The 57,671-nt window shown below is 31.0% G+C and carries 59 protein-coding genes (1 of these 59 cut by a window edge); 33 read left to right on the forward strand and 26 right to left on the reverse strand.

Features of this window, described 5'->3' with window-relative positions; genetic code table 11:
* Positions 1-305 precede the first annotated feature (305 nt).
* The 11 genes from DFQ07_RS10430 to DFQ07_RS10480 form a co-directional block, all read right to left on the reverse strand.
* On the reverse strand, positions 306-590 hold the full coding sequence (locus DFQ07_RS10430; protein WP_133536557.1) for a hypothetical protein: 285 nt from the start codon (positions 588-590) through the stop codon (positions 306-308).
* Positions 591-784: 194 nt separating this feature from the next.
* A complete protein-coding gene (locus DFQ07_RS10435; RefSeq protein ID WP_133536559.1) occupies positions 785-1,588 on the reverse strand; it encodes a DJ-1/PfpI family protein in 804 nt (267 codons plus the stop codon).
* Positions 1,589-1,599: 11 nt separating this feature from the next.
* A complete protein-coding gene (locus DFQ07_RS10440) occupies positions 1,600-2,124 on the reverse strand; it encodes an SDR family NAD(P)-dependent oxidoreductase (protein WP_133536561.1) in 525 nt (174 codons plus the stop codon).
* Positions 2,125-2,190: 66 nt separating this feature from the next.
* Positions 2,191-2,757 (reverse strand): Crp/Fnr family transcriptional regulator, encoded by a 567-nt coding sequence (locus DFQ07_RS10445; RefSeq protein WP_133536563.1) that lies wholly within the window; start codon positions 2,755-2,757, stop codon positions 2,191-2,193.
* 83 nt (positions 2,758-2,840) lie between these two features.
* Positions 2,841-4,037: an alpha/beta hydrolase-fold protein gene (locus DFQ07_RS10450; RefSeq protein ID WP_133536565.1), complete on the reverse strand. Its 1,197-nt coding sequence runs from the start codon at positions 4,035-4,037 to the stop codon at positions 2,841-2,843.
* Positions 4,038-4,048: 11 nt separating this feature from the next.
* Complete coding sequence (locus DFQ07_RS10455; protein ID WP_133536567.1) at positions 4,049-4,420, reverse strand: hypothetical protein; 372 nt, start codon at positions 4,418-4,420, stop codon at positions 4,049-4,051.
* A 128-nt stretch (positions 4,421-4,548) separates the two neighbouring features.
* The gene (locus DFQ07_RS10460) at positions 4,549-5,079 is read right to left on the reverse strand and encodes a hypothetical protein (RefSeq protein ID WP_133536569.1); all 531 of its coding nucleotides are present in this window, start codon (positions 5,077-5,079) and stop codon (positions 4,549-4,551) included.
* Positions 5,080-5,173: 94 nt separating this feature from the next.
* A complete protein-coding gene (locus DFQ07_RS10465; protein ID WP_133536571.1) occupies positions 5,174-5,629 on the reverse strand; it encodes a hypothetical protein in 456 nt (151 codons plus the stop codon).
* A 107-nt stretch (positions 5,630-5,736) separates the two neighbouring features.
* Positions 5,737-6,132, reverse strand: coding sequence for a hypothetical protein (locus tag DFQ07_RS10470; RefSeq protein ID WP_133536573.1), 396 nt, complete (start codon positions 6,130-6,132; stop codon positions 5,737-5,739).
* 89 nt (positions 6,133-6,221) lie between these two features.
* Complete coding sequence (locus DFQ07_RS10475; protein WP_133536575.1) at positions 6,222-6,752, reverse strand: hypothetical protein; 531 nt, start codon at positions 6,750-6,752, stop codon at positions 6,222-6,224.
* 129 nt (positions 6,753-6,881) lie between these two features.
* A complete protein-coding gene (locus DFQ07_RS10480; protein WP_133536577.1) occupies positions 6,882-7,679 on the reverse strand; it encodes a DUF5684 domain-containing protein in 798 nt (265 codons plus the stop codon).
* Between the two features lie 414 nt (positions 7,680-8,093).
* Between DFQ07_RS10480 and thrA the strand changes: the two genes are divergently transcribed.
* Genes thrA through thrC form a run of 4 tightly spaced genes read left to right on the forward strand, consistent with a single transcriptional unit; the run spans position 8,094 to position 13,427 of the window.
* Positions 8,094-10,535 (forward strand): bifunctional aspartate kinase/homoserine dehydrogenase I, encoded by a 2,442-nt coding sequence (gene thrA / locus DFQ07_RS10485; protein ID WP_133536579.1) that lies wholly within the window; start codon positions 8,094-8,096, stop codon positions 10,533-10,535.
* Positions 10,536-10,538: 3 nt separating this feature from the next.
* Positions 10,539-11,168, forward strand: a complete 630-nt coding sequence (locus tag DFQ07_RS10490) for a class I SAM-dependent methyltransferase (protein ID WP_133536581.1) — start codon at positions 10,539-10,541, stop codon at positions 11,166-11,168.
* Complete coding sequence (locus DFQ07_RS10495) at positions 11,165-12,094, forward strand: homoserine kinase (protein WP_133536583.1); 930 nt, start codon at positions 11,165-11,167, stop codon at positions 12,092-12,094. The genes DFQ07_RS10490 and DFQ07_RS10495 overlap by 4 nt, the downstream gene beginning before the upstream one ends.
* A gap of 52 nt (positions 12,095-12,146) precedes the next feature.
* Positions 12,147-13,427: a threonine synthase gene (thrC, locus tag DFQ07_RS10500; RefSeq protein WP_133536585.1), complete on the forward strand. Its 1,281-nt coding sequence runs from the start codon at positions 12,147-12,149 to the stop codon at positions 13,425-13,427.
* 51 nt (positions 13,428-13,478) lie between these two features.
* On the opposite strand, the gene DFQ07_RS10505 is transcribed toward thrC, so the two are convergent.
* Positions 13,479-14,603: an alpha/beta hydrolase-fold protein gene (locus DFQ07_RS10505; RefSeq protein ID WP_133536587.1), complete on the reverse strand. Its 1,125-nt coding sequence runs from the start codon at positions 14,601-14,603 to the stop codon at positions 13,479-13,481.
* A 409-nt stretch (positions 14,604-15,012) separates the two neighbouring features.
* Here DFQ07_RS10505 and DFQ07_RS10515 point away from each other — a divergent pair, with 409 nt between their 5' ends.
* The 3 genes from DFQ07_RS10515 to DFQ07_RS10525 all read left to right on the forward strand — a co-directional run bounded on the left by DFQ07_RS10515 (position 15,013) and on the right by DFQ07_RS10525 (position 20,333).
* Positions 15,013-16,785, forward strand: coding sequence for an AMP-dependent synthetase/ligase (locus tag DFQ07_RS10515; protein ID WP_133536589.1), 1,773 nt, complete (start codon positions 15,013-15,015; stop codon positions 16,783-16,785).
* 71 nt (positions 16,786-16,856) lie between these two features.
* Entirely contained in the window at positions 16,857-18,629 is a 1,773-nt protein-coding gene (locus DFQ07_RS10520; RefSeq protein ID WP_133536591.1) for an AMP-dependent synthetase/ligase, read from the forward strand.
* 81 nt (positions 18,630-18,710) lie between these two features.
* Complete coding sequence (locus DFQ07_RS10525) at positions 18,711-20,333, forward strand: RluA family pseudouridine synthase (RefSeq protein WP_133536593.1); 1,623 nt, start codon at positions 18,711-18,713, stop codon at positions 20,331-20,333.
* On the opposite strand, the gene DFQ07_RS10530 is transcribed toward DFQ07_RS10525, so the two are convergent.
* Together DFQ07_RS10530 and DFQ07_RS10535 are read right to left on the reverse strand one after the other, a co-directional pair.
* Positions 20,334-21,629: an MFS transporter gene (locus DFQ07_RS10530; RefSeq protein ID WP_133536595.1), complete on the reverse strand. Its 1,296-nt coding sequence runs from the start codon at positions 21,627-21,629 to the stop codon at positions 20,334-20,336.
* Positions 21,630-21,699: 70 nt separating this feature from the next.
* Positions 21,700-22,509: a M48 family metallopeptidase gene (locus DFQ07_RS10535; protein WP_133536597.1), complete on the reverse strand. Its 810-nt coding sequence runs from the start codon at positions 22,507-22,509 to the stop codon at positions 21,700-21,702.
* A 131-nt stretch (positions 22,510-22,640) separates the two neighbouring features.
* Here DFQ07_RS10535 and DFQ07_RS10540 point away from each other — a divergent pair, with 131 nt between their 5' ends.
* From DFQ07_RS10540 to DFQ07_RS10605, 14 genes are all read left to right on the forward strand, one after another.
* The gene (locus tag DFQ07_RS10540; protein ID WP_133536599.1) at positions 22,641-23,513 is read left to right on the forward strand and encodes an alpha/beta hydrolase; all 873 of its coding nucleotides are present in this window, start codon (positions 22,641-22,643) and stop codon (positions 23,511-23,513) included.
* Entirely contained in the window at positions 23,510-23,977 is a 468-nt protein-coding gene (gene msrB / locus DFQ07_RS10545; RefSeq protein ID WP_133536601.1) for a peptide-methionine (R)-S-oxide reductase MsrB, read from the forward strand. The genes DFQ07_RS10540 and msrB overlap by 4 nt, the downstream gene beginning before the upstream one ends.
* 46 nt (positions 23,978-24,023) lie before the next feature.
* Positions 24,024-24,578 carry a DUF1572 family protein gene (locus tag DFQ07_RS10550; RefSeq protein ID WP_133536603.1) on the forward strand — a complete coding sequence of 185 codons (555 nt, stop codon included), beginning with the start codon at positions 24,024-24,026 and terminating at the stop codon, positions 24,576-24,578.
* Positions 24,579-24,728: 150 nt separating this feature from the next.
* Positions 24,729-26,057 carry a signal recognition particle protein gene (ffh, locus tag DFQ07_RS10555; RefSeq protein WP_133536605.1) on the forward strand — a complete coding sequence of 443 codons (1,329 nt, stop codon included), beginning with the start codon at positions 24,729-24,731 and terminating at the stop codon, positions 26,055-26,057.
* Positions 26,058-26,146: 89 nt separating this feature from the next.
* A complete protein-coding gene (gene folD / locus DFQ07_RS10560; RefSeq protein ID WP_133536607.1) occupies positions 26,147-27,031 on the forward strand; it encodes a bifunctional methylenetetrahydrofolate dehydrogenase/methenyltetrahydrofolate cyclohydrolase FolD in 885 nt (294 codons plus the stop codon).
* A 204-nt stretch (positions 27,032-27,235) separates the two neighbouring features.
* Positions 27,236-30,523 (forward strand): DEAD/DEAH box helicase, encoded by a 3,288-nt coding sequence (locus DFQ07_RS10565; RefSeq protein ID WP_133536609.1) that lies wholly within the window; start codon positions 27,236-27,238, stop codon positions 30,521-30,523.
* A 168-nt stretch (positions 30,524-30,691) separates the two neighbouring features.
* Positions 30,692-31,669 (forward strand): hypothetical protein, encoded by a 978-nt coding sequence (locus tag DFQ07_RS10570; protein WP_133536611.1) that lies wholly within the window; start codon positions 30,692-30,694, stop codon positions 31,667-31,669.
* A 298-nt stretch (positions 31,670-31,967) separates the two neighbouring features.
* Positions 31,968-32,342, forward strand: a complete 375-nt coding sequence (locus DFQ07_RS10575; protein WP_133536613.1) for an ArsR/SmtB family transcription factor — start codon at positions 31,968-31,970, stop codon at positions 32,340-32,342.
* Complete coding sequence (gene merTP / locus DFQ07_RS10580; RefSeq protein WP_133536615.1) at positions 32,339-32,938, forward strand: mercuric transport protein MerTP; 600 nt, start codon at positions 32,339-32,341, stop codon at positions 32,936-32,938. Before DFQ07_RS10575 ends, merTP begins: the two co-directional genes overlap by 4 nt.
* A complete protein-coding gene (locus DFQ07_RS10585) occupies positions 32,938-33,144 on the forward strand; it encodes a GDCCVxC domain-containing (seleno)protein (protein ID WP_133536617.1) in 207 nt (68 codons plus the stop codon). Before merTP ends, DFQ07_RS10585 begins: the two co-directional genes overlap by 1 nt.
* Before the next feature lie 229 nt (positions 33,145-33,373).
* Positions 33,374-34,240 carry a hypothetical protein gene (locus DFQ07_RS15740; RefSeq protein WP_208107691.1) on the forward strand — a complete coding sequence of 289 codons (867 nt, stop codon included), beginning with the start codon at positions 33,374-33,376 and terminating at the stop codon, positions 34,238-34,240.
* Between the two features lie 133 nt (positions 34,241-34,373).
* Entirely contained in the window at positions 34,374-35,123 is a 750-nt protein-coding gene (locus tag DFQ07_RS10595) for an SDR family NAD(P)-dependent oxidoreductase (protein ID WP_133536619.1), read from the forward strand.
* A gap of 61 nt (positions 35,124-35,184) precedes the next feature.
* Positions 35,185-35,685 (forward strand): hypothetical protein, encoded by a 501-nt coding sequence (locus tag DFQ07_RS10600; protein ID WP_133536620.1) that lies wholly within the window; start codon positions 35,185-35,187, stop codon positions 35,683-35,685.
* A 1-nt stretch (position 35,686) separates the two neighbouring features.
* Positions 35,687-36,487: a helix-turn-helix domain-containing protein gene (locus DFQ07_RS10605; protein WP_166627768.1), complete on the forward strand. Its 801-nt coding sequence runs from the start codon at positions 35,687-35,689 to the stop codon at positions 36,485-36,487.
* A 186-nt stretch (positions 36,488-36,673) separates the two neighbouring features.
* Here DFQ07_RS10605 and pepE read toward each other — a convergent pair whose 3' ends face one another.
* Positions 36,674-37,381: a dipeptidase PepE gene (pepE, locus tag DFQ07_RS10610; RefSeq protein ID WP_133536624.1), complete on the reverse strand. Its 708-nt coding sequence runs from the start codon at positions 37,379-37,381 to the stop codon at positions 36,674-36,676.
* Positions 37,382-37,508: 127 nt separating this feature from the next.
* Here pepE and DFQ07_RS10615 point away from each other — a divergent pair, with 127 nt between their 5' ends.
* From DFQ07_RS10615 to DFQ07_RS10640, 6 genes are all read left to right on the forward strand, one after another.
* Positions 37,509-38,285: a carboxypeptidase-like regulatory domain-containing protein gene (locus DFQ07_RS10615; RefSeq protein WP_133536626.1), complete on the forward strand. Its 777-nt coding sequence runs from the start codon at positions 37,509-37,511 to the stop codon at positions 38,283-38,285.
* Between the two features lie 4 nt (positions 38,286-38,289).
* A complete protein-coding gene (locus DFQ07_RS10620) occupies positions 38,290-39,108 on the forward strand; it encodes a carboxypeptidase-like regulatory domain-containing protein (RefSeq protein ID WP_133536628.1) in 819 nt (272 codons plus the stop codon).
* On the forward strand, positions 39,105-39,890 hold the full coding sequence (locus tag DFQ07_RS10625; protein ID WP_133536630.1) for a carboxypeptidase-like regulatory domain-containing protein: 786 nt from the start codon (positions 39,105-39,107) through the stop codon (positions 39,888-39,890). The genes DFQ07_RS10620 and DFQ07_RS10625 overlap by 4 nt, the downstream gene beginning before the upstream one ends.
* Before the next feature lie 71 nt (positions 39,891-39,961).
* Positions 39,962-40,759: a carboxypeptidase-like regulatory domain-containing protein gene (locus DFQ07_RS10630; protein ID WP_133536632.1), complete on the forward strand. Its 798-nt coding sequence runs from the start codon at positions 39,962-39,964 to the stop codon at positions 40,757-40,759.
* A gap of 30 nt (positions 40,760-40,789) precedes the next feature.
* A complete protein-coding gene (locus DFQ07_RS10635) occupies positions 40,790-41,281 on the forward strand; it encodes a DUF6702 family protein (protein ID WP_133536634.1) in 492 nt (163 codons plus the stop codon).
* A 69-nt stretch (positions 41,282-41,350) separates the two neighbouring features.
* The gene (locus DFQ07_RS10640) at positions 41,351-43,579 is read left to right on the forward strand and encodes a M1 family metallopeptidase (protein ID WP_133536636.1); all 2,229 of its coding nucleotides are present in this window, start codon (positions 41,351-41,353) and stop codon (positions 43,577-43,579) included.
* A gap of 68 nt (positions 43,580-43,647) precedes the next feature.
* On the opposite strand, the gene DFQ07_RS10645 is transcribed toward DFQ07_RS10640, so the two are convergent.
* Together DFQ07_RS10645 and DFQ07_RS10650 are read right to left on the reverse strand one after the other, a co-directional pair.
* Positions 43,648-44,082, reverse strand: coding sequence for a hypothetical protein (locus DFQ07_RS10645; protein WP_133536638.1), 435 nt, complete (start codon positions 44,080-44,082; stop codon positions 43,648-43,650).
* A 161-nt stretch (positions 44,083-44,243) separates the two neighbouring features.
* Positions 44,244-45,128 (reverse strand): hypothetical protein, encoded by an 885-nt coding sequence (locus tag DFQ07_RS10650; protein WP_133536640.1) that lies wholly within the window; start codon positions 45,126-45,128, stop codon positions 44,244-44,246.
* A 143-nt stretch (positions 45,129-45,271) separates the two neighbouring features.
* Here DFQ07_RS10650 and DFQ07_RS10655 point away from each other — a divergent pair, with 143 nt between their 5' ends.
* Positions 45,272-46,966, forward strand: a complete 1,695-nt coding sequence (locus tag DFQ07_RS10655) for an AraC family transcriptional regulator (protein ID WP_133536642.1) — start codon at positions 45,272-45,274, stop codon at positions 46,964-46,966.
* A gap of 27 nt (positions 46,967-46,993) precedes the next feature.
* Here DFQ07_RS10655 and DFQ07_RS10660 read toward each other — a convergent pair whose 3' ends face one another.
* Positions 46,994-47,176, reverse strand: a complete 183-nt coding sequence (locus DFQ07_RS10660; RefSeq protein ID WP_133536644.1) for a hypothetical protein — start codon at positions 47,174-47,176, stop codon at positions 46,994-46,996.
* Between the two features lie 281 nt (positions 47,177-47,457).
* On the opposite strand from DFQ07_RS10660, the gene DFQ07_RS15605 reads away from it, so the two are divergent.
* The 3 genes from DFQ07_RS15605 to DFQ07_RS10670 are packed head-to-tail and all read left to right on the forward strand — an operon-like array spanning position 47,458 to position 48,069.
* A complete protein-coding gene (locus tag DFQ07_RS15605) occupies positions 47,458-47,628 on the forward strand; it encodes a hypothetical protein (protein ID WP_166627769.1) in 171 nt (56 codons plus the stop codon).
* Positions 47,629-47,656: 28 nt separating this feature from the next.
* The gene (locus tag DFQ07_RS10665) at positions 47,657-47,863 is read left to right on the forward strand and encodes a hypothetical protein (protein WP_133536646.1); all 207 of its coding nucleotides are present in this window, start codon (positions 47,657-47,659) and stop codon (positions 47,861-47,863) included.
* Positions 47,864-47,889: 26 nt separating this feature from the next.
* Positions 47,890-48,069, forward strand: coding sequence for a hypothetical protein (locus DFQ07_RS10670; protein WP_133536647.1), 180 nt, complete (start codon positions 47,890-47,892; stop codon positions 48,067-48,069).
* 60 nt (positions 48,070-48,129) lie between these two features.
* Here DFQ07_RS10670 and lon read toward each other — a convergent pair whose 3' ends face one another.
* Positions 48,130-50,586 carry an endopeptidase La gene (gene lon / locus DFQ07_RS10675; RefSeq protein ID WP_133536649.1) on the reverse strand — a complete coding sequence of 819 codons (2,457 nt, stop codon included), beginning with the start codon at positions 50,584-50,586 and terminating at the stop codon, positions 48,130-48,132.
* Between the two features lie 228 nt (positions 50,587-50,814).
* On the opposite strand from lon, the gene DFQ07_RS10680 reads away from it, so the two are divergent.
* Positions 50,815-51,501, forward strand: a complete 687-nt coding sequence (locus tag DFQ07_RS10680; protein WP_133536651.1) for a tetratricopeptide repeat protein — start codon at positions 50,815-50,817, stop codon at positions 51,499-51,501.
* Positions 51,501-52,034, forward strand: coding sequence for a YfiT family bacillithiol transferase (locus DFQ07_RS10685; RefSeq protein ID WP_133536653.1), 534 nt, complete (start codon positions 51,501-51,503; stop codon positions 52,032-52,034). Before DFQ07_RS10680 ends, DFQ07_RS10685 begins: the two co-directional genes overlap by 1 nt.
* 115 nt (positions 52,035-52,149) lie before the next feature.
* On the opposite strand, the gene DFQ07_RS10690 is transcribed toward DFQ07_RS10685, so the two are convergent.
* The 7 genes from DFQ07_RS10690 to pheT form a co-directional block, all read right to left on the reverse strand.
* A complete protein-coding gene (locus DFQ07_RS10690) occupies positions 52,150-52,479 on the reverse strand; it encodes a cupin domain-containing protein (RefSeq protein ID WP_133536655.1) in 330 nt (109 codons plus the stop codon).
* A gap of 161 nt (positions 52,480-52,640) precedes the next feature.
* The gene (locus DFQ07_RS10695) at positions 52,641-52,877 is read right to left on the reverse strand and encodes a hypothetical protein (protein ID WP_133536657.1); all 237 of its coding nucleotides are present in this window, start codon (positions 52,875-52,877) and stop codon (positions 52,641-52,643) included.
* Positions 52,878-52,975: 98 nt separating this feature from the next.
* Positions 52,976-53,536 (reverse strand): helix-turn-helix domain-containing protein, encoded by a 561-nt coding sequence (locus DFQ07_RS10700; RefSeq protein ID WP_133536659.1) that lies wholly within the window; start codon positions 53,534-53,536, stop codon positions 52,976-52,978.
* Positions 53,537-53,645: 109 nt separating this feature from the next.
* Positions 53,646-54,260 (reverse strand): LysE family translocator, encoded by a 615-nt coding sequence (locus tag DFQ07_RS10705; protein ID WP_133536661.1) that lies wholly within the window; start codon positions 54,258-54,260, stop codon positions 53,646-53,648.
* 46 nt (positions 54,261-54,306) lie between these two features.
* Positions 54,307-54,534: a DUF7660 family protein gene (locus DFQ07_RS10710; protein WP_133536663.1), complete on the reverse strand. Its 228-nt coding sequence runs from the start codon at positions 54,532-54,534 to the stop codon at positions 54,307-54,309.
* A gap of 18 nt (positions 54,535-54,552) precedes the next feature.
* Positions 54,553-55,587, reverse strand: a complete 1,035-nt coding sequence (locus DFQ07_RS10715; protein WP_133536665.1) for a quinone-dependent dihydroorotate dehydrogenase — start codon at positions 55,585-55,587, stop codon at positions 54,553-54,555.
* 110 nt (positions 55,588-55,697) lie between these two features.
* Positions 55,698-57,671 carry the 3' portion of a phenylalanine--tRNA ligase subunit beta gene (gene pheT / locus DFQ07_RS10720; protein ID WP_133536667.1) on the reverse strand. The gene runs 453 nt beyond the window's last position, so the window shows 1,974 of its 2,427 coding nt (coding positions 454-2,427); the start codon falls outside the window, past its right edge — the gene reads right to left on this strand; its stop codon occupies positions 55,698-55,700.

Genomic DNA, 57,671 nt, shown 5'->3' on the forward strand with positions numbered 1-57,671 from the left:
ACTGTCTTTAAACCATTCGGCATGTAAGTTCACAAACTCATCCACTGTATAGGTTATTTTTGTGTTTGGCAAAATCAGTTCCATTCTACCCGATGTGGACATGGTTGATTTTAATGAGTCAATGTTTTCATTTTTAAGTTCTGTGTCATAAAGAATTATTGATTTGTTCATTTTCCTGTTATTATATATTTCAAGTTTATTGTAGTATTCTTTAAGATTTTTTGGAATATCAGAATGGATTAATTTTAATTCAGTTGGTAACAAAAATTCGATTGTATTTATAGTCTGCTTTAACCATTCTTTTTCTAATTCATTTTCCACATTAAAAATAATAATCTTAAAGGAATTATTATTAAAATACTTAAAGAGATAATTTTAATAGTCAAAGATTTTTTCTTTGTTAAGAAATAAACTAAAAAACTTAATGCAACATAATAAACTAAAAAACCTAATGCAACGCCAATAATTGTCAAACCAAAGGTGAAAGCTATATTTTTATCTTTTAAGATTTCTGTAATGTTTCCAAATAATATGACAGGAGTGAAAATAAAAAGTAATTTCCAGATATTTGTTTTTTGTGCTTTTTTCAAAGTACTTTTTTTTAATTATAGTTAACAGTTAGTATAAGAATAGTAGCGAATTTTATACACAAGCCATGCAGTTTTAGACTAACTTTATATATAAAAAACGACTTCGATTAAGCACCAAAGTCGCTGTTATTTTATACATTGTTGCCAGTAGTATTTTCTATTGCTTTTATTCCGTTTCAAATTCTATTCGAGTACTAATTCATATTTTTATTCTCTTTCAAATATTCGGTTAATGCTTCTAAATAAAGTTTGTTAAAAGCTGTTCCTGAAAACGGGTTTTGACTGGTTACTAAATTCCTGTCTTTTACAGCATAGTTTGCCTTTGGCAGTTTCCTTCTATATTTTAATCCTAATTTTCTTAATCTTTTGGCTATTTTTCTGTTCTTGGGTTTCCCTTTCATAATAAAACGCTCAATTACAAACTCCTCAAAAGGCGAAACTGAATTAACTTTAAAACCAATATATGGATTTTCATCTTTTGGTATTGTTAATATGAGACTGGGTGCGTGACAAATAAGTCCTGTTGGTTTATTTTCCTTCGCAAAGTACTTTAATAGAATAGGGATATTAATGTCTTCTTTCAAATCTATCATTAAGCCTTGTCCACCTGGAATTATCAAACCTATATAATCAGATTTTTTTTCAATAGCTTTTTCAAGTGTTATTGGACTATTAAATAGACTATCTGTTTTAGTAAATATTAAAGCCTCATTTTTTACTTTCAAGTTGTTTTTCCAATACTTGTCGTTTATGCTTTCTTTATCTATTGTTGATACAATTCCATTTGGTGTTGCAAAATCTACTGTATATCCTGCTTCAGTTACCGATTTATATGCGAGATAAAATTCATTCAAAAACACACCAGTTTGTCGAAGTTTCTCTCCTTTATTTAATTGCAACGTATTTGCTGCACTCATTACGAATAGTATTTTGTTGTTTTGTGCAGAAACCGTTTTGGTTAAAAGCACTAATATTATTATTAAATTTCTAATTTTCATTTTGTGATGTTTTAAACTGTTACGCCTTTCATTATTCTGTAGGCTATTTTTGGACTAATTCTGTTTATGATTCTCAATAGTTTTACTTTATGAATATTTACTTCATATCTATTATTTTTATAGGCTTTTATAAACTCATCTACCAATCTTTGAGGTGAAATTTTTCCTTTGCCTTTTCCTTTCGTCATTTCAATAGCTACTAAAGTTGGTATTATTTCAAATACTTTTATTTTATCTAATTGGTATCGTAATGATTTTGAGAAAATGTGAATTGCTGCTTTTGTTCCGCAATAGACAGCTAATTTGGCTTTAGGAACAATGGTTAAACCTACAAGTCGGTCTAATTCTGATTGTGAAGAAATATCGCATTTAAATGAGGTAATACGCTTGTCTAATTTTACAAGTTCTTCTAATCTAATCTCATTTCTGCCTACAGCTATTATTTGATTGTCCAATTGGCAAAATCTCTCTGCCAATTCTCTACCAATTCCAGAAGTAGCATCTGTAATAAGAATTTTGTTATTTAATAGTTTCATACTCGTGATATTTAAAAGCAAAATTCACGAGAATAAAGAGTGAAATCATTTACATATGTAAAGATTTTACTTTTTGGCTCTAATACGACTTAATTGGGTTGGTGTAATACCTAAATACGAAGCGATATGGTATTGGTTAATTAGGTTTTCTAAACCTGGGTGTTCTTTTTTGAAGATTGAGTAGCGTTCTGTTGCTTCAAGCGTTACAAGTTCAATTTCTCTTTTTTCTTTTATTGCAAACTTGTATTCTGCCATAATTCGAGCAAGGCTTTCAAATTTCGGATAATTTTTATAAAGTGAAGTAAGTTGTCTAAAATCAGCAACGAATAGTGTACAGTCTGTTAAGCATTGAATATTAATTAAATTTTTCTGCTTTGTTGTTATTGATGAATACGCTGCTACAAAATTTGAAGATGTAAAGAACGTTTTATTGTATTCGTGTCCCGATTTATTGCGAAAAAATGCGCGCATTACTCCGTTTGAAATAAAAGCTAATTTTGATGAAAATTCTCCTTCTTTGGCGAAATAATCCTTCTTTTTGAGTTGAATTTCAGAAAAAAATGAAATGAAAACTTCTATTTCTCTTTTTGTAAAAGGGGCTAATGTTTCCAAATATATTTTTAGTTCATTCATTTTTGTTTATGGTGTGTTGTTTTTTGCATTACTGTCAACGGTCTCGGTTATGAGTAGTTGCATGGTTCAGCACTTGTTAATTATTAGTTGGAGTTTTTATCAGATAACTCTTTTACTTTCTTATAGAATAAAGAAGCTTTATTTTCATCACTCATTTCTTTATAAGTATCTCCTAGCCCTTTTAAAGGTCTTTCAGCATTTGGATGTTTCTCTGATAAAAATGTAAAAAGGTTTATTGCTTTATCGTATTGATTATTTTCTAGATAGAATTCAGCAATTGAGCAAGCTCTATTTATTCTTAGCTCACCAAAAAAATTAGTTTTTTCAAATTCATTCATAAAAGTATCAAACTGATTATAATCGTTTGCTCGCATAGCATTCCTTACTAGCGTAAACATTGTCCATTTGGTTAATTCACGGGGAAATCCAAATTGTTGTGCTCTTTGTTTATAATAGTCATACACATAATCCAAACCACCAGCTTTGTTGAATTCTTCAAGATTACTAAATTGTAGTTCAGGATAAAAATGATAATACTTCTTCAATCCGTGATAAAGTGTTGTAAAGGGTGTTGACCTATGCTCTTCTCCTTCTATTTCTCTAAAAGTCCAGTTCATTGTTTTCGGAGCTTTATTTAGCAGAAGTTTATTCAATTTATCAGTTCCATCCTTCACTACTCCTTCATTGGAGCCAGAGGTAAAATATAAAAATTTGTAAAAGTTCGGAGTTTTTGAGGATAGGCTATCTACTTTGTTTATTTTTTCATCCAAAGGAAATGGACTTGCAGCAATGTAACCTTTAAATAGGTCAGGATTAGTAGTCATAGCTTGAATGACAAATCCTCCTCCATATGCCCATCCAAATAATAATCGTTCTTTGGACGTACGAAATCTTTGCTCAATAAAACCTATGGCCTCTTTTTCAATGAAATCTAAATATTTTTTCGAATTGGAACTAAAGTTTCTATTTCTGTCCGATTGCTTTTTAGAAATGCCAACAATAATAAACTCGGGAGTCTGACGAAATTCAACAAACGATTTATGGAGACTAACACCATGTAGAAAATACCGTTGCCCATCTAAAATGTATAGGACAGGATACTCTTTCTTAGATTCGGTATAACTATCGGGCAAAAAAACTTGAACTTCTCTTTCATCATTGAGTATTTTCGATTGAATCAAGAAAGTTTTCCCCACAATGTTATTTGTCTCATTAATTTGTGAATGAGATTTTAAGTTTAAAAAAAACAGCAATACAACAATGAAAATTTTTAGGTTCATATGTTTTTAATTTAATAAGTGTTAATGTTTTTCAGCGTTTCCCAACTCATAACTTTTATTTTTTCAGATTCCTTTCTAATAGTTTCAATTCCGATTTTGTTCAGCCAGATTTCAACTTCTTCGTCAAGATCTAAAAAATCAGGTATTTTCTTTAAATCTTCAAGATTGTCCGAGTAAAGTCCGATTACAGGATATGGTTCTCCAAATGGGTTTCCTAAAGGTATGATTTCATATTTTATACTTTTTGGAAATTCCGTAAACAATTCAGGTAATTTCGTTCGGATAATCTCAAGACACGAAACAATAGAATCCATATTCCAATTCAATTCCTCATAAATTGCTGGTTCTATAATTTTGTAACCTCTTGTTGTTTTTTCTTCCATACTCAAATTTCGTAAATGTTTTACAACGGTCTCGTATAACCGTCAGTTATCGGTTTGCTTTTAGTTTTAGCACTGGCGTTAGCAATTCCTAGTAGATTTGGACGTAGTCAAGTCCACCGTAATTGCGGTTATACATTTTTGCCAACTGGTTTTTTTATTCCGCAAACAACTCCAATCGTTGTTAATGTCATCCATAAAATCATTACTCCAAATTCTCTAATGAATGGAATATTTTTCAGGTTAACAAAAGAAATATTCTCAATCCCTAATATCCAAATTGGGAAAGAAATACTCGACAATAAAAAAGTCAAAAGAATAGTTTTCAGATTAAGGTTTATGGATTTGACTAATAAGCCATTAATTCCGATAATCATAATTCCAGCTAAACCATAAATCAAACTCGGATACATATACTTATCTGACTCAAAACTAATTACTAGAATTATTGACAAAAAAAAGATTAAGGTTGATAATAAAATAATTATTAAAGTCTTACCTATTTTTTGTTCAATCGGTTTTTCTAAATTAATTATTGGAATTCCAATAGCGAAAATCATCGGAACAAACAAGAGGATATCAGTTTGAAATGCAAGAAACGAACCAAGTACCGCTAATATAAAATTAGTAAGTATTGTTAAATATGATTTCGAAATATTCATTCAATTACAGGTTTAAAGTTATTGTTTTTGGTTTGAAACCGACGTTAGCAATTCCAAGTGTGTTCAGATACAGTCGAATCCGCCGTAATTGCTGTTATACATTGTTGATAGTCATTTTTTTTATTACTTCAATCTGACATTTTTTATTTATGGAATCTAAAATATTTTCAATTTTCCTATATTCCTTTTCAGATTTAATTTTAATCTTTTTTTCGTTTTCAACTACTTGCTTTTGAGTTCTAATTATTGGGTCATTATGAACCCACCTATTGAGTTGGTTACCCATTTCATAGCCTTCTGGAATACTTGCTCTAGAAGTCAAAATGTTCCTTGATTGACTTTCTTTGATCTTTTTTAAAATCGGGATTAGATATATCTCAATGATTAATACTTTATCTTTATTCCGATTTGTCCATTTTAAAATCTTTTCTTCAATTGTTAGCTTGTCAAATTGCCAACCTTTTAATTTTAACTTATTACAAATTTGAATCTGTAAATTATCAGAAGAATCAATATCCGAAAGTCTAATTATTTTCTGCTTTATTTTCAATGTTTTAGATTTTAAAATTCACACAACGGTCTATTATAACAAACAGTTACAAATTTAGACTACTAGTTTTTAGGTTAAAGAACTAGTGTTACCAATACAATAGTAATTTATTTAAATATAGCTATTCCTATCAATATCGAAATGATTCCCATTAGGACAAAAGCAATTAAAGCTGTTTTATAATTTTTTACAGATAAACAAGTTGATTTTTCATGTTTATTTCTCCAGACCATTAATGATATAGGTTCTCCTTCCATTGTATGAGTTTTAAAAGTATGCCTGCTCTCATTACTAATTTCTATATTCTCATACTCCTGACCTTCAATTATGTATTTATAGGTAATTTCTGCTATCATTTCTCTTCCCTTTCCTACTCTCTGTTCTTTAGAAATTGCTTTTATTACTATTCCTTTTGTTTTTATTCCATTAGTAAATAAAAGGAACTTTCTTAGATTAATTCCAGCCCATATTAGAGCTATAATTCCAAACATTAAAGGTACCATACATTCTTTCTTTTATTGTTTTTGTTTGAGAACTAACCTTAGCAATCCCGAGTTAGATTCACACGCTGTCGAATCCGCTGTAATTGTGGTTATACATTGCTGGCAGCTTTTTTTCTTGTTTTTACTTCTAATTTACAATGAATTCCAATATCTTTCAAATCTTCAGCAATCTCCTCTAATTCAGTATAATTGTCGTTCCAAGCTTTAAATTCAGACAATATTATTTTTCCATCATTATTTACCATTTTTAGTAATTCAGGTGTAGAATGGTTAAGTATAGATTTTAGTTTCGAAATATTAACCTTTGAGTAGGAAATTTCTAAATTCCAATAATTTTCAAGACTTTGTAATTTATTCTCAAAATGATGAATCCAATCTACTGTTGGTGCTGAACCTTCAAATTCTGCCATGTTTCCATCTTTACTAATCAAAATTCGACCAATTCCATACCAAGATGTTCTTTCACTCCAACTTAAATCTAATTCAGATTTAATACACCAAAATAAAGAATAGCAATATTTGTGTTCTTCCATTCCTTCTTCTAAAACAATCATTTCTTTTTCAAATTCTCGTTTGCTATTAATCCAATAATTAGCTTTTTCGATTATTTCTGTATTCATCCGTTGATTTTGTTAAAATGGCCACTAACGGTTCTTATAACCGTCAGTTATAGATTTAAATATACTTTGTTTTTCGGTTTAGCATAGGCGTTAGTAATTTCGGTTATGCATTGTTGTAAATAGTACTTTCTAATCAGTTTTTCCTAACACTATTTTACCATAAAAAAACCAAGGAAGAAAAGTCATTCCTAAGGCAAATGGGCTATTCTTTTTATACTTTTTTGCGAGAACTTGATTAATGAAAAATTTAGGAAAAAATCGAATAAAAGGTATAAATAGAGGTACAATCCACCAAATAGGCTTATTCGTTATTCTTAACAATGTTATATTATTTAAAATTGGAATCAAAGCGTAAGACTTAATTCTATTTTCTTTTTCAAAAAGAAGGTATAAACTTTTGAAATAAATTATAACGATAGCAATTAAAAAGCTAGGAGGAGAAAAAATATTTAGGAGCCATGAGAAATTGCCGCTTTTTAAGAATTCTATAATCGAAATATAAGGTGTGCTAATAAAATACTGTACTAAATCAAAATTATTCAAGTGATAGGGACTAAAATCAGTTAAAATCAAAAGTCCAGTTTTATTTTCCTTTTGTGGGTTATTTACAAATTCATGAATATGATAAAAAGAAAAGTCAATTACCCAACTGAAAATGTAGGACATTAAAACATAAAACAAGGTTACAATCAAAAAATCATAGAAAGAAGTGTTCTTGTTTTTTTCGTAATCTTTATAGGCTAAAAGCAAAAATAACCCGAATATTATTATATAATATGTTTTATTAAATATAGCATCAATTATTATTGTGTCTTCCTGTTTCTCTACATTAAATATCAGATAAAAAATCTTAGTTATGAATGTGGTTAGCAAAACAAAGAACAAACTTTTAGTTAGACTTATTTTAATTATTTCTTTAATATTCATTTATTGGTATTATTTACAACTTGTTTACATACAGAATAAACTTACCAGTATACTCCTTTTTGGAAAGATTTGTAGAAACTCTTAGCAATTTTATTCTTCTCATTTTTTAGCAATATAGTTGTATTTTAGAAACTATCAAAAAAGGTTTTCGCAAAAAAAGAACAACTTTTCTTGTTTTTTAGAACATAATTTATACATTTGACTCAATGTTTAACAACAAAAGCCATATTATCTCTATTCTAGCTGTAAGTATTACGGCTTCTTTTGTTGGCACTACAACTACAATTACTACTACAACCCTTTAGGGGTTATTTTCTATACATATCATCTCCGTATATATTTATTTTTTCAAAAGACTTGAAAACAGATAAATAGCTTAAAAAATCTTATTTTTAATTTATTATCCTTTTTAAAATGAACGTTTTAAAATTTGGTGGTTCTTCAGTAGCCAACCCTCAAAACATAGAAAAAGTAGTACAAATCATTGCCAATGCGTCTGTAAACAGTCCACTTATTGTGGTGGTTTCTGCTTTTGGAAAAACAACGAATAAACTCATCGCATCGGCAGAACAAGCTGCTCAAAACGATGCTAATTACCTTGAAAACTACCAAGAAGTTGAGCAATTGCATTTTGAAGTAATTGAAAAATTAATTCCTGAAAATCAGCAAGAAGAAGTTAAAACCTATATAGCATCCCTTTTTAAGCAATTAAAAACCTTGTTAGAAGGTTGTTTGTTACTAAACGAAATTACTCCCAAAACGCTAGCTACGATTAGTGGTTTTGGTGAATTGTTATCTTCATACATCATTGCAAGCATAGCTAGTAAGCAACTAGATGTGGTATATAAAGACAGTAGAGAGTTAATCATCACTTCCAACGCTTTTGATAAAGCACAAGTTGATTTTCAACTAACCAACACCAATTGTAAGGAGTATTTTGCCAATAACAAACACCGAGTAACTTTGTTACCTGGTTTTATAGCTAAAACAAAAGAAGGAAAATCAACTACTTTAGGACGTGGAGGTTCCGATTATTCTGCGGCTATATATGCCGCTGCTATCAATGCTGATGAATTACAAATATGGACAGATGTTAGTGGTATGTACACTGCGAACCCGCATATGGTAAAGCAGGCATTCCCTATTCCACATATTTCGTATCAAGAAGCCATGGAATTATCACATTTTGGGGCAAAGGTTATCTACCCTCCTACTATTCAACCGGTGTTGGAAAAAGAAATTCCTATTCGAATAAAAAATACCTTTGAACCTGAAAATGTAGGAACACTCATTTCAAAAATTACCGAAAATGGAAAACCTGTAAAAGGAATTTCTCATATCGAAAATATTACGCTATTAACGTTAGAAGGAAGTGGCATGGTAGGCGTTTCTGGCATTTCTAAACGTTTGTTCGAAACTTTATCGACACACAACATCAATGTGGTATTAATTACGCAAGCTTCTTCAGAACACTCTATTTGTGTGGGTATTTATGATGAAGATGCTGAAAAAGCAGCCTTAAAAATTAACGAAGCCTTTGCTTTTGAAATAGAACGTCATAAAATAGATCCGATTATTGTAGAACAAGGCTTAGCAATTATCGCTTTGGTAGGTGATAAAATGAGAAATCACCAAGGCTTAAGCGGGCAAATGTTCAGTTCTTTAGGCAAAAACAACGTGAATATTCGTGCCATTGCTCAAGGTGCTTCAGAAAAAAACATTTCTGCTGTTATTAACAGTTCAGATGCCAAAAAAGCATTAAACACCCTACACGAGCAGTTTTTTGAGGAAAAAGTAAAACAATTAAACTTGTTTGTTACGGGTGTAGGAAATGTCGGTGAACGCTTTTTAGCACAAATCCATCAGCAGAAAAAATACTTAAAAGAACAGTTGAAACTGAATGTACGTGTTGTAGGGATTTCCAATTCTAAACAAATGGTTTTTGATGAAGGTGGTATCAGCTTAAAATCGTGGAAAGAACAATTACAAAACGGAGAAGCAAGTACTTTAGAGCGCTTTTTTGAAAGAACAAAAGCGTTGAACCTTCGTAATTCGGTTTTTATTGACAATACGGCTAATCAAAAAGTTTCTGAGGTATACGAACACTATTTAGCCAATAATATTGGAGTAGTTACTTGTAATAAAATAGCCTGTGCTTCTGAACTAGACAATTATAAAAAGTTAAAGCACATTTCACGAAAGTATAGTGTGCCATTTTTGTTTGAAACCAATGTGGGTGCTGGTTTGCCTATTATTGATACGCTTAAAAACTTAATTGCTTCTGGTGATCGAGTACATAAAATACAAGCCGTGTTATCAGGTTCTCTAAACTTTGTGTTCAATAATTTTAATGAGAATACTTCATTTCACGATGTGGTACAACAAGCACAAGAACAAGGATATACTGAACCAGATCCTAAAATTGATTTGAGTGGTGTGGATGTAGCCAGAAAAATATTAATTCTTGCACGTGAAAGCGGTTATGATTTGGAACTTTCTGATATTGAAAACAATGCATTTTTACCTAAAAAAAGTTTAGAAACTGCCAACAATGATGATTTTTATGCTTCTTTAACTGAATTTGAGGCACAATTTCAACAAGTATATAAAGAAGCTGCCGACAAAAATTGTCGTTTAAAATATGTCGCTGAATTCAATGATGGAAAAGCAAGTGTAGGTTTACAACACATTCCGTTTGATCATCCTTTTTATAATTTAGAAGGTAGCGACAACATCGTATTGTTTTTTACAGATAGATACCCTGTAAATCCACTACAAATAAAAGGAGCTGGTGCGGGTGCTGAAGTAACTGCTTCAGGAATTTTTGCAGATGTGATACGAATTGGAAATCAATAGTATATGGAAAAGCGTTATCAAAATATCATACAAGTCTATAACAATGTAGCACAGGCGTATCAAGATAAATTTGCCAATGATACCGTGTACAATCATAGTTATGACCTTCTTTTAAAGCATATGAAACCGACTCACAAAAGAGTCTTAGACGTAGCTTGTGGTTTTGGTAAGATTACTAAGTATCTTTTACAGCACAATCCTGCACTTACTTTTTTAGGAGTGGATGCTGCTGAAAATATGGTGGCTTTGGCTAAACAGCACAATCCGAAAGCTTCTTTTAAAGTGCTAGATTGTAGAGAGATTATTAGTTTACAACAAGGTTTTGATATTATTATCTTCGGATTTTGTTTTCCGTATCTTACCAAAGAGGATGCTCTAAAACTTATAAAGGATGTTGCTACGATGTTACATCCAAACGGATTATTATACATCAGTACTATGGTTGGGGATTACGAAAAAGACTCTCGTATCACTGCTAGTTCGGATGGAAAAAACTCGATGTTTATCCATTATCATGAACCAAAATATTTGATTGAAGCTTTAGAAGCACAAGGATTTAAAATTTTAGAAAATTACACCAAACTATATCAAGAAGGTGGTGATACCGACTTGTTTTTAATCGCAAAAAAATGAACTATTTAAAAATATTTTCACCTGCAACTGTTGCTAATGTTTCCTGCGGATTTGATGCTTTAGGTTTAGCACTCGAAACTGTTGGTGATACCATGACTTTTACCAAAACAGCTACAAAAGGAATCAAAATTACCCAAATCACAGGGGCTGATTTACCTTTAGATGCAAAAGTAAATGCTGCGGGAGTGGTTGCGCTAGCTATGTTAGAAAAACATCCAGCTGATTTTGGAATTGATATCACTATTCATAAAGGATATACTCCGGGAAGTGGTTTAGGAAGTAGTGCTGCCAGTGCTGCAGGAGCTGCGTTTGGTGTAAATCAGTTATTGGGAAATAGCTTCACCCCTCTTGAATTAACTCAATTTGCGATGTTAGGAGAAGAAGCCACTTGCGGAACTCCAATAGCTGATAATGTTTCTGCGGCTATTTATGGTGGTTTTACGTTGGTGCGCAGTTATGAACCTTTAAGTATTGTAAAAATTCCTGTACCTGCTGATTTAAGAGTGGTGGCTATCCACCCTCAAGTTGAAGTGAAAACCAAAGATGCCAGAGCGGTATTGCCAAAAGAAATTACTTTAAAAGATGCGGTTACACAATGGGCTAATGTTGGTGGTTTAATTAGTGGATTACACTCCAATGATTATCAATTAATCGCAGATTCATTAACCGATATCATTGTTGAACCTGCTCGTAAACACCTGATTCCTCATTTTGATGAAGTGAAGCAACAAGCAATTAAAGCAGGAGCTTTAGGAGCAGGAATCTCAGGTTCGGGTCCAACTATTTTCACCTTATGTAAGGGAGATGAAACCGCAGAAAGCGTTTATAAAACCATACAAAACACTTACCAAGACAAACAAATTGATTTTAATATGATTCTTTCTAAAATCAATACAGAAGGAATTAAAATTTTAGACACTAACTAATATTAAATGTTCGCTGAGCGTAGTCGAAGTGAAAAAAAACAAACACGAAATTATGAACTATTATAGTCTCAATCATAGATCACCAAACGTTAGCTTTGAAGAAGCTGTAGTAAACGGATTAGCTCCAGATAGAGGATTGTATTTTCCTGAAAACGTTACGCCACTATCAAAAGAATTTATTGATAATATTGGTGAATATTCTAATGAAGAAATTGCTTACGAAGCCATTAAGCAATTTGTGGCTGATGAAATTCCGAAAGACGTTTTACAAAAAATCATTAAAGAAACCATCAATTTTGAGTTTCCTGTGGTATCTATTGAAGAAAATATCGGTACGCTAGAATTATTTCACGGACCAACCATGGCTTTTAAAGATGTTGGTGCTCGTTTTATGGCTCGATGCTTGGGATACTTTAATCGTGATAAAGACCAACAAGTTACTGTATTGGTTGCTACTTCTGGTGATACTGGTGGTGCTGTTGCTAATGGTTTTTTAGGAGTGAAAGGTGTAGATGTGGTCATTCTCTACCCTAGCGGAAAAGTAAGCGATATTCAAGAAAAGCAATTAACAACCTTAGGACAAAATATTACTGCTTTAGAAGTCGACGGTGTTTTTGATGATTGCCAAGACATGGTAAAAACTGCTTTTTTAGATGCAGATATCAATCGTACCTTAACCTCAGCTAATTCCATAAATATTGCTCGTTGGTTACCACAAATGTTTTACTTTTTCTTTGCCTATAAACAAGTTTATAAACAACATGAAGAAGTAGTTTTTTCAGTACCTAGTGGAAATTTTGGAAATATTTGCGCGGGAATTATGGCGCAAAAACTAGGTTTGCCTATCAAACATTTTGTAGCTTCGACCAATGTAAATGATACTGTTCCTAATTATTTAGCAAGTGGTGAATACCACCCTAAACCATCTAAAGCAACCATATCAAATGCGATGGATGTTGGAAACCCGAGTAACTTTATCAGAATTCAAGAATTATTCAATAACGATTTAGTGCTTTTAAAAGCTGCATTTTCTTCTTTTTCTTTTTCTGATGATGAAACTCGTGACGCTATGAAAAACATCTATGAGAACTCTAATTATATTGCTGATCCGCATGGAGCAGTTGGATATTTAGGCATGAAAAAGTACGGATTACAAAACGAGTTTGGAATTTTCTTAGAAACTGCACATCCAGTAAAATTTTTAGATGTTGTTGAAGAGGTTTTAAATGTAACTGTTGAAATCCCTTCGCAAATAGCATCTGTAATAGACAAACAAAAAGAAGCTATACAAATTAGCTCGTATCAAGAGTTAAAAGATTTTTTAAATGCTTAAAACAAAAAAATGCCTCAAATATGAGGCATTTTAAATTTCTATATGAATCACTTACAATTTACTCTTTGCTTCATGTAAACCTTCTTTCATCATCTTATCAAATTTAGAATTTGGATAATCTTTTATGCCTCTTTCAAAAAATTTAATAGCGTTTTTGTAATCTTTATGTTTTAAATAAAACTGCCCTAACCTGTTTTGCCAGTGTGCTTTTTTATATATATCTATTTCAAAAATATCTTCAAACTTCTCCATAAAAAAACTAAAATATTTAAAATTATCATGTTTCCACGCCAACCATATCAATGCATATTTTGTTTTACTGTCTATTTCTTCAATTCCTCCAAAACGTCTAGCTCTGTCTTTAAAATAAGATTCTAGATAAGGAATTCCTCCTGCTCTTTCATAGGCTTCAATACTTTCAAACACCAACGAGTTATAGTTATGATAATAATACATAATGCCTTTATACATGGCTAAATGTGGCAATGTTTCATGTACCTCATCATTAAATAACTCATATTTCCAAAGTAAATTTTCAGGATTGTATTTTTTTAATATCCTATTAAACTCTTCTGTAGATTCAAGATTGTATATATCCTTTTTTGAGTTTGTTAAATATAAATACACATCCTTATTTGATTTAAAATTTTTAACAAGTTTTTCAGAAGCATAACCTCCATCTGTTATAATTGCTCCTTGAAATAAATCGTTTTCTTCTAAAATGAGTTCGCTTACATAATATGATGCAGCCTCCCAACCGTAGATAATTCGCTCATTTGTAGTTCTAAAGTTAGAATCTATAAATTTTATTACTTCATCTTTTAAAAAAGAGGTGAATTTTTTCTTTTCTCCATTAAAAAGAGTTCTTCTCAAAGGATTTTCATTTCTTATTCCTACAACAATCATTTCTGGAATCGCTTTAGGTACTCTCAGTGATTTTTGAATAGCAACACCATTGGTAAAAAACCACTGACCGTCTAAAATATACAAAACAGGATATTCTTCTTTTGAAGTAGTATAACTATCGGGTAAATAAACCTGAACCTCTCTATCCTGATTTAAAATAGTTGATTTAATAGTATAATTAGTTCCTATGGAAACTTTGTCTTCTTGTGTTTGAGAAAATGAATAAAGGGTACAAAATAAAGTGAGTAATAGCGTAATATGTTTAGTCATTTGGTAAAAGTTTAAACTCAAATGTAAAAATATGATTGCCGTATAATTAACATTTGAGTTTTTTTATAAATACTTTAACTAAAATTAAAACTCTACCACATTATCTACTAAATTTTCATCATTTCTAGTTCTGTAAGGATCTATAGCAATATAATTAGGTTTTTCATTTACTATACATCGAACTTCGGTAAGTTCTTTAGTCAATTGTTTAGAGTCATAAAATAATATTTTACTAGTGAAGCATGGGTTGTAAAGATTCCTATTTTAATAGGTTCATTAATCCCTACTTCTTTAATATCTCCATCTAATAATGTTTCAAATCAGTGTCAATCTATAATAGCTTTCAACATTTTATTTTTCTTTCATCTCATTTATTTTCTTAGATTTATGCATCAACAAAACCATTTGCATGCATATATCTTCAACAGTTACACGTCTTTTTGATTTTCCCTACTATCAACTAGAAAACTATCCACAACAAAATTGCTTGGTTTCTAAAGAGAATAACGAATGGAAAAGTATTTCTACACAAAAATATATTGAAGACGCTAACACCATAAGTAAGGCATTACTAAACCTTGGAGTTAAACCTGGAGATAAAATTGCAGTAATTACTTCTGTAAATCAACCAAAATGGCATTTGTTAGATATTGGTGTAATGCAAATTGGTGCTGTAAATGTTCCTTTATACCCTACTTTTTCTGAAAAAGACTGCTCTTATATCTTAAATCATTCTGATAGTGTTTATTGTTTTGTTTCTGATGATGAACTATATCAAAAAGTAATCAAAATTCAAGGACAAACACAGCTTAAAAAAGTGTTTACTTTTGAAGAATTAGAAACAGATTACAGTTGGAGTTCCTTTCTAAATCTTGGTAAAGATGAAACACTTCAACCTAAAGTAGATAGCTTAAAAGAAATTATAAAACCATCAGACCTAGCTACAATTATTTACACTTCAGGTACAACAGGAGTACCAAAAGGAGTTATGTTATCACACCATAACATCGTTAGTAATGTGTTTGCCGTAGGAAAAAGAGTTAATTTACAAGACAACCAAAAAAAAGTAATAAGCTACCTTCCTATATGTCACATTTTTGAACGTGCTGCATCCTATTATAGCCAATACATGGGCTTTGAAATTCATTTTGCTGAAAGTATTGATAAAGTCGGAGAAAATTTACGCGAAATTCAGCCTCATTTTATGGCAGTTGTTCCTCGATTACTCGAAAAGGTTTTTGATAAAATCGTAGATAAAGGAAGTAATTTAAAAGGTATAAAAAAACGACTCTTTTACTGGGCATTACAATTAGGTGAACAATACCAACCCTATAAAGCAAACGGTTGGTGGTATGAATTTCAACTTTCTATAGCTCGTAAACTTATTTTTTCTAAATGGAAAGAAGCCTTAGGTGGACAATTAGAGTTTATGCTAGCAGGTAGCGCCCCAACACAAGCTAGATTGATAAGAGTATTCACTGCGGCAGGAATTCCAGTATTTGAAGGTTACGGACTTACCGAAACTTCTCCAGCCATTTCAGTAAACGATATAAGAAATAATGGTTTTAAAATTGGAACGGTAGGAAAAGTCATTGAAAAGGCAACCGTAAAAATAGCTGAAGACGGAGAAATTTTAGTGAAAGGTCCTAATGTCATGTTAGGATATTATAAAGCTCCTGAAAAGACTAAAGAAGTAATTGTGAATGATTTTTTTCACACTGGAGACATCGGTGAATTAGATGAAGAAGGTTTTTTAAAAATTACTGATAGAAAAAAGGAAATTTTTAAAACCTCTGGAGGTAAATACATCGCTCCTGCTATTTTAGAAGGCGAATTAAAAAAATCACGTTTTATAGAACAAGTAATGGTGATTGGTGAAGGAGAAAAAATGCCTGCAGCTTTTATACAAGTTGCTTTTGACTTTGTAAAAGAATGGGCCAAACGACACCAACATATAATTACAGATGTTACTACTGATGAAAAACTCATCAAACGAATTCAAAAAGAAATAGAATATTACAACCAAAAATTTGGAAAATGGGAACAAATAAAACGTTTCGAAATAACTCCTGATGAATGGACCATAGATTCAGGTCATTTAACTCCCACATTGAAAATGAGACGAAAAATTATCTTAGAAAAATATAATGATTTACGTAAAAAAATATATAATCCTCAATAAATCAACAAGTAAAGTATAACTTGTGTAATCAGGGTATTTTTTATACTTTGCAGAGCCCAAAAATTGAACATATGTCGATTGAAATTACTCGTCTTTTTGACTTTCCTTATTATCAACAAGAAAAATACAACTTAGATAAAGCTTTTATTACAAAATATAATGGTAAATGGCAATCTATTTCATCAAAAGAATACATCAATCAAGCCAATACTATAAGTAGAGGTTTATTACGATTAGGTGTTCAAGCAAATGATAAAATTGCGGTAATTTCAACAAATAACCGTACAGAATGGAATGTTTGTGATATAGGAATCCTACAAACTGGTGCCCAAAATGTACCTATTTACCCTACTATTTCTAAAGAGGATTATGAATATATTTTAAATCACTCAGAAGCTACCTATTGTTTTGTTTCTGATGAAGCTATTATAGAAAAACTAAACCAGATAAAAGGAAACACAAAACTTAAAGGAGTTTTTACTTTTGATGATATAGCAGGAGAAAAAAGCTGGAAAGAAGTTTTAGAATTAGGAAAAGATGAGGCTAACCAAAGTGAAGTTGAAGAACGTAAAAATGCGGTTACTACCGATAGTTTAGCTACTTTAATTTATACCTCTGGTACTACAGGACGCCCAAAAGGTGTTATGTTAAGTCATAAAAATGTAGTGTCAAATGTGTTGAGTAGTGAAAAAAGAGTACCTCTAGAATACGGACAAGGAAGAGCGTTAAGCTTTTTACCTGTATGCCACATTTTTGAGCGTATGATTTTATACTTATATCAATATTGTGGTATTTCTATCTATTTTGCTGAGGCTATTGATAAATTAAGTGAAAATGCACAAGAAATAAAGCCTAATGTAATGACTGCTGTTCCTAGGCTTTATGAAAAAATTTACGATAAAATATATGCTAAAGGAGCAGAATTAACTGGTATTAAAAAGAAATTATTCTTTTGGGCTATCGAATTAGGGTTACAGTATGAACCATACGGAGCTAATGGATGGTGGTACGAAAAGAAATTAAGCATCGCTCGTAAGTTAATATTCTCTAAATGGCAAGCTGCCTTAGGAGGAGAATTAAAAATAATGGTTTCTGGTTCTGCAGCTCTGCAACCTCGCTTAACTAGAGTTTTTACCGCTGCTGGTATGCCTGTAATGGAAGGTTATGGTCTTACTGAAACTTCACCTGTTATTGCTGTAAATGATATGCGTAATGGTGGATTTAAATTAGGTACCGTAGGTAAAATGATTGATGGAGTTGAAGTAAAAATTGCTGATACTGGAGAAATTTTGGTTAAAGGACCAAATGTGATGCAAGGATACTATAAAGATCCAGAGAAAACTGCTGAAGCTCTTAAAGATGGCTATTTTCATACTGGAGATAAAGGAGAAATCTGTGAAGATGGCTTCTTAAAAATCACAGGTCGTACTAAAGAAATGTTCAAAACTTCTGGTGGAAAATACGTAATCCCGCCATTATTAGAAGGAGAACTAAAACAGTCTCGTTTTATTGAACAAGTAATGGTAATTGGTGAAGGTGAGAAAATGCCTGCTGCATTTATTCAGCCAAACTTTGAGTTTGTTCGTGAATGGGCACAAAGGCATAACATTACTGTTGGAGATAATATTGATTTAATTAGTAACCCTAAGATAGTTGAACGTATTCAAGAAGAAGTTGATACAGCCAATTCTAAATTTGGAAAATGGGAAACGATAAAGAAATTCGAATTAACACCTGAAGAATGGTCCATTGATGGAGGGCAACTTACTCCTACTATGAAGATGAAACGAAATATTATTAAAGAAATGTATAAAGATTTATACGATAAAATTTATAGAAACTAATCATTAAAAGTGTTGTGAGAGCAACACTTTTTTCTTTTTACATTTGTACGTCTTTAACTCATTACTTTTGGTGTCATAGCTATGACTAAAATTATTTCTTTTTCTTCGGATGTAACTTCCATTCCTTTTCCTACAAAGTTTACCTATCCGTACAACTATACTCCTCACCTTTTGGCAGAAATTGCGTCAAAAGAGTTACAAGAGTATTTAATATATCAAACTGATTTTTCTCATGACTTTGGTATTGATAATTCTAACAACAAAGATGCTTTGGGTAAAATGTTTGGCGTTTTAGTTGTTCAAAATGTAAATGGTGATTTAGGCTATTTAGCTGCCTTTTCTGGAAAATTAGCCGAAAGTACTCAACACAAACATTTTGTTCCGCCTGTTTTTGATGTTTTAGATAAAAATGAATTCTACCTTACAACAGAAGAACGACTCAACCAGTTAAATTCAAAAATAACCTTTATTGAAAATGCTGCGGAATTTGGAAAAGCTAAAAAAGCATATCAGAAAACACAGAGACTACATTCCAACCAACTTACTGAAGAACAAACCAAAATAAAACAACGTAGAAAATTAAGAAAACAATTAGGGCTGCAAAACAATCAGCTAAACATTAATGAAGAGTTTTATCTACGTGAGTATGAGGTATATTTGAATGATAAAATAGCTCCATTAAAAAAAGCTTTTGACACCTTTCAGCAAGAACTAAAAAAACTAAAAAAGCAGCGTAAAGAACTTTCAGCTTGGGCACAGCAAGAGATTTTTAAACATTACGCTTTTTTAAATTCTAAAGGAAAAGTTCAAAACTTATTAGCCATTTTCAATGATTCTGGTCAAAATATTCCAGCTGGTGCAGGCGATTGCTGTGCTCCAAAATTATTACAATACGCTTTTAAACATCAATTGCATCCTATTTGTATGGCTGAATTCTGGTGGGGGAAACCATTGCAAACTTCTATTAGAAAGCATCAAAATTTTTATCCTGCATGCACAGGAAAATGTAAACCCATTTTAACACACATGTTACAAGGATTGTCTGTTGATGATAATCCATTAGAAACTCAATTAACAAGTGAAAAAGAAATCACTTTCCTCTACGAAGACGCTGATATATTAGTAATTAATAAACCACATGACTTATTATCTGTTGAAGGAAAAGAAATTAAAGATTCGGTATACAGTCGAATTCAAAAATTATATCCTAATGCTACAGGACCATTAGTGATACATCGCCTAGACATGTCTACGTCAGGAATTCTATTAATTGCCAAAAACGAAGAAACTTATAAAGCTATACAATCTCAGTTTATAGAAAAAACCATACAAAAACGTTACGTAGCCTTATTAGATGGTATTTTAACAGATGATAATGGTCAAATAAACCTTCCTCTTAGAGTAGACTTAGAAGATCGCCCTAAACAACTTGTTTGTTATACTCATGGAAAAAAAGCACTCACTAAATGGGAAACCATTGAAGTTATAGAAAATAAAACCAAAGTATATTTTTACCCTATTACTGGGCGTACACATCAATTACGTGTACATGCGGCTCATCATTTAGGTTTAAACACCTCTATTGTTGGTGATGATTTATACGGAAAGAAAGCAGACAGGTTGTACTTACATGCTGAAAAAATTACATTTGTACATCCAACAACAAAAAAACAAGTAAGTTTTACAGCTCCTGCTCCTTTTTAGTTATACTACGTATTTTGTTTTCTTAAGTGTGCTAAGAATAATAAATGATGCTAAGAAGAAAATCGCTAAACACAAAACACTCCATTGCATTGACCCTGTAATTGCATTTAAGGCACCATATACAGCTGTTCCTAATACGATAGCTATTTTTTCTGTTACATCATAAAAACTAAAATACGTTGCGTGATCTTCAGTTTCAGGTAATAATTTAGAATAGGTAGAACGTGTTAAGGTTTGAATAGCTCCTTGAACTAATCCTAATAAACCTCCTAAACCATAAAAATAAACAGCTACATACTCTTGAGATTTATCTAATAAAAAAGCACAAAAACACACTAGCATCCATACTACAATAGTTACTTTTAATGCAGTTATATTTCCCCATTTTTCTGATAACCTAGAGAATAATATAGCTCCTAAAATGGCTACAATTTGTACTAATAAAATAGTAATTATCAAACTGGTAGACGACAACCCTAACTCAGAAGAGCCAAAGATAGCAGCCATTAAAATAATAGTTTGTACACTAATGCTTAATAAGAAAAATGAAATTAAAAATCGTTTTAAGGTTGGATAGTTCATCACCTCTTTTATTACAATTTGTAATTCTTTATACCCCTTCCATATATAATCTTTCTCAGGTTTTTTATTATAAACGTTACCTGGTAAACGTTTAAAAGTTATCTGAGCAAAACCTAACCACCATAAACCTACCATCACAAAAGAAATTCTAGAGGCCATACCTGAAGTAATACCTATAGCTTCAGGAAACATAATCATTGCTAAATTGATCACTAATAATATAACAGAACCTATATAACCGTATACAAACCCTTTTGCACTAGCTCTATCTTGTTGTTCCGGATGGGCAACCTCTGGTAAATAAGCATTATAAAACACCAAACTAGCCCAAAAACCTATACTTGCTAAAATAGTAAACCAAATACCAATCCATACGGTATCAATTCCATCAAAAAAGAATAAACTCATTACTGATATTGCCCCAAGTGAACAGAAAAATTTCATAAATTTTTTCTTACTTCCTGTGTAATCTGCAATACCAGATAAAATAGGTGATATAAAAGCAACTACTAAAAACGAAAAAGATAAGGCATAGCTATATAAACTATCAGGATGATCCCAATCCATTCCTAAAAAATGAACTGTTTTACCTTTTGTTATTGCACTATAATATAATGGAAAAACAGCTGTACTTATTACTAATGAATACACAGAATTTGCCCAATCGTAAAATGCCCAACCGTTAATTAACTTCTTATCTCCTATTTTGTACATAAAAATTATAATAAAAAAAACCGTTCAAAAATGATTGAACGGTTTGCAATATACTATAATTTAATGAGCTTTATTTACTAACAGGCACGTTGTATTTTGCTGCTAAACGCTTCGCCTCTGGTAAATAAGCCTTTAAGGTTTGAATACGTGTTTCGTTTGATGGGTGTGTACTCATAAACTCTGGTGGAGCACCACCTCCTGAGCGTTGGCTCATTCTTACCCATACTTCAGCTGCTTCCTCACCTCTATATCCTGCCATAATCATAAAAACTAATCCTAATTTATCAGCTTCAGTTTCATGTTGTCTACTAAACGGTAACATTACACCGACTTGTGTTCCTAATCCATATGCCATATTCCATATTTTAGCATTTTCGCTATTTTGAGTACCTAAAGCTAAAGCAACTCCTCCTAATTGTTGTAATTGCCCTGTAGACATACGCTCCTGTCCGTGTTTAGCAAAAGCATGCGCTACCTCGTGCCCCATAACAGCCGCTATACCATCTTCATTTGCACAAATTGGTAAAATTCCTGTATAAAAAACTACCTTCCCTCCTGGTAAACACCAAGCGTTTACTGTTTTATCTTCAATCAAATTAAATTCCCATCTGTAAGAATCTGCCTCAGCTTTCATTCCATTAGCGCGCATAAAACGATCCACTGCTGATGAAATGTTTTTCCCTACTCTTCTTATTTGGTTTGTTTTTGCTACGTCTGTAGATACTTTATTTTCTTTTAAAAAACCTTGATATTGAGCAAAACTCGCTGGTAATATTTCAGCATCGCTTACAAAGTTTAATCTTTTTCTTCCTGTAATAGGCACCGTGCTACATTGCACTAAAAAAACGGCTACACACGCTAAAGCTATAATTTTTTTCATTTTTAAATGTTTTACGTTTTCTGATTATATTAATTTTTGACACAATCTTGCAGGTGATTGTCACAAAGTTGTTCGTAAAATTATGTGTTTAAAATTACAAATTCTATATTTATCATAAAAAAACTAAATAAATGAATCTTAAAAGTTCAAACATCTTTCCTCCTAGTCTAAACATTCCTCTTCCTATCATTCTTTTTTCAAAGACGTTACAAAATTTCTCTACTCATTTAACGGCTAAGTTCGCAGCTAAATTATTTACAACTCCTGTAAGTTTTCCTATACCTAAAAGAGAAAAAGTAATGTTAGAGAGTGCTCAAAAGAAAACAATAAATGTGCCATCAATTAATAAAGATATTCAAATGCTTTCTTATGGATATTCTACTAAAAAAGTTTTATTTGTTCATGGTTGGGCAGGTAGAAGTACACAGCTTTATATGATTGCTGACAAATTGCTTGAAAAGGGGTATATGGTTATTTCTTTTGACGGACCATCTCATGGAAACTCTACAGGAAAAACCACTGAAATGCCTGAATTTTTGGAAGCTATCTCTGAAATTAATAAACAATTCGGTCCTTTTGATGCTGCCATTGGGCATTCTTTTGGGGCAATGTGTTTATTTAATGCTATTTCAGAAGGTTTTTCAATAAACAAATTTGTTAGTGTTGGATCGGCAGATAAAATTTCCGACGTCATTTTAAATTTTACTAAAAACCTAAAAGTAAAGCCTATCATTGCAAAAAAAATGAAACGCTTGTTTGATAAAAAATGGCAAAGAGACATTGATATACATTCATCAAGCAATGTTGCCAAGAAGATTACAATTCCTACATTGGTTGTTCATGATACAACTGACGGAGATGTCTCTGTAAGTTGCGCAATAAAAATTCGTCAAAACCTACAAAACGGAAAGCTTTTAATTACTGAAGGACTTGGACACACTAAAATTCTTCGCAATTCAAAAGTAGCTTCCAGAATTGTCGATTTTATTACACAACAATCATGAAAAAAATAATTTTCTTCTTCTTTCTAACCTTTCTATTCAATTTTTCTGGAAATGCACAAAATCAGAAAAACAATACAGTAAATAAAACTAATAGTGAATGGAAACAATTGTTAACCCCTGAACAATACTACGTATTAAGAAAAGCTGGTACTGAGCGCCCTAATTCAAGTCCTTTAAACAAAAATTATAAAGAAGGTGTTTATATATGCGCTGCTTGTAAAACACCTTTATACAAATCTGATAGTAAATTCGATTCTGGTTGCGGTTGGCCTTCTTTTGATAGTGCTATCAAAGAAAACATAGAGTTTGGTGTCGATTACAAATTAGGATATGCACGTACCGAGTTAAGATGTAAAACTTGTGGAGGCCATTTAGGACATGTTTTTGATGATGGACCAAAAGAAACTACAGGTAAACGTCATTGCGTTAATGGAGTTGCTTTAGAGTTTATTCCTAAAAAATAATTAGATAGAAATTTTGTAGATTAGAAGTTTTTAAAAATCAATTTCTATGAATACCTCATACCTCTCTAGTATACAAAGACAATTTGAATATTATAAATCTTTAGGAGACAAAACTTTTGCTCAAATTAGTGAAGAGCAATTTTTTTGGCAAGCTAATGAAGAAAGTAACTCTATAGCTATCATAGCAAAACACATTGCTGGAAATATGTTTTCTCGATGGACAAATTTTTTAACTGAAGATGGAGAAAAATCATGGCGTAATCGCGATGGAGAATTTGTCAATTCATTTAAAACCAAAGAAGAAGTAATTACCTATTGGGAACAAGGATGGGATTGTTTATTTGCAGCAATTAATCCGTTAACTGAAGAAGATTTAGAAAAAATTGTGTACATCAGAAATCAAGGGCATACAGTTATTGAAGCTATTAACAGACAGTTATGTCATTACTCCTATCACATAGGACAATTAGTTTTTTTAGGTAAAATGATGCAAAATGAAAACTGGGAGTCTTTATCTATCCCTAAAAATGCATCAAAAAATTACAATACAGAAAAGTTTAACGAACACAAAAGTCGTAAACATTTTACAGAAGATTTATAATACCTCTTTTCTGATTTTTCTTGCTAATGGCACGATTATTACCACAATTGATAATAATTTGTATGCTTTTATCAAAAAAATCTACCAACTAATTGCTAAAAACTAACAACTAATAGCTAAATTTGTGCCTCTAAAAAATGAAGCCGATACATGTTTAATAATTTAAGCGAAAAGTTAGATAAAGCGTTACATACGCTGAAAGGACACGGAAAAATTACCGAAGTTAACGTTGCGGAGACTTTAAAAGAAGTTCGTAGAGCTTTGTTAGATGCCGATGTTAACTTTAAAATTGCGAAAGAGTTTACCAAAACTGTACAAAAGAAAGCCTTAGGACAAGACGTATTAACTACGTTAAATCCTGGTCAATTAATGGTAAAACTTGTTAAAGACGAGTTAACCGAGTTAATGGGTGGTGATACAGTAGGTATTAACTTAGGAGGTTCTCCTACCGTTATTTTAATGTCTGGTTTACAAGGTTCGGGTAAAACAACCTTCTCTGGTAAATTGGCTAACTACCTTAAAACTAAAAAATCAAAACAGGTTTTATTAGTTGGATGTGATGTATATCGTCCTGCAGCAATTAATCAGCTACGTGTAGTTGGAGAACAAATTGGTGTAGAAGTATATGCAGAAGAAGGAAATCAAAATCCTGTTGAAATTTCTCAAAATGCTATTAAACATGCAAAAGCAAACGGTAAGAATGTGGTAATTATCGATACCGCTGGTCGTTTAGCTGTTGATGAAGAAATGATGACAGAGATTTCTAACATCCACAAAGCTGTAAGCCCACAAGAAACATTGTTTGTAGTTGACTCTATGACAGGGCAGGATGCAGTAAACACAGCTAAAGCCTTTAACGATGTACTGAATTTTGACGGAGTTGTATTAACCAAGTTAGATGGTGATACTCGTGGTGGAGCTGCTTTATCGATTAAATCGGTAGTAGATAAACCTATTAAATTTATCGGTACGGGTGAAAAAATGGATGCTATTGATGTATTCCACCCTAGTCGTATGGCTGATCGTATTTTAGGAATGGGAGACGTTGTTTCGTTAGTAGAGCGTGCCCAAGAACAATACGATGAAGAAGAAGCTAGAAAATTACAAAAGAAAATTGCTAAAAATCAATTTGGTTTTGATGACTTCTTAAGTCAGATTCAACAAATCAAAAAGATGGGTAGCATGAAAGATTTAGTAGGAATGATTCCTGGAGCCGGAAAAGCTTTAAAAGATGTCGATATTGATGACGATGCCTTTAAAGGAATTGAGGCTATTATACACTCTATGACACCAGATGAAAGAAGCACGCCTACTATAATTAATGCGAGTCGTAAAAAAAGAATTGCAAAAGGTTCTGGTACTTCGGTACAAGAAGTAAACCAGCTAATGAAGCAATTCGACCAAATGAGCAAAATGATGAAGATGATGCAAGGTGGTGGCGGAAGAAAAATGATGCAAATGATGAAAGGCATGAGATAATATTAAAAAGAGAGAAGCTTTGTCGGCTTCTCTTTTTTCTTTTTAAATACACAACAACACACTAAATAACACACAACAACACACTTAAAATGATTTTACTAGACGGTAAAAAAACATCAGCAGACATTAAAGAAGAAATAGCTTTAGAAGTAGCAGCATTAAAAGCGAATGATAAAAAGGTACCGCATTTAGCTGCCGTTATTGTTGGTAATGACGGAGCAAGTTTAACCTACGTTAACGCTAAAGTTAAAGCTTGCGAACGCGTTGGATTTGAATCTACTTTAGTTCGCCTTCCTAAAGAAACTACTGAAGAAGAATTATTAAACGAAATTGCTATTTTAAATATCGATAATGACATTGACGGGTTTATCGTGCAACTACCACTACCCGATCATATTAATGAACAAAAGGTTTTAATGGCTGTAAACCCAGATAAAGATGTAGATGGTTTTCACCCAATGAACGTTGGTAAAATGACATTAAACCTACCTACGTTTATCTCGGCTACTCCTTTTGGTATTTTAGAATTATTAGATCGTTATAATATTGAAACTTCTGGTAAAGATGTCGTTGTAATTGGTCGTAGCCATATTGTAGGAAGCCCGATGAGTATTTTATTATCTCAAAAAAGGAAAGTAGGAAACGCTACCGTTACCTTAACACATAGTAGAACTAAAAACTTAAAAGAAATTACCAAAAGAGCCGATATTATTGTAGCTGCTATTGGTATTCCTGAGTTTTTAAAAGGGGACATGGTAAAAGAAGATGTCGTAATTATTGATGTTGGAATTACTCGTGTGGCTGATCCTTCAAAAAAGCAAGGTTTTAGACTAGTAGGTGATGTCGCTTTTAATGAAGTGGCAGAAAAAGCATCGCACATTACTCCTGTTCCTGGAGGTGTGGGACCAATGACCATTGCAATGCTGCTAAAAAACACCCTTTTAGCTTGTGAACGAAGACAAGAAAAAGCTTAGTATAACAACTCACATATAATAAAAAGACTGCTTAAAAGCAGTCTTTTTTTATGGATAATATTAAAACCTTCTTGAATTACAGATTTTCTTTTATATCTTGCTAATAAAAATTTAAAAAGGTACGTTTATACCTCCCTATTTGGTTGTATAAAAGAACAAAAAGTGCTTATATAAACAAGTTGTACACAATACTGAACCAACTTTATGATAAACATTAAACTTCCCGAATTAAAGAAAATATATTGGCAGAAAGTTGGGACAAAAAATATTTCCAAACAACTATTAGAACCAAGTTCAAAATTGGAATACAACTTTGTTTCTTCTCATAGAAGCTATACTCTAATTGAAAATAGTGGAATTCAATATTGTTTGTGTAACAATCCAGACACAATGCCTGACGGTTTTGATTACGTTCTACTAACTAATAAAAAGGCAACCGAAGAAAGATTAGAAAACAATGAGATAAAATTCAAAAAATGGATTAAACATCCTAAAATCAAAGAATTTACTACTGATGAAATAATTGAATCTTGGAAAGGAAATTTTTCTTTTGTTGAAGAAGACTTACAAGAAGGAATAAACGGTTTGAGAGAACCACAAATTGCAGCCTTATATTCAATTTTAAGTCACTTAAAAATTTCAGATGAAATAGGTACAGTTGTTATGCCAACAGGAACAGGTAAAACTGAAACTATGCTTACCACTCTGATAGCCAATAGATGCGAAAAGATAATTATAACAGTTCCTTCTGATGCATTAAGAACTCAAATTTTCAACAAATTTTATACTTTAGGATTACTTAAAAAATTTGGAATTGTAAATGAAAAAGCCCTAAATCCAAGAGTTGGAATTTTACAGCAAAATTTTACAGAATCAGAAGAACTATTGGAGTTTATTAACGAATGTAACGTTGTTGTTACTACAATGAGTATTCTCTCAAAAAACTCAAATGAACTACTTTCATTACTATCAGAAAATTTTTCTCATTTATTTATAGATGAAGCACACCATTCCGAAGCTCGTTCTTGGAATAGAGTAAGACTTTTTTTCAATGAATCTAAAATTTTACAATTTACAGCGACACCATTCCGAAACGATAGAAAAAGAGTTGACGGTAAAATAATATTTAACTTTTCTCTCAAAAAAGCTCAAGAACAAGGATATTTCAAACCAATTAATTTTCTTCCAATCAGAGAATATGACTTTAAAAAAGGAGATAAAATAATCGCAGATAAAGCGGTTGAGAAATTAAGAGAAGATATTGCTTCAGGTTACAATCATATTTTAATGGCTCGGTGCGAAAACAAAAGCAGAGCAAAAGAAATATTTGAAATTTATGAAGAGTTTGAGGATTTAAACCCTGTTATGGTTCATTCGTCAATTGCGAACAAAAAAGAAATTTTAGAGTCTATTGTCAATTGCGAACATAAAATTATTGTTGCAGTAGATATGTTAGGAGAAGGTTTTGATTTACCGCAACTCAAAATAGCAGCATTTCACGATATTAGAAAGAGTTTACCAATCACACTTCAATTTGCTGGTAGATTTACAAGAACATCTCACGATGACGAACTGGGCAACGCCACTTTTATTGCCAATTTAGCGGATTCAAACGTTGAGAATGAGTTAAGTGAACTTTATGCACAAGATTCAGACTGGAATTCGCTATTATCAACATTGAGCTCTGATGAAATTGAAGAACAAATAGATTTTAATGAATTCATAGATGGCTTCCAGTATTTAGAAAGTTCAAAAATCCCGTTTCAAAATATACGGTTTGCATTAAGCACAGTAGTTTATAAAAACAACTTTGATAAAGATGACCCAAATATTAATGTCGATGAAACCTATAATCTAAAGAAATTTAAAAAAGGAATCAAAGGATATGATGATTTGGAATATAAGTTTTCCGACTACAATGAATCCGCTAAAACATTGGTCTTGATTACCGCAGGAAAAAGCGAGGTTGAATGGGTAAACTATAAAGAAGTTTTTGGTTTAAATTGGCAATTAACAGTTCTCTACTATGATACAGATAGTAATCTTTTATTTATTCACAGTTCAGATAAATCAAGTCTATATAAAGATTTAGCTAATGCGGTTTTGTATGATAAAGCCATAATGATTAATCAATTAAATGTATTCAAAAGTTTTTATGATATAAAGAGGGTTTCACTTCAAAACGTTGGGTTAAAGGAATTTTTAAATAGAAAAATTCGATTTACAATGAGAGTTGGAACAGATATAGAAGAAGCTTTGTCAATCGCAGAACAACAAAGAGGACAAAAAGCGTTCGTTTTTGGTTCAGGTTACGATGAAGGAGATAAAATAACTTTGGGCTGTTCGTACAAAGGTCGCATTTGGAGTTATTTAAGAAATGATTTAAGAGGTTTCATTAAATGGTGTAATAAACTTGGTCAAAAACTAATCGATGAAACAATTGACCCAAACCAAGTTTTAAAAGAAACTTTGATTCCTCAAATTGTAAGTGAGATCCCAAAAATTTACCCAACTCATATTGATTGGGATGACAATTTTTACGACAACTCTGAATCAAGAGTTTCCTTTGTTATCGAAAACCAAGAATTCAGTTTAACATATTGTTCAATTGAACTACTGAACGCAAATGCAAATGGAGAAATAACCTTTGAAATTAATACACCAACAAATTCTATTAAATTTAAAAAAGAGCTATTTGAAGAAACAATTGGAGAAAATCAAGTAGCAAATTTTAGAATTGTAAAAACCTCTGTCAATAATGGAGAAATAATAATTGGTACTAAAAAGTTAGACCTAACCGAGTATTTAAACGCTTATCCTCCAATAGTTTGGTTTGCCGATGGTTCAAGATTAGAAGGCAATGAATATGTCGAATTAAAACAAATAATTTTACCATACCCAACAGAGAACCTAATTGCTTGGGATTGGTCTAATGTTGATTTAAGTAAAGAAGCACAAGGAGTAGTTCCTTTACGAACAGATTCAATACAATATGTTACAATTCAAAAGCTTATTGCAGAAGACTATGACATAGTTTATGATGATGACTATTCAGGAGAAATTGCAGATGTAATAGCTATCAAAGAATTTGATAAAAGAATTGATATTCAGTTCTATCATCTAAAATTTGCAAAAGACGGTAACGTAAACACAAGGATAGATAACTTTTATGAAGTTTGTGGTCAAGCACAAAAATCCATTCATTGGAAACATAAAAAAGGAACAGAGTTTTTTGAACATTTACTAAAAAGAAAAACCAAAGTCAGAACAGGAAACGAAAGAAGTAGAATTGAAAAAGGAACTACGGAGGATTTGGAAAGACTATTGACTATTGCCAAAAATAAAAAACCAATGAACTTTGAGGTTTTTATCGTTCAACCAAGTTTATCCAAACAGAATGTATCGGAAAACATTATGACGTTACTCGGAGTAACTGAAAACTACCTTAAAGAAGTCGGGAATATAGATTTAAAAGTAATAGTGAACGAGTAAAAAGTACTGTGTACAACAACGTATATAAAAAATAGCGGTTTAATCGCTTAATCAAAAGAAAATGAATAAATTAAAGGTCATTGTAAAACTGAAAAATTAGCGTGTAAAATCCGCTACTTTTCATATACAGAGCCGTTGTACAACATATGACTGACCGAGAATAATTCAATGATAGAAACACAAATTTCGATTTTAATAAACAGAAAATCAGATGCGGAACTGATTAAGAATTGTATTATTGAAAGTAAAATCCAGTTTCCAATTTATATTTGTGAATACGAAAAAGACTTCGCTATTAATTTTACAAGTGACTACGAGGAATGGGAATTAGATTCCAAAATACTTAATTGCTTTCCTGAATATGAATTTACCAAAAACATTGAAAAAGGTCGAAAAGAAATAAGATTGCAGATTTCACGAAATCAATCTGAATTTGGTTCTTATGGTTGGGTAGAAAATCCAACAAACGAGACCAAATATCTGATAAAGAAATCAAAAGACAAGTTACAAAAATTCAATCCGAGAGTAACGGTATTATTCGAAGATAAGGAACAAGATTATTACGTGAATATTGTTAACGGAATTAATAAAGGTTCTGGAGAAAAAGGCTTTTTACTTCTTAACGAATTTAAAAACCAAGTTGAGGATAGTGAAGTTTTAAAAGATAAACTTTACAAAACACCAATTGAAGCGTTCCATTTTGGGGTTTCAAAAATGGAGAGTATAGTAGATAATGACTTTCAAGAATATTTAAAAGAGAAAAAGAAAGCGAAAAGAAAACGAGAAAGAATCCCACGAAAAACAGTCCGAAACTTTATAAATTCCTGCAACAAAAAAGATTTGGAAGGAATTTTAAAAGACCTTGATAAAAATGTTGTTTTTGAAAAAAATATTAAAAGGAAAACTGAATGTGAATTTAATGGGATTGAAGAATTTAAAAAATATATCAAATCTGAAAATGAAGACTTGTGCAATTTAGAATTTAAAATAAGGTCATCTTGGACTATCAATTTACCATCAAGCATAACAATCGGTGTAAAATACTTCCCGGATTTGAATAAAAAAGATAATATGACATTAATTTATAGACAATATTCATTTGAATTTAAAGACGAAAAAATAATAAGAATAACTGAAGAAAAATAAATACGTTGCACAACAACGTGTATAGTTCATTGCTTCTGAAATTCCTAATCGGAATTTCCTCGCAAATGTACTATCTTGGTTTCTTAATCGGAAAATCCTCGTGGATTTTCACGCAACGAAACCATACACAAAACCGTTACCCACAAGCTGAAAACCAGCCGCACATTTTAGCACTTTCGGTTTTTTCCGACACGCAAATCCAACGCTATAAAAACCAAAAGAGCTAAAATTTTCCCAACGCTCGACAACTATGTATTTAAGTATTTGCTTAAATAAGAAATAAACGTAAATTTGTTTTATGGAAAATAATTCTTGCATAAGACAACAAGCGGATATTGAACAAATAAACCGTTGCAAAGACATAGTTTCGGAATTAAACGAATCGTTCGACTATTTGGCAAATGGACTTTCATTAGTCGGAAATAGCGTTCGACTGAAAATACTTTACTTACTATTTGAGGAAAAAAGACTTTGTGTTTGTGATTTGAGCGACATTCTCGGAATGAACGTTCCAGCTATTTCTCAACATTTAAGGAAAATGAAAGACCGAAATCTATTAGAAACAGAAAGAGATGCTCAAACGATTTTTTACTCACTTACGGCTGAATACGAAAAATTACTAAATCCGTTTTTTGAGATACTTGATAAAAACAAAATTTTAGAAACGATATGAAAAGTGAAAATAAATTAATTGGTGCAGGTTTGTTAACTGCAATTACAGCTTCCTTATGTTGTATTACACCAGTTTTGGCTCTAATCGCAGGAACAAGCGGAATTGCTTCTACATTTTCTTGGATTGAACCTTTTAGACCTTATTTAATCGGACTGACAATTTTAGTTCTTGGTTTAGCTTGGTATCAAAAACTAAAACCTCAAAAAGAAATTGACTGCGAATGTGAGACGGACGAAAAACCAAAATTTATTCAAACAAAAAAGTTTTTAGGAATAGTCACTGTATTTGCAGTTGTAATGTTGGCTTTTCCATACTATTCAGGAGTTTTTTATCCAAATACAAACAAACAAATAATCGTAGTTGACAAATCAGACATTAAAACGACTGAATTTAAAATAAGCGGAATGACTTGTGCGAGTTGCGAAGAACACGTAAATCACGAAGTAAATAAGCTCAACGGAATTGTAAACTCAAAGGCGTCTTACGAAAATGGAAATGCAATCGTTGAATTTGACAAAACCAAAACCAACGAAACAGAAATCGAGAATGCAATTAACTCAACAGGTTATAAAGTAACCGATAAAAAAGAAAACTAATGGAAGTCCAATTAAAATCAGAAATCACTTGTCCTAATTGCGGATATAAAAAAGTAGAAGATATGCCAACAAACGCTTGTCAATTTTTCTACGAATGCGAGAATTGTAAAACGGTTTTGAAACCAAAAGAAGGAGATTGCTGTGTTTATTGCTCATACGGAACAGTTGCTTGTCCACCAATTCAAGAAAATAAAAGCTGTTGTTAAAAAGCCAACGCTAAAAGCCATACACATTTGCAATTCGCACCAGCCAACGCTGAAAACCAAGCTGAACGGAATAAAGCCAGTGGGTAACAACGTATATAAAAATAGCGGTTTAAGTGCTAAATCGAAATGAATTACATAAATTTAAGGTCAGTGTTTAACTGAAAAGTTTGTGCTTAAAATCCGCTACTTTTCATATACAAGACCATTATAACATATAAACCAAAATCTGATGAAAAAAAACACTAACATTGATAGAAGAACTTCATTAAAGATTGGTTCGTTGGCAGCATTAGGTTTAGTTATTCCTAATATGTCTTTTGCAAATCAAAGTACAAATAGAATTTTGAAACTGACAAAAAACGATATTGTACCTAAACATTTCCCTAATATTTCACCTGAAGTCATAGAAGATGTTGTAGGTAAATCTCATTTCGATTTAGACCGTGTGAAAGAACTGGTAGATAAACGGCCTGAGCTTTCAAGGTCTGTTTGGGAATGGCGATTTGGTGATTTTGAATCAGCTATTGGCGCTGCATCACATGTAGGACGAAGAGATATAGCTTTATATCTTATGAGTAAGGGAGCTAGACCAACAATTTTCACTTTTGCTATGTTAGGACATTTTCAAGTCGTTAAGTCTATTATAGAAGCATCAAATGGGATACAAAAAGTTACCGGGCCACATGGAATTAGTCTATTGGATCATGCGTACGCAGGAAGGAGAATGAAAGATAAAATGACCGAAACCGAGATTGAAAACTTGGAAAGAACTATTGACTATTTAACTGCTTTAGGGAACGCAAGCGGTGAAAAATATATAGATGTAACTAAAGAAGAACAAGAAAAATATCTTGGTGATTACAAGTATGGAAATGGAGAAAAAGAAGGTTTCACTATTAATGTGAATATGAGAAAATTGCTTTCTCTAGGTCCAATTGGCGGATTTGGAGGAGCGTTATATAAAATAGAGGAAAATAAATTTATTTATAATGGAGCTCCTTCTGTAATTATAACCTTTGATATTCAGGATGATTTGGTTAAAAGTCTTACAATTTATGACCCTGATGTGACAATCATCGCTAAGAAAGTTTCATAAACAAGTTATTGGTAATCTTGAAATGCACCCTGAGCTTTACAAGAAAAACATCTGAACTTTAGAGAAATGTAAATAGAATAAACCTTGCATACCTTTGTATTTTAATCACTTATTACACTAAAAACATAAAAAAATGAGCAAGACAGTAATAATTACAGGTGGTACAGCAGGAATTGGTAAAGCAACTGCTTTAAAATTTGCAGAAAATGGATACAATATTGTAACCACTTCAAGAAGTAATGAAAAGGCAAAAAAATTCTTAGATGAATTTAAACAAGCTGGCTATGAGGCTACTGTTTACAATGTAGATGTAACTAAGGAAGAACAAGTTGAAAAACTGATTTCTGACACGGTTGAAAAATATGGTTCTGTTGATGTCTTAGTTAATAATTCAGCGATTGCAGGCGAACCTAAAATTTTTGCGCAAACATCCAAAAACAATATGCGTAATATGGTAGAAACAAACGTAATGGGCTTATATTATGGTATGCGTTATGGAATTCTGCAAATGCTAAAACAAGAAAAAAAAGGAAATATAGTTAACTTGGCTTCAATTGCAGGACTCAACGGTGTTGAATATGCTGGCGAATATGGTGCAACCAAACACGCTGTGGTAGGAATGACCAAAGGAGCAGCAGTAGAATACGCTACATCAGGAATCCGCATTAACGCTGTGGCACCCGGAGCTATTTTGACAGATATTTTAAATGACGTAATTGCATCAGGTCAATTAACAAAAGAAGGGTTAGGTAATATACATCCCATGAAACGTCCTGGAACTGTAGAAGACATTGCTAACGGAATCTTTTTTTTGGCATCAGACGAATGTCCATTTATGACAGGAACTATTTTAAATATTGACGGCGGATACAACGCAAAATAATCTGTACATTTAAAACTAGAACAAATCCGGAATTTTAGTGTGGACTTTAATCTCATAAAAAATGATCAAACAAACTTTAAATTGGTACGAAGGTGAAATTTTTGAGGCTAAATTTATACTTGCTTTTGGTATTGCCATCGTAATTATAGCATTTTTATTTCGTTACTTTGGTAATACGCCTTATGCAAAAGCTTTATTAATTCCCCTACTAGTTGCAGGACTTATTATTTCCCTCATTGGTAGTTTAATGCTCATGTCAAACCAAAGGAAAATGGAGACAGTTGAACAAAACTTTATGAATGATAATGAACAGTTCGCCAAATCTGAAAAACAAAGAGTTGAAGATTTTCAATACTTATATCCTCTTTCTTTAGGAATAAGTGTTGTTTGCTTTTTTCTTACTTTTATATTTCTTGCATTTACAAAGAATATGTATTTACATGCATCAGCAATCGCTATCGCACTGTTTGGTTTAACATTTATAATTATTGATTATTTCTCCAAAGAAAGAGCCAATATTTACTATGAACAAATCAATCATTTTTTGCTTCAGTATCAATAATATGCAACAAGACAAAGACAGAATAAGAAATAACATTTTACTTTCCTGTATTGAACAAGAAAAAAAAGACTTCCAACCATTTGTAGAAGATCATACTGTGTCGTTTGTGTTGGAAGGTACATTAATTATAAACGATGGCGATGAAATCACCGAATATAATAAAGGAGAAATCGGATTCATCTCAAAAAATCAACTAGTCAAAATACAAAAACTATCCAAAGGAAACAAACCATTTTTGAGTATAAGTGTAATTCTTCCTAAAAACATTCTATTTCAATATTCTAAAGAAAACTACCTGTCACCCAAAGGAATATATATTGAAAAACCAAATTTCATCTTCGCTCACGATATCTATTTAAAAAGCTATTTTAACTCAATGATACCTTATTTTGAAAATCCACAAGCATTGACCCATAAATTATCCGAGTTAAAAACTTTAGAACTTATAGAACTTTTATTGAGAGATGATAGAATGCAAAATATATTGTTCAACTTTCAGGACAAATTTAAGTTGGACCTACAAGCCTATATGAACAAAAACTATATGCATAACATCCCATTGAAGCAATTTGCGAAATTAACCGGACGTAGCCTTTCAACGTTTAAGCGTGATTTTCAAGCAATTTTTAACGAAACTCCTAATAAATGGCTTATAAAAAAACGACTGGATTTAGCTCATTATTTAATTACTAAAAAAAATAAAAAAACCTCTGAAATCTTCTTTGATGTTGGTTTTGTAAATCTTTCCCACTTTTCCCGACGTTTCAAAACTGAATTTGGAAAAAGTCCATCAGAAATTTAAAAAATACAGCTAACAATAAAAAACAGAGGCTAACAACATCTATAATCTATTAATAGCCTACTTTCAAGATTAAGTGCTAAATCATGCAACTACTCATAATCAAAATCGTAACCCTACTCTCACAACTTCTCTACCTCTTTAATCGTAAGATTTAAAGTTTATTATAGACTTATATAGTTAATGATTTTAAAAATACTGACGAATGTCTTTATCACTTTCTAACTCTACAGCTTCTTTGTTTTGTTGAAATAAACGCGCTGTATAAGTTCCTCGCAATACAATTGAATCTCCGTTTACTTCTAGCCAACTCCCTTCACGTAATCCTAATACAGAAGTTTCATTAAAAATATGATATTCTTTAATACGGGTTTCACGCGTTTCTCCCATATGTGTTGAATCAGGATTCGGGTCTAAATAATGTGCATTGATATTAAACGGAATAAATCCTAAGGTTTTAAAACTTGGTGGATACACGATAGGCATATCGTTCGTATTCATCATCGTTACTCCACAAATATTACTACCTGCGCTAGTACCTAAATACGGAGTTCCATTTTCTACAGCCTTTGTTAAATCTGGAATGATATCATTTTTATACAGCTGATTTACCAACTCAAACGTATTTCCTCCACCCGTAAATATTGCTTCTGCTTGTAAAACAGCTTCCTTGGGATTTTCATACTCATGAATTCCTCTTACCTCTTTATTGATTGTAGCAAAAGCATTACGAGCTATCGCAGTATATTCATCATAGGTTTTTCCGCTTGCACGCGCATAAGGGATGAACAAAATTGTTGATGCTTCCTTAAAAAAATCAGTTAAGGTTGGTAAAATATATTCTAAATAACCACTTCCATGTACTGTAGAGGTGCTCGCTATTATTAATTTTTTCATGTATTCAATATCTATTTATACTTGATTAGCATCAAGTATCTTTTACTAACTCTTTATATTTCAAATTAACAAAAATTTACCATGTCGTTAAAACATTTTTAAGACGACTTAGTGGTTTATTTGTGCTATGAGAAACTTTTTAATTGCTTTTTTTACTTTCTACTCGTGTTTACTATTTGCTCAAAACACTCCTAAAATTATTATCGGTACTGTTTTTATAGATAGCATTCCAACACAAGATGTACATATTATCAATAAGAAATTAGCAGTAGGTACAATATCTAATGAAAATGGGAGGTTTGAAATTTTAGCTACAAAAAATGATGTTCTCTTAATTTCTCATCTAAACCTAGAGTATAAAGAGTTTACTATTGCTCAAGAGAATATTCAATCAAAAAACATTGTCATTTATGTTGATAGTAAAACTCATATGCTTGATGAGGTGGTTTTAGAAAGAAAAAAAGGAATTTTTGAAATAGATAAAGACATAATGCCTAACAATGCTCCAGTTGTCAACGCCAAAACATTAAATCTTCCTTATGCTAATAGCAAACCTAAAGAAGAAAAAACTGTAAGAATTGAATCGGGAATAGCAATAGGTATTATAGGACTTATCAATGCACTTAACGGAAAAAACAAGCAAAAAAAATTACTAAAAAAGATAAAAGTTGAAGATCAAAATATTGAAAAAATCAGAAAACATTTTACTGATGGCTTTTTCGTTCAACAACTAAAAATTAAAAAGGAACATATTAATTCGTTTCTAGAAAGTTGCATTTCAAAAGGTATTGTTTACCTATATAAAAAGGAAAAAGTTTTAGAGCTCACCTCAGTATTGATTGAAAATAGTAAAAACTCTCCATACCTACTAGAAAATGAACATATAAGGCTTACTCAAAAATAACTGTATGATAAAACAACTACCCTTCACTTTACTTTTTATAATTACTTTAAAAATATCAGCTCAAGAAAACCGAAAGTTTTTATACGCTACTGTAAATGACGAATTAGGCTCGATGCCTAATGTACATGTTATAAATCTTAACACTAAACAAGGAACATTTACTAATGATAATGGTGAATTTCGAATCTTGGCAAAACCAAACGACACATTACGTTTATCTTTTGTAGGCTATGAAACCAACAATTTTAAGATTAAAATTAATCACTTTGGTATAGTAGAGAATAAAATAGAACTCAAAAAAGAGGTAATTGAACTTGATGAAGTTCAAATTAAAAAACACAATTTAACAGGCTCTCTTTATGCAGATTTAAAACAAACTCCTAAAGATATAGCAAAAGAAAAAACTAAAAGCGCCTTAGATTTTTCTAAAATAAACTTTAAAGAATCTGTAGTATCAGATATTGATATAGTAGCCCGAGGCAAAGCTCCCAATATGAGAAAAGAGACCGATCCTACGGCTAAATTTGCTGGTGTTGGAGGTGGTGTTAGCTCAGGTCCGGATAAATACTCTCAAGAGCTTAAAAGAACACGAAAAGAAATTAACTTCAAAGAAAACTTTCCTGAAAAATTACTCTCAGAATTCGGTTCACACTTCTTTTTTGTTGAATTAAAAATACCAAAAGAAAAGTATCTTCATTTTTTAGAATATTGTAATTCCTTAGAAATAGAAAAGTTATATAAAAATGGAAATATTCTCAAAGTAATTAATATCTTACAGCAAGAGAGTTATAACTATCTAAAAATAATTAAAGAAAAAGAATGAAAAAGCTATTGATACTTTCTGTCTGTTTAGTTTTCTCCCTAAACACTGTATCTCAAGAGCATAGATCTTTTTTTTATGCCTCAATATATGATGAAGTGGGTGCTGTATCAAACGCACATATTATTAATTTAAATACCAAACAAGGAACATTTAGTAACAATACAGGTGAATTTCGAATTTTAGCAAAACCAAATGATACATTACAACTGTCATTTGTTGGGTATGAAACTAAAAAGTTTGCAGTTAAAATCAACCACTTCGGATTACATAAAAATACAATTCAACTTACAAAAGTTCCTATTGAGTTAAATGAAGTAGAAATAAAAAAACATAATCTTTTAGGTTATATATCTACCGATACTAAACATATCCAATCTAAAAAAGAAATTAATGCAGAGACACTAAAGCTACCATTTGCTGGTTCCAGAATTTTAACTCCTGCTGAAAGAAGACTACATACCGCCATGTCTAGTTCTGCTGGTATTCCTATAGATCCTTTACTTAATTGGATATCTGGTAGAATTAAAAAACTAAAAAAACTAAAAGCAATAGAAGATAAAGAGAAAAGAATACAATTTATACATAACAATTATTATATATATATTAAACATGAGCTTAGAATTTTACAACAAGATATTTCTAGGTTTATCTATTTTTCTGAAGAAGCTAACGATTTCCAATATTCATTTTTAAATAACGAAGTATCGATGATCTCTTTCTTAAAAAGTAAATCAGAAGAGTTTAAAAAGCTAAATTCTAAAAACTACTCAAAACTTAAATAATCAACTATTTAGCACTACCTTTTCTCTAAAATATTTGTATCTTTAGAAGAAAGGTCTAAAATAGTTTTATCATGAAAAAAGTTTTGCTTGTTTTTGTTTTTTTATCACACATCGCATTCTCTCAGGAAGAACGAAGAACGTTATTTGGAATTGTTTATGATGAAAACGGCGTGTTAGAAAATGTGCATATTGTTAATTTTTCTACTAATCAAGCTACATTTTCTAATGAAGATGGAGAATATAGAATTTTTGCAAAACCCAACGACTCTATCAGGTTCACATCAATTGGATATAAAACTATTTATGAAACACTAACCAAAGAAGATTTTAACACCTATAGAAAAAGAACCACCTTAGAAAGACAAGACTATGAATTAGAGGAAATTTCAATACGAAATAATGAGCTTTCAGGAGACCTTACTAAAGACTTAAAAAAGGTAAAACGCGATAAAATGCAAGATATAGTTACTAATGCTACTGATTTTTCCAATGTAAATTATGATAATTATACTTCAGATGATCATATAAGTAAACATGTAAAACCAAACCTTGTTAAAGTTGACCCAACCACAAGTTTTGAAGGTATGGGCACAAAAAATGCTTTACCTTTTAAAGAATCAGAAAATCTATGGAAACTTCGTAAAGAACTGGCATTTAAAGAAAATTTACCTGCAAAATTGTTAAACGAACTAGGAGAAGACTTCTTTTTTGTAGAGTTAAAAATCCCTGTAGAAAAATACTATAGTTTTCTTGAATATTGTAACCCATTAGGGATTGAAAAGCTCTACCAAGAAAATGAAGTGTTAAAAGTGATTAAAATCTTAAGAAAAGAACATTACGGTTATCTTAAACTTATAAAAAAACAGTAAATTGGCTCAGTTTTTGAACTAATTCTATTCATGAAAAAAGTTATTATTTTTCTTATAACCTTCACTTTATTATCATTTACAACACATAAATACTATGTTGCTTTAACTGAAATTGAATATAGAGAAGATACTCGAAGCATTCAGATAATTATGAATGTATTTATGGATGATATTGAAGTAGCTCTTAATAGTGATTATAATATAGATTTACAGTTAGACACAAAGAATGAACATAAAAATACTAATGTCTATTTTTTAAAGTATTTAAAAGAACACTTTAAACTAACAGTTAACAACGACTATGTTGATTACAAATTCATTGGTAAAGAATACGATGGAAATATTGTTTACTTTTATTTAGAGATAGAAAACATATCGATACCGACATCTATTCAAGTTGAAAACGACATTCTAGTTAAATATTTTCCTGATCAACAAAACCTTATCAAAGCTACAGTAAAAAATAAACGCAAAAGTTTGTTCTTATCTAAAAAAAATGATAAAGGTTTGTTAAATTTTTAACACACTCTCTTTTTTACCAACAAGATTTCATTAACTTTCCGCATATTTTTCAAAATTAACAAACAAAAGATGAGAAAATACTCTACACTATTATTTTCAGCCCTTTTTGTTTCAGCATCATTATTTGCACAAGAAGCACCAAAAAAAGAGCCACAAAAAGGTCATATCGATCAAAACAAATTCCGTCAATTAAAAGACTTTTTAGCTACTCCTAACGATCAACGTACAGCTTCAGGAGCTCCTGGTCATGCATACACACAACAAAAAGTTGATTATGTAATGAACATTCAATTGGATGAGGCTACTAATAAGATTTATGGAGAAGAAAATATTACATACCACAATAATTCTAAAGACAATTTAGAATATTTATGGTTGCAATTAGATCAAAACATGCGTGCTCCTGACTCTAAAACTCCTTTAGCGGAGTCTAAAGGCACAAACGGTTTTCAAACACCTGAAAAATTTGTATCAGATAATATAGGAAAACCTAAGGATTTTGGTTTTAAAATTGAATCTGTAAAGTACGCTGATGGTAGAGATTTATCACATACTATTAACCGTACCATGATGCGAATTAACTTACCAAAGCCGTTAGCTCCTGGTGAAGTTTTTAAATTCAATATTAAATGGAATTATTTGATTAACAACTCCGTTAAAGATGGTGGTCGTTCTGGTTTTGAATTATTCCCTGATGGAAATAAAAACTATACAATTGCTCAATTCTTTCCAAGGTTATGTGTATATAACAATGTAGAAGGTTGGCAAAATATGCAATTTTGGGGACGCAGTGAATGGGCTCTTGAGTTTGGTGACTACGATGTAAAAATTACTGTTCCTGCTGATCATATTTTAGATGCTACAGGTGAATTACAAAACGAAAAACAAGTACTTAGTAAAGAACAACGCAACCGTTGGGAAAAAGCTAGAGAATCATACAAAAACCCTGTTTTTATTGTTACTCAAAAAGAAGCTGAAGAAAACGAAAAAGCAGGAACGACTAAGACTAAAACTTGGCATTTTAAAGCTAACCAAGTACGTGATTTTGCTTTTGCTTCTTCAAGAAAATATATCTGGGATGCTATGGCTGTGAATATTAATGGTAAAACAGTTATGGCAGTATCTTTATATCCGAAAGAAGGAAATCCTTTATGGGAAGAGCATTCTACCAGAGTTGTAGCAAATACCTTAGAAGAATACTCAAAATTAACATTTGATTATCCATATTCAAAAGCTATTTCAGTACATGCAAAAGATCAAGGTATGGAGTACCCAATGATTTGTTTCAATTATGGACGTCCAAACCCTGATGGATCGTACTCTGATAGAGTTAAAAACGGAATGATTGGGGTAATTACACATGAAGTTGGTCATAACTTCTTCCCTATGATTGTAAATTCTGATGAACGTCAATGGACATGGATGGACGAAGGTTTAAACTCTTTTGTTGAAACTTTAGCTGAATTGGATTATGATCCGAACTTTAATACTGGTAATTTACCAAAAGACATCGTTCGTTATATGAGTTTAGATCAAAATAGACTTAGTCCTATTATGTCACAAGGTGATTACGTACACAATTTTGGTCCAAATGCTTATACAAAACCTGCTGCTGGTTTATACATGTTACGTCATACAATTATGGGGCCTGAATTATTCGATTATGCTTTCAGAACCTATTCTAAAAGATGGATGTTTAAACACCCTACCCCTGCTGATTTTTTCAGAACTATGGAAGATGCATCTGGAATGGATTTAGATTGGTTTTGGAGAGGATGGTTTTATACTACCGATTATAATGATATAGGTATTAAAGAAGTAAAACCTTTATACTTAACAAACAAACCAGATGAAAAAACAAAGGAGTTACAAGAACAATACCCTGCTTATTTTGCTCGCTTAGGGAAATTAGTTTACTTAACTACAAATAAAGAAGAAGCTAATGATAGTGATGTAAAATCATACATCAATGGATTATCAGCTGAAGAAAAAGCTAGTTTGAATGAAATTCCTAAGTATATGTATCAAGTAGAGTTTGAAAAACCAGGAGGATTGGTTTTACCTATTATTGTAGAGCTTACTTATGCTGATGGAACAAAGAAACGTGAAACTTTTCCTGCTCAGATATGGAAAAAAAATGACAACAAAGTTTATAGAGTATTTACATCATCAAAAGAAATTAAGAGTATTGTAGTTGACCCTGATTTAGAAACTGCAGATATTGATACTTCTAACAACAGTTGGCCAAAACAAACCACTAATAAGTTTGATGCTTTTAAAAGCAAAGCTAAAAACTAAATAGAATTTATCTTAAATATAAAAAAGCAGCTTAAAAGCTGCTTTTTTGTTTTCTTAACTTATTGTAATTATTTATTGAATAACTTATTTACATCATTAAATGTAAGTAATTTAGAAACCGTCATTACATCTGGATCTCTACTTACGTATTGTTGAATTTGTAATAAAGTAACTCCTTCTTCTTTTGTGTATTTAAGCCAAACTACTTCTCCGTTTGCTTTTATTTTAAACGGATCTCTAGGGCTTTCTTCAAATCCTTTAGCAATTATTTGATATAGTTTTTCAATATCATTATCAAGGTTTTTAAATGAAAAGTGAACATATTCATGTATTGGGTCATTTATGTTTTTATAATAAAAATTATAGGCTTGATCACCTATTTTTTCTAAATAAACATATTCAATTTTACCTGTAATTTCTGTTCTTGTAGTTTCAATAAATTCAATTTGTGAATACGATACAGCAGAAAACATAAGCGCTGTTATAAAAAGGAATTTCTTCATAAAATTTAAGGGTTTAGTTTGATATTGTTTTTAATTATAACTAAAACAACAACGCTGTTTAATTGTAAAAAGTATTTTATAGTTATATTCTTTCTCAAAAAAATTACAACTATAAAAAGAATATTAAAAAAAAGAGCTTTTATTACTTTGAAAGACAGGAATTATTCAGTGAATCCTCCTGTGCTTATTTTAATATTATCTAGCCAAATTTCGAAAGGATTAGTACCTTTTTGTGACCAACCTCCAAAACTAATTTCTTTTATAGGCAGATTAGAATAATGTCTATTAAATACCCCTTTTGCATTTACATATACTTTTCCATCAATTTCAATATAATACTCTCCGTCTGCTACTTCATTTTCTTTTGTCGTTCCTGAATTAAACTTCAGTCGAAATTTAAAGTGATGCCAATCGGTACCCCAATAATCTGAAGCCCAATATTCATTTTGAGGTGTTTCTACCAATGCTGTATTAAAAGAACGTCCAATTAAATTTGGCTCTTTACCATCTAACCGAATTATATTTTGTGTGTCATTTTGTTTTTCAGTACCATCTCCAAAACTAACTGAATAGAGCGCACCGTTATCAATACCTGTGTAATCTAAACCAAATGTAGTGTTAGCATATCCTCCATCAACAGATTTCGAACCAAAAACTTTCACGAATTTCATACCGAACTTACTTTCTGAAGGCATTTTTGCCCAAAAATCTATTGCTATATCAGTTATATTTTGTGAAGAAGGTAAAGTATAATTAAGCCAAAAATAAGACTCACCTATTGGAATAGGGTAATTTACTTTTAATGCTAAATTTGTAAAACTACCAACTTCTGAAATATCACTTTCTTCAAAAGAATATGAGGCTCCTTTTTGAGCTCCTATTCTCCAGTTATTAGGTACGGTACCATCATTAAAGTTCATTTCATTTATAACTGTACTTGTAGATATGTCAATTTCTAAATCATCATTTTTGTTATTTTCACTACAGCTAAAAACTATAACTAAAAGCAATCCTATAAGAGCAATTTTGGGGTTAAGAATATTCATTAATCTTAAATTTTAATAAAAAATAAATGTAATAAGATATTTTCTTTTTTAATAATATCTTCATCTTGTATATAATTAAAGCATCTAAATATTTTTTTTATACTTTGCAGTTCTAATTAATTTTTTAATTCCTCTAAAAAATCATGTTGAAACAATTTTCGTTTATCTTTCTAATGGTTTTTGCTTACACTTTATGTCATTCTCAAACAAAAAATAAATATGAAGAGAATGAACTAGAAAGGTTTAAAAAAAAGTTTTATTTAAATAGAAAAATAGGCGTAGATAGTTCTTTATATTATATGGATAAACTATCTCTAAGCGATAACATTCCCTATAAGACATTTGCTTACGCTGCAATTGAGTACCTTAAAACAAGAGAGAAACAACCTGTTGATGTTAGTTTTTATAAAAACACTGTTGAGAGTTTCTTGCTTAAAATTCCTGAAACAAAGCAAAATTATTCTATACTTTTTGATATATATATTCTGCTAGGAAATACAAACAAAAGAAGAAACTTAATTACACCTGCTTTAAACTATTACTTAAAAGCGGAAAATTACGCACTACAGTCTGATGATATAGAGCGAATGATTAAGATTAAAGGAAATATAGCATTAATATATCAAGATATGGACGAGCTTGAAAAGGCTCTCTTAAAAAGTAAGGAAACATTAGCTCTTTTAGAAGAAAAAAAAGAGGTTCTTGGAGAAAAATATCTCACTCAAAAATATAAAACAGAATTAAACCTTGGAGCTATTTATACGACTTTATATAAGAAAGACACTTTAAATAATAAATTTATAGACTCTGCATTAACTCATTACACCAAGCTACTAAAAAACAAAGACTTAAACAATGAAAACTATTATACTGCCAGAGTTTATTATAGTTTAGGAACAGCCTATACCTTAAAAAAAGAATATAATGAAGCTAATATGTATCTCGATAAAAGTTTAGCTCTTTTTAAAAAAGTAAATTCTCAATCATACCTCTATAAGGCTAATTATAATTCGGGGTATAATCATTTTATGTCTAATAATTATAATAAAGCTAAAAAACATTTTCTTCGTGCCCTTAGCTTCAAAAAGGATACCCTGCTAGATTATAATTATATCAATATTCAAAATTATTTATCGGAAATTTATTCTCAACAGAAAATAATTGACTCGGCAAATTACTTTTTAAAAAGCTTTTTAAAAGCTTATAGAAAAATGTCTACTAAAGAAAGACAACAGTTTAAAGAAGCTTATAAAATTGATAAAGAAACTGACTTTGAAAAGAAAATTCATAAATTGAATAAACAGAAGTACCTATACAGTTTTTTAATTTCGATCCTAATTCTAATATTAATTATTGCAGGTATTTTTATTATAAAAAATAAAAGAGAAAAGAATAAAGCAAAAAATAAACTAAACGAATTATTAGCAAAACACTCAAATTCAGAAAACAATTTAAATACACCTAATAAACTAAAAATAAATGATGAACAACACCAACAAATTATTGATGGTTTATTTAAAATAGAGAAGAATCATTATTATTTAAAAGAAGATTTTAACCTATACAATGCTGCTAAGAAAATAGGCACCAATACAACATACCTCTCTAATGTCATTAAAAAGTATAAAAAAATGAGTTTTAATGACTATACAAATGAATTACGGATTAATTACATTGCTAAACTGTTGACTGACGATAAAAAGATTAGATCATATACAACTCAAGCCATAGCGGAAATTGCTGGGTATAAAAATGCCAAATCTTTTACTCGCATTTTCAAGAAATATACAGGAATAACTCCTTATCAATTTATAGAAAAAATTAATAAGGAATTATAAAACTTCATTAAAATCCCACTAAGTTTACTACAAACATAATGGGTTTTTATAAGGTAACATAGTTATCGGGTCTATGATTATTGGTAAGCAATTTTCTTCTCCATCTGTATCAGGACCACCATCTAACCTTGTTCCTTTTGCTAATATTTTAGATTTTTCTTCTCGGGTTAATTTATACTTCTTTAATGACTCAATAGATAGATATTTCATAAGTTTAAATTTTTAGTTAGGTAAAATTATCTTTTTTAACTCTTGTTTACTCACATATACTCCTTAACTCTTTTAAAAACATGTAAAAAACTAAAAAACAATAAGTTAACTACTGAATTGTAGTGGTATTTTTTTTAAATAATCCCACCCTTTTTCTTAAATAATGACTTCCTCTTCTTCTTTTCTGCTATCAAATGCTCAATATTTGTGTGGAATAATTCAAAAAATGCGGAACCTGAAAAGCATGTAAAAGAGTAAGGAAAATTAAAAATTAATTAACCATGTTAAAATCAATTTCAAACTTAGGAAACGTTTTGAATAAATCAGAACAAAGGACTATTAATGGAGGTCAAATTACTTGTCCTAGAGGTCAAGTACTAAAATGCAACTGGTTGGGATGCTGGTGTGAAGCAGAATATGTTGAAGAACTTCCTAAGGACTTTGATCACTAAAATTATTAACAACTAACATCAAAGAATCATGTTAAAATCAATATCAAATTTAGGAAATGTTTTAAACAAAGTGGAACAGAAAAGTATTAACGGAGGAGGTCCTGGAGATCCTAAATGGTGTAATAATTCTGATAATTGGGGACCAAACCCTACTGCATGTCTTAGAGGACAAGAACGTGTTTATGATCCTTCTTTAGGTTACTGCGTTTGTAAAGGTAAAGTTGCTGAAATGTAATAATAACTATTTAAAAACAATAAACTATGTTAAAATCAATTTCAAATTTAGGAAATGTTTTAAACAAAACAGAACAAAGAGAAATTAATGGAGGTTTAATACAATGTCCTGACCATACAAGATATGTGTGTATAGGCATACCTCCTATGGTATCATGTTGGTGTCAACCATTTGCTCTTCCTGGTGATGAAATAGCTACTAGATAATAGAAGTAACTTGTTAAAATATAAAGCCACTTATTAAAAAATAAGTGGCTTTTTTATAAACTAAACTAGTTTCTTAGCATTTTTAACTTTTTGCTTGGTAAGTGCTATATCGATTACCTCACTCATGTCTGTTACATAATGAAAAGTCAATCCTTTTAAGTAACTTTCTTTAATTTCTTCAATATCCTTTCTATTATCGGCACAAAGAATTATCTCTTTAATATTTGCTCGTTTTGCTGCTAATATTTTTTCTTTTATCCCTCCAACAGGTAATACTTTTCCTCGTAGTGTAATTTCACCAGTCATTGCTAGTTTATTTTTCACTCTACGCTGTGTAAATACCGATACTAATGACGTTAACATTGTAATACCAGCACTTGGTCCATCTTTAGGAGTAGCTCCTTCCGGAACGTGAATATGTACGTCATATTTATCTAACACTTCAGGGTTAATTCCAAACTCTTCTGCATTCGACTTAATATATTTTATTGCAATAGTTGAAGACTCTTTCATTACCGTACCTAAATTACCTGTAATAGAAAGATTTCCCTTTCCTTTAGATAAAATAGATTCGATAAATAATATATCTCCCCCTACGCTAGTCCAAGCTAAACCTGTAACTACCCCTGCAACATCATTATTTTCATATTTATCACGTTCTAAACGAGCAGGACCTAAAATAGTTTCAATATCCTCATCAGTCAAAACAACATTATACTCCTCTTCCATCGCGATAGACTTTGCAGCGAAACGAACCACTTTCGCTACTTGTTTTTCTAAACCACGAACTCCTGATTCTCGAGTGTATCCTTCAACTATTCTTTCTATTTGCTTTTTACCAACAGTTAAATGTTCTTTTGACAATCCGTGTTCTTTTAACTGCTTAGGGAATAAGTACTTCTTTGCTATTTCAACTTTTTCTTCAATAGTATATCCCGTTACATTGATAATTTCCATACGATCTCGTAATGCCCATGGAATTTCACCAATATTGTTTGCTGTAGCTATAAATAACACTTTAGAAAGATCGTAACCTACTTCTAAATAATTATCATAAAAGTGTGTATTTTGTTCAGGATCTAGTACTTCTAACATTGCTGAAGAAGGGTCTCCTTGATGACTTTGCCCTAACTTATCAATTTCATCTAATACAAAAACTGGATTTGATGTACCCGCCTTTTTTATATTCTGAATTAAGCGCCCTGGCATTGCTCCTATATACGTCTTTCTGTGTCCTCGTATTTCTGCTTCGTCACGTAAACCACCTAATGACATACGTACATATTTACGACCTAATGCTTCTGCTACCGATTTACCCAACGATGTTTTACCAACACCTGGAGGTCCGTATAAACAGATAATAGGTGACTTCATATCTCCACGTAATTTTAAAACAGCTAAGTGTTCAATAATACGTTCCTTTACTTTTTCTAATCCAAAATGATCTCTATCTAAAATTTTCTGAGCTCTTTTTAAATCAAATTTATCCTTAGAATACTCGTTCCAAGGTAACTCCAACATTAATTCTAAATAGTTACGTTGCACCCCATATTCTGCCATTTGAGGGTTCATACGCTTCAATCTACTCAACTCTTTTTCAAAAGTTTCTCCAACTTCTTTACTCCATTTTTTCGACTGAGCCTTTGTTCGCATCTCATCTAGCTCTTGCTCATGAGAAACACCTCCTAATTCATCTTGAATTGTTTTTAATTGCTGATGCAAGTAATACTCACGTTGCTGTTTATCTAAATCAGATCGTGTTTTAGATTGAATATCATTACGCAATTGTAACTTCTGAAGTTCTTTATCTAAATTTTTTAGTGTTAAAAGCGCTCGCTCTTTTAAATTATCTTTTTCTAATAATACTTGCTTTTGCGCTACACTCAACTCCATATTTGAAGAAATAAAATTCACCAAAAATGAGCTAGATTGAATATTTTTAATTGCGAAAGATGCTTCAGAAGGAAGCATTGGGTTCTCCTTAATTACCTCTAAAGCTAGCTCTTTAATTGAATCTATAATTGCATCAAATTCTTTTTGATCGTCAACATCACGCTCGTCAATAGCTTCATGAACTTTAGCTTTTAGGTAAGGTTCTTCTTGTATTATCTTTTCAATTTCAAAACGCTTTTTCCCTTGAATAATCACTGTTGTGTTACCATCAGGCATTTTTAGTACACGCAAAATCTGTGCTACTACACCAGTTTGATAAATATCATCAATAGTTGGATCTTCGACATCGGTGTCTTTTTGTGCTACAACCCCAACAACTTTATCTCCTTTATTAGCGTCTTTGATTAACTGAATAGATTTGTCTCTTCCTGCTGTAATAGGAATTACAACACCTGGAAACAATACTGTATTGCGCAATGGAAGAATTGGTAACTCTTCTGGAATGCTTTCATTATTTATTAACTCTTCGTCTTCTGGTGTTAATAATGGAATTAACTCTGAATCTTCATTAAAAACGTCTTGAAGCGACAAATTGTCTAAATGAATTATTTTTGATTTGCTCATATCTTATATATTCTGTCATAGTGGCATTATTTATTATGCTAAAAAATAAAAACCTCTATTAAAACCCTGTTAATTACTGGTAAACAATTAAATAAACTTACTTTAATACTTACCCCTATTCTATTGTTCAATTCTTATGCCAATAAAAACTATAACCAACTTAAATTGTAACTATTTTTGTTGTTAGTCGTCATATAAATAACTTGTTAAACAAAAACTAACTATAAAATGAAAACCAAACTCTTATTTCTTTCCTTTATTGTATTAATTTTCAGCTGTACTTCTAATAAAAATTCAGTCGATTTTATAGAGAAAGCAACAGGACGTTATTACTTTAATGCTGATGAAATTATAGAAGTTACTTTTAATGATAATCATAAACTACTCTTAAAATGGCGTGACCAAGATTTGGAACCTTTAAAGGTTAATGATTCTACCTTTTATGTGCGTGAGTTAAATGAAAAACTTATATTTAATTCAGATAAAAACAATATAGAATTAGCTGAAAAACGTGAACATGAAGGGGAAAAGTATATTTTTGAAAAATTGAAAAAAGGCGAAAAACTACCTAGCGAATATTTAGCTGAAGGTAATTTTGAAGCTGCTTTAGAAGGTTACAAAGCTATTAAAGAAAAAGATAGTTTAACTCCTGTAATTATGGAGAGAAACTTGAATAAATTAGGCTATCAATATCTTAGAAATAAAGAGTACAAAAATGCTATTAATGTTTTTAAGATCAATATCGAATTATATCCGAATAGCTCAAATACTTACGATAGTACAGGTGATGCTTATGCAAGAATGAAAGACACAGCAAACGCTATTGAATATTATAAAAAAGCATTAGCTATAAACCCTGAAAATAGAAGTTCTAAACGTGCTTTAGAGAAACTTACTTCTAAAGATGAAGAATAATGAACAAATTAAAATATCCTATAGGAAAACCTAATATTCCTGCTGAAATATCTTCTGAATTACTTGCAGAGTGGATCGATACCTTAGAGCATTTTCCTGAGAAATTAAAGAGTCTTGTTAAAGATCTATCTGAAGAACAACTAGATACTCCCTACAGAGAAAATGGTTGGACTATTAGACAAGTAATACATCATTGTGCCGATAGTCACCATAATTCTTACATACGTTTTAAATGGACACTCACTGAAGATAAGCCTGTTATCAAAGTGTATTTTGAAGATCGTTGGGCAGAGTTATTCGATTCTAAAACAGCTCCTATTCAATTTTCTTTAGATGCTCTAAAGGCTTTACATGCTAAATGGGTTTATTTATTAAAAGGCTTAAGTGAAGAAGATTTACATAAATCTTTTATTCACCCAGACGGAAATGAAGAAGTGAAATTAAAAAACAATATTGGTATTTATGCATGGCATTGCAACCACCATTATGCTCATATTGAGCAGTTATTAATCAAAAAGAACTGGTATAAATAGTACTAAACATAGAGAATAATCTACATCCTATTCTTTTTTATAGAAGAAATTAAATAACTGTGCTGATAATAAAATAAGGATTATAAAACATTTTTAACAATGCTAAATCTTATAACTATTTTTTTAAAATAATAGAAAGCATTTTAAATCTTTGATGAGCTTTAATTACACTAACTGTATTCCCAGGTATAATCATAGAGTCTCCATTTTTTAAATAAGTAAATACTTTATCAACCAATACTTCTGCTTCTCCTTCTATAACTTGAATAAATGTTGAATAAGTAGTTGGTTTTGGTTTGTAAACTTTACCATAATCTAAAGCCAATACTATAATGTCATTTGTTTCCTCATATTCTATATGTTTAATGACTACCGTATTTGAAACATAGTGTAACTTGTCTTTAATATTATAACTTATTAGCTTTGTAAATTCGTTATTTTTCACAGTATAAAGATTAAAAATTAGGACATAAGTTACACAAAACAATAAGTAGTTTGTTATATAAAACCTATTTTAAGTTACATATATTACAGGTTTACTACAAAGAACCGTTTAACTTTTAAACGGTTCTTTGTAGTAATTAATTTTTACTTTAAAAATTAGTTTTATATAGTAGCTTGATAATTAGCTCTCAAAATACCTATAACCTCACTACGATTTTTATCGAGTTTAGTTTCTAATCTTTTAAATAAATCTGTTTCTTTTCCTGTTTCAAATTTCACATCTTCTTCCGTTAATTTAGGGTATTTAACCTTTAATGCCTTAGACTGTTTACTCCAATCTCCACTAAATTTAAAAAACTCATTTGACTTATTCTGCTCTCCTTTATTCTTAATTTCCATGATTGTATAATTTTAAATAATGCTTATTTGCATTCATACAAAGATGATAATTAATAAAACTATATCTATTACACAACTAAACCCAAACCTTACATAAATCACAGGTTTTCAAGGTTTTTTCTTCTTTTTTCTCCTGTTTTTTTAAAATAAGAAGGAGAATGTCCTGTAACTTTTTTAAACTGATTTGATAGGTGAGCAACACTACTGTAATGTAATCTGTAAGAAATTTCTGTAAGATTTAACTCATTATAAAGTATAAGTTCTTTTGCTTTTTCTATTTTATGTTTTATAATAAAGTGTTGAATTGTAATTCCTTTTACTTCTGAAAACAAATTGGATAAATATGTATAATCATATCCTAATTTTTCACTAATAAAATCAGAGTAATTAACTTTAGGTACTTCTTCTGAATAGTGTATCATTTCAATAATGATATTTTTTATTTTATCTATCAGAATACTTTTTTTATCGTCTAATAGCTCTAAACCTGAGGCTGCTAAGTTAGATTTTAATTGTTCTTTTTGTTCATTAGTAAGATTTTCTTGGATTTCAATCAAACCAAGTTCAATATTGGTATAATGTAGTCCAAGCTTTTGCAACTCTTGTTTGACCATTAGTTTGCACCTTAAACTCACCATATATTTTACATATAGTTTCATTGTGATTCGTTAGTAAATACTTGACTTCTGTTAAAGGTACATCATAAATAACTAGATAAGAATAATAATAACTAATATTTATTCTGCTTTTTTATAAAAAAACTTTTGACTATAACAAAATCAACAGAGCAATACCAACAAAAACCACAATCTGTGCCCATTTTAAATAGACTCCTACTTTATTGTGCTGTTTGATGTAATCGGAAATTTTTCCTGCTAAAATTGCGATTGAAGAAAAGATGATAAATGAACTTAGTATAAACAAACCTCCTAGTACATAAAACTGTATGACATTTGACAAGGTGTCAGAAAACAAAAACTGTGGAAAAAAAGCCAAAAAGAAAATCGTAACCTTCGGATTTAACACATTCATCCAAAAACCAGTTTTGTATAACTGTAAGGTTGATTTTCGCTCAACATTCTCGGTTGAAAAAGCAATTTTAGCATCACTTTTATATACTTGATATGCTAAGTATAACAAATATCCTGCTCCGAATAACTTGATAATAAAAAACAAATTCGGATTCTGTTTGATGATTTCAGAAACACCAAAAGCCACCAAAGTAGTATGAATTATACATCCTGTCATTAAACCGCCAACAGTAGCTAATCCGTATTTTTTCCCATTAACAATGCTTTGTGTTAATACAAAAATATTATCAGGACCAGGTGAAATAGCTAAAGTAGTCGTAGCGAATACAAAAGAAATGAGGGTTTCAAGCATTTTTATTTAATTACATAGAGTGAAAAAAATAGCTGAATTAAACATTTTATTCATAAATCGTAGCTCCTTTCAAAATGGTTTTGAAATTTTCCCAAGTTGGTTTATCAGCATCTATATCCATTTCCATATTATCATAAAACCCTTGAATATCTTCTGTATATGATTCCATCGCTTCAAAAAAATCTTCTAAAGTTTTGTTTCGCCAATTAGATTTATTGTCTTTCAAATCTTTTCTAAAATCCTTAAGAAAATCTATGAACTCAATTCTTGTCATTTAAGTTTTTTATGAGTTTTAACTTTCAGCTAAAATAGCTTTATTGATTCTTTTTACCAAACTAGGTCCTTCGTAAATAAATCCTGTATAAACCTGCACTAAGTCTGCACCTGCTTTTAGCTTTTCTAAAGCGTCTTTTTCAGAATGGATACCTCCTACTCCAATAATTGGGAATGCTTTGTTGGAATTGTCTGCTAAATATTGAATCACTTTCGTACTTCTCTCTTTAATAGGTTGTCCGCTTAAACCTCCATTACCTATTTCTTCCAAACGTTCCTTAGAAGCCTTTAAACCGTCTCTATTTACTGAGGTATTCGACGCTATTACTCCATCAATTTTGGTTTCTGCAACTAACTCAATAATTTCATCCAATTGTTGGTTGTTTAAATCTGGAGCTATTTTTAATAAAATAGGTTTTTGCTGCGCTTCAGCATTATTTAATTTCTGAACTTCTGTAATCAATTCCTTCAAATAATCAGCGTCTTCTAATTTTGCATGGCTAGATACATTTGGACAGCTTACATTCAGTACAAAATAATCTACATACGGATGCAATCCTTTAAAACAAGTAACATAATCTTCCGTATAATTTTCAGGAGCTGTATTGGTATTTTTACCAATGTTTCCCCCAATAATTATTTTTCCTTTGTTCTTTTTTAATTGTTCAATCGCTGCTTCCAATCCTTCATTATTAAATCCCATTCGGTTGATGATTCCTTTATCATCTTTTAAACGGAATAAACGTTTTTTAGGATTTCCTACTTGTCCTTTTGGAGTTACAGTGCCAATCTCAACAAAACCAAAACCAAAATCTGCTAACTCATTATACAACACCGCATTTTTATCAAACCCTGCTGCTAAGCCTACTGGATTTTTAAAAGTCAATCCAAATAAGTTACGCTCCAGTTTTTTATCATTAACTTGATACATTCCTCTAAAAATAGATGGCACTCCAGGTATTTTTGACAAGAACTTTACCAATGAGAATGTAAAGTGATGAATCTTTTCTGGATCAAAAAGAAAGAAGATTGGGCGAATAAGTAATTTGTACATCAGTTTATTTTGGTTTGTTTTAATTATGACCTCTCGACTGCGCTTGAGGTGACACACTTATGTTTTTTATTTAAAAATATAAAAAAAGCTCCAAAAATGGAGCTTCTGAATTATCTTAATACAGCTTCTAAATTCTTTTCGAATGTTAGCTGTAATTTTTGCATTATTTTATCTATTTGTTTGTCTTCTAACGTTTTGTTTTCATCTTGCAATACAAAACTCACCGCATACGATTTTTTTCCTTCTGGTAATTTATCACCTTCATATACGTCAAACAAATCTACTTCTTTCAATAGTTTTCTTTCCGATTGAAATGCTAAGTTGTAAACTTCTTTAAACTCAACTTTATTGTCTAATAATAATGCTAAATCGCGTTTTACTGCTGGGAACTTAGGTAAATCAGTTACTTTAATTTTCTTCTTCCCTACTAAATCTAAAATGTTTTGCCAATTTAAGTCAGCAAATAATACTTCTTGCTTAATAGAAAATTCTTTTAAAATAGCTCTCTTTGCAACACCTAATTCTACCAACTTCATTTTACCTAAACTTAATGTAACTCCTTCAGAGAATACATCTGATTTAGTTGGAGTAGTTTTTAAGTTATCAATTCCTAAACGACTTAACAATGTTGTTACAATTCCTTTTAAATAAAAGAAATCTGACGCTTGAGTTGCAACTCTCCAGCTGTCTGGTGTTCTGTTTCCTGTAACAAACAGCGTTAAATGTTTATCTTCTTGATACCCATTTTCGTATTTATGATATGTTTTACCAAACTCATAAAACTTTAAAGAGTTTTGTTTTCTATTGATGTTATAGGCTACAGATTCTAACCCACTAAATAGTAATGATTGACGCATTACTTTTAAATCGTTACTCAGCGGATTTAACATCTCTACATTATACTCTGGATTCAAACTCTCAGACAAGTCAATATAATCTGCCTTTGTTAATGAGTTTGCCATTGTTTCGTTAAAACCAAGTGATGATAACTGATCTGCTACAATATTTTCAACTTTAACTTCTTTATCATTATCAAAAGAAATAGAAGTGTTTAGCTTATGAGAGAACTCAATATTATTATAACCGTACACTCGTAAGATCTCCTCAATAATATCTGCTTCACGTTGTACATCAACACGATATGATGGAACCACCAATCCTAAACCAGCTTCAGTAACACTATTAATTTTAATATCTAATGAAGCTAAAATCTTTTTAATGGTTTCTTTAGGAATTTCTTGCCCAATTAATTTGTAAGCATTTTCGAATGATAAGAATACTTCAAAATCTTCAACCCTAACTGGATAAAAATCTAAAATATCCGAAGACATTTTTCCATTTGCATACTCTTCAATCAACAACGCTGCACGCTTTAAAGCATATTTGGTTAAATTAATGTCGATTCCTCTTTCAAAACGGAAAGATGCATCGGTATTTAACGCGTGACGTTTGGCTGTTTTACGAATAGACACAGGATTAAAATATGCACTTTCTAAGAAAATAGTGTGTGTGCTTTCAGTAACTCCAGAATTTGCTCCTCCAAAAACACCACCAATACATAACGGTTTGTTATCAGCATCACAAATCATGATATCTTCAGAAGATAATTCTCTTTCAACATCATCTAACGTAGTGAATTTTGTTCCTTCTTCTAAGGTTTTCACTACTACTTTACCTCCTCTAATTTTTGAAGCATCAAAAGCGTGTAATGGTTGTCCTAATTCATGTAATACGTAGTTTGTAATATCTACAATATTATTTTTAGGAGTTAATCCAATCGCTTTTAATTTATTTTGAATCCATTCAGGAGATTCTTTTACTTCAATATCAGTAATAGTTATACCACAATAACGAGGTACTAAATCTTTATCTTCAACTTCAATATCAATTTTATGTGTACGCTCGTCTACATGAAAATTTGATACCGATGGAGAAATCAATTCTATATTAGTTCCTTGTTGAATTAAACCAGCACGTAAATCACGAGCCACACCAAAATGACTCATAGCATCGGCACGGTTTGGTGTTAAACCAATTTCAAATACGTAGTCAGTTTCTATATTAAAAACTTCTGAACAAGGAGT

The sequence above is a fragment of the Tenacibaculum caenipelagi genome (assembly GCF_004363005.1).
In the GTDB taxonomy this organism is placed as follows: Bacteria; Bacteroidota; Bacteroidia; order Flavobacteriales; family Flavobacteriaceae; genus Polaribacter; species Polaribacter caenipelagi.

Bases quoted from the DNA above. Each gene is read 5' to 3' on its own strand.
- DFQ07_RS10435 (WP_133536559.1), bottom strand. From the start codon at position 1,588: ATGAAAATTAGAAATTTAATAATAATATTAGTGCTTTTAACCAAAACG.
- DFQ07_RS10440 (WP_133536561.1), bottom strand. From the start codon at position 2,124: ATGAAACTATTAAATAACAAAATTCTTATTACAGATGCTACTTCTGGA.
- DFQ07_RS10445 (WP_133536563.1), bottom strand. From the start codon at position 2,757: ATGAATGAACTAAAAATATATTTGGAAACATTAGCCCCTTTTACAAAA.
- DFQ07_RS10450 (WP_133536565.1), bottom strand. From the start codon at position 4,037: ATGAACCTAAAAATTTTCATTGTTGTATTGCTGTTTTTTTTAAACTTA.
- DFQ07_RS10455 (WP_133536567.1), bottom strand. From the start codon at position 4,420: ATGGAAGAAAAAACAACAAGAGGTTACAAAATTATAGAACCAGCAATT.
- DFQ07_RS10460 (WP_133536569.1), bottom strand. From the start codon at position 5,079: ATGAATATTTCGAAATCATATTTAACAATACTTACTAATTTTATATTA.
- DFQ07_RS10470 (WP_133536573.1), bottom strand. From the start codon at position 6,132: ATGGTACCTTTAATGTTTGGAATTATAGCTCTAATATGGGCTGGAATT.
- DFQ07_RS10475 (WP_133536575.1), bottom strand. From the start codon at position 6,752: ATGAATACAGAAATAATCGAAAAAGCTAATTATTGGATTAATAGCAAA.
- DFQ07_RS10480 (WP_133536577.1), bottom strand. From the start codon at position 7,679: ATGAATATTAAAGAAATAATTAAAATAAGTCTAACTAAAAGTTTGTTC.
- thrA (WP_133536579.1), top strand. From the start codon at position 8,094: ATGAACGTTTTAAAATTTGGTGGTTCTTCAGTAGCCAACCCTCAAAAC.
- DFQ07_RS10490 (WP_133536581.1), top strand. From the start codon at position 10,539: ATGGAAAAGCGTTATCAAAATATCATACAAGTCTATAACAATGTAGCA.
- DFQ07_RS10495 (WP_133536583.1), top strand. From the start codon at position 11,165: ATGAACTATTTAAAAATATTTTCACCTGCAACTGTTGCTAATGTTTCC.
- thrC (WP_133536585.1), top strand. From the start codon at position 12,147: ATGAACTATTATAGTCTCAATCATAGATCACCAAACGTTAGCTTTGAA.
- DFQ07_RS10505 (WP_133536587.1), bottom strand. From the start codon at position 14,603: ATGACTAAACATATTACGCTATTACTCACTTTATTTTGTACCCTTTAT.
- DFQ07_RS10515 (WP_133536589.1), top strand. From the start codon at position 15,013: ATGCATATATCTTCAACAGTTACACGTCTTTTTGATTTTCCCTACTAT.
- DFQ07_RS10520 (WP_133536591.1), top strand. From the start codon at position 16,857: ATGTCGATTGAAATTACTCGTCTTTTTGACTTTCCTTATTATCAACAA.
- DFQ07_RS10525 (WP_133536593.1), top strand. From the start codon at position 18,711: ATGACTAAAATTATTTCTTTTTCTTCGGATGTAACTTCCATTCCTTTT.
- DFQ07_RS10530 (WP_133536595.1), bottom strand. From the start codon at position 21,629: ATGTACAAAATAGGAGATAAGAAGTTAATTAACGGTTGGGCATTTTAC.
- DFQ07_RS10535 (WP_133536597.1), bottom strand. From the start codon at position 22,509: ATGAAAAAAATTATAGCTTTAGCGTGTGTAGCCGTTTTTTTAGTGCAA.
- DFQ07_RS10540 (WP_133536599.1), top strand. From the start codon at position 22,641: ATGAATCTTAAAAGTTCAAACATCTTTCCTCCTAGTCTAAACATTCCT.
- msrB (WP_133536601.1), top strand. From the start codon at position 23,510: ATGAAAAAAATAATTTTCTTCTTCTTTCTAACCTTTCTATTCAATTTT.
- DFQ07_RS10550 (WP_133536603.1), top strand. From the start codon at position 24,024: ATGAATACCTCATACCTCTCTAGTATACAAAGACAATTTGAATATTAT.
- ffh (WP_133536605.1), top strand. From the start codon at position 24,729: ATGTTTAATAATTTAAGCGAAAAGTTAGATAAAGCGTTACATACGCTG.
- folD (WP_133536607.1), top strand. From the start codon at position 26,147: ATGATTTTACTAGACGGTAAAAAAACATCAGCAGACATTAAAGAAGAA.
- DFQ07_RS10565 (WP_133536609.1), top strand. From the start codon at position 27,236: ATGATAAACATTAAACTTCCCGAATTAAAGAAAATATATTGGCAGAAA.
- DFQ07_RS10570 (WP_133536611.1), top strand. From the start codon at position 30,692: ATGATAGAAACACAAATTTCGATTTTAATAAACAGAAAATCAGATGCG.
- DFQ07_RS10575 (WP_133536613.1), top strand. From the start codon at position 31,968: ATGGAAAATAATTCTTGCATAAGACAACAAGCGGATATTGAACAAATA.
- merTP (WP_133536615.1), top strand. From the start codon at position 32,339: ATGAAAAGTGAAAATAAATTAATTGGTGCAGGTTTGTTAACTGCAATT.
- DFQ07_RS10585 (WP_133536617.1), top strand. From the start codon at position 32,938: ATGGAAGTCCAATTAAAATCAGAAATCACTTGTCCTAATTGCGGATAT.
- DFQ07_RS15740 (WP_208107691.1), top strand. From the start codon at position 33,374: ATGAAAAAAAACACTAACATTGATAGAAGAACTTCATTAAAGATTGGT.
- DFQ07_RS10595 (WP_133536619.1), top strand. From the start codon at position 34,374: ATGAGCAAGACAGTAATAATTACAGGTGGTACAGCAGGAATTGGTAAA.
- DFQ07_RS10600 (WP_133536620.1), top strand. From the start codon at position 35,185: ATGATCAAACAAACTTTAAATTGGTACGAAGGTGAAATTTTTGAGGCT.
- DFQ07_RS10605 (WP_166627768.1), top strand. From the start codon at position 35,687: ATGCAACAAGACAAAGACAGAATAAGAAATAACATTTTACTTTCCTGT.
- pepE (WP_133536624.1), bottom strand. From the start codon at position 37,381: ATGAAAAAATTAATAATAGCGAGCACCTCTACAGTACATGGAAGTGGT.
- DFQ07_RS10615 (WP_133536626.1), top strand. From the start codon at position 37,509: ATGAGAAACTTTTTAATTGCTTTTTTTACTTTCTACTCGTGTTTACTA.
- DFQ07_RS10620 (WP_133536628.1), top strand. From the start codon at position 38,290: ATGATAAAACAACTACCCTTCACTTTACTTTTTATAATTACTTTAAAA.
- DFQ07_RS10625 (WP_133536630.1), top strand. From the start codon at position 39,105: ATGAAAAAGCTATTGATACTTTCTGTCTGTTTAGTTTTCTCCCTAAAC.
- DFQ07_RS10630 (WP_133536632.1), top strand. From the start codon at position 39,962: ATGAAAAAAGTTTTGCTTGTTTTTGTTTTTTTATCACACATCGCATTC.
- DFQ07_RS10635 (WP_133536634.1), top strand. From the start codon at position 40,790: ATGAAAAAAGTTATTATTTTTCTTATAACCTTCACTTTATTATCATTT.
- DFQ07_RS10640 (WP_133536636.1), top strand. From the start codon at position 41,351: ATGAGAAAATACTCTACACTATTATTTTCAGCCCTTTTTGTTTCAGCA.
- DFQ07_RS10645 (WP_133536638.1), bottom strand. From the start codon at position 44,082: ATGAAGAAATTCCTTTTTATAACAGCGCTTATGTTTTCTGCTGTATCG.
- DFQ07_RS10650 (WP_133536640.1), bottom strand. From the start codon at position 45,128: ATGAATATTCTTAACCCCAAAATTGCTCTTATAGGATTGCTTTTAGTT.
- DFQ07_RS10655 (WP_133536642.1), top strand. From the start codon at position 45,272: ATGTTGAAACAATTTTCGTTTATCTTTCTAATGGTTTTTGCTTACACT.
- DFQ07_RS10660 (WP_133536644.1), bottom strand. From the start codon at position 47,176: ATGAAATATCTATCTATTGAGTCATTAAAGAAGTATAAATTAACCCGA.
- DFQ07_RS15605 (WP_166627769.1), top strand. From the start codon at position 47,458: ATGTTAAAATCAATTTCAAACTTAGGAAACGTTTTGAATAAATCAGAA.
- DFQ07_RS10665 (WP_133536646.1), top strand. From the start codon at position 47,657: ATGTTAAAATCAATATCAAATTTAGGAAATGTTTTAAACAAAGTGGAA.
- DFQ07_RS10670 (WP_133536647.1), top strand. From the start codon at position 47,890: ATGTTAAAATCAATTTCAAATTTAGGAAATGTTTTAAACAAAACAGAA.
- lon (WP_133536649.1), bottom strand. From the start codon at position 50,586: ATGAGCAAATCAAAAATAATTCATTTAGACAATTTGTCGCTTCAAGAC.
- DFQ07_RS10680 (WP_133536651.1), top strand. From the start codon at position 50,815: ATGAAAACCAAACTCTTATTTCTTTCCTTTATTGTATTAATTTTCAGC.
- DFQ07_RS10685 (WP_133536653.1), top strand. From the start codon at position 51,501: ATGAACAAATTAAAATATCCTATAGGAAAACCTAATATTCCTGCTGAA.
- DFQ07_RS10695 (WP_133536657.1), bottom strand. From the start codon at position 52,877: ATGGAAATTAAGAATAAAGGAGAGCAGAATAAGTCAAATGAGTTTTTT.
- DFQ07_RS10700 (WP_133536659.1), bottom strand. From the start codon at position 53,536: ATGAAACTATATGTAAAATATATGGTGAGTTTAAGGTGCAAACTAATG.
- DFQ07_RS10705 (WP_133536661.1), bottom strand. From the start codon at position 54,260: ATGCTTGAAACCCTCATTTCTTTTGTATTCGCTACGACTACTTTAGCT.
- DFQ07_RS10710 (WP_133536663.1), bottom strand. From the start codon at position 54,534: ATGACAAGAATTGAGTTCATAGATTTTCTTAAGGATTTTAGAAAAGAT.
- DFQ07_RS10715 (WP_133536665.1), bottom strand. From the start codon at position 55,587: ATGTACAAATTACTTATTCGCCCAATCTTCTTTCTTTTTGATCCAGAA.